Consider the following 57,671-nt stretch of genomic DNA (forward strand, 5'->3'; position numbering starts at 1 on the left):
CCGGCTGGTGGCGTTCTACCGCCCGGCCGCGTCGGCGACGCCGGGCCTGCTGGACCGGGTCCGGCAGCGGTGCGCGGAGCAGCTGCCGGAGTACATGATCCCGGCCGAGTTCGTGGCCGTGGAGGCGATCCCGCTCAACGCCAACGGCAAGGTCGACCGGGCCGCCCTCTGGGAGGCCGCCGTGCCGGTCGAACGCGCCCACGTCGCCCCCGCCACCGAGCTGGAGGCGCAGTTGGCCGGCATCTGGGGCCGGGTGCTCAACCTGGAGCAGGTCAGCACCCAGGACAGCTTCTTCGACCTCGGCGGCGACTCGCTGCGCGCGGTCGCACTGGTCGGCGCGCTGCGGGCGGCCGGCTTCGGGGTGGCCGTCCGGGACGTCTTCGTGCACCGCACGGTCGCCGCCCTCGCCGGGCACCTCGGCGCCAAGGACGCCGCCCCGGCGGCGCCGGCCTTCCAGGCCGTCGCGCCCTTCGCCCTGCTGACCGACGCCGACCGGGCCGCCCTGCCCGCCGGCCTCGTGGACGCCTACCCGGCCGTGCAGGCGCAGGTCGGCATGGCCGTGGAGATCCAGAAGGACCCCGGCAAGTCGCTGTACCACATCGTCCGCTGCTTCCGGGTGCACAGTGGCCGGCCGTTCTCGGTCGACGCGCTGCGGGCCGCCGTACGGGACGTGGTCGGCCGCCACGAGACGCTGCGCACCTCGTTCGACCTCACCGGCTTCTCGGTGCCGATGCAGCTCGTGCACGCCGAGGCGCCCGTCGAGGTACGGGTGACGGAGCTGACCGGCGACGACGTCGAGGCGCGGCTGCGGGCGTACGTGGACGCGGAGCGGGCCCGGCCCTTCGAGCTGGACCAGCCGGCGCCGCTGCTGCGCGTCGCCGCGCACCGCACCGACGAGCGGGGCTGGTGGCTCACCGTCGCCGTCAGCCACCTCGTCACCGGCGGCTGGGACCTGAACACCCTCCTGGTCGAGCTGATCGGCTGCTACGAGCGGCGCAGCGCCGGCATGGTGCCCGAGTCGCCGGAGCCCACCGCCGTCCGCTACGCCGACTTCGTCGCCGCCGAACTGGCCGCGCTCAGGGGCGGCGAGGACGAGGCGTACTGGCGGGGCGTCGTCGACGCGTACGCCGGCTTCACCATGCCGGACGGCTGGGGCCGCACCGACGGGCCGCGGGAGAGCCTGCGCACCCGGGTCAGCTACCAGGACCTGGAGCCGAAGCTGCGCGCGCTCGCGTCGACCCTCGACGTGTCGCCCAAGTCGGTGCTGCACGCCGCGCACCTGAAGGTGATGAGCCAGCTCACCGACCAGGGGCGGTTCTACACCGGCCTGGTGTGCGACGCCCGCCCGGAGGTGCGGGGCGCGGAGCGGGTGCACGGGATGTACATCAACGTGCTGCCGTTCGCGTACGCCCGGGGCGCGGGCACGTGGCGGGAGCTGGTGCGGTCGGTCTTCGACCGCGAGGTGGAGCTGTGGCCGCACCGGCGCTACCCGCTGCCGGCGGTGCAGCGGATGGCCGGCGCCGGGTCCCGCCCGATCGACGTCGTCTTCGACTACACCGAGTTCCGCCGCGCCGGGGCGGTCGCCGACGAGTCCGTCGACTTCGAGGCCATCGCCGGGGAGGGCGGCACCGAGTTCGCCCTCCAGGTGACCGCCGCCGGCGGCTTCCTCGACCTGGTCGGCGACAGCCACGCCTTCGGCCCCGCCGCGCTGGCCCGGGTGGGGGCGATGTTCCGTGAGGTGCTGACGGCCATGGTGGCCGACCCCGACGGCGACGCGATCGCCGTCCGGCTGCCGACGACGGAGCGCGACGAGATCGAGCGCTGGTCGGCCGGCGACACCGCCGAGGTCGGCGGGTACGCCCCGGCGGCGTTCGAGGCGCAGGCGGCGCGGCGGCCGGACGCCGTGGCGATCACGGCCGAGGGCGTGTCGTTCTCGTACGGGCAGCTCAACGGCCGGGCGAACCGGTTGGCGCATCACCTGCGCGAGCTGGGGGTGGGGCCGGAGGTGCTGGTCGGGGTGTGTGCGCACCGGTCGGTGGAGCAGGTCGTGGGGATGCTGGCGGTGCACAAGGCGGGTGGGGTGTACCTGCCGTTGGATCCGTCGTACCCGGCGGAGCGGTTGGCGTTCATGCTCACCGACGCGGCGGCCCCGGTGCTGCTCACCACCGCCGAGCTGCGTGGCCAGCTCCCGGCGGCCGAGGCGGTCACCGTGCTGCTGGACGGCCCGGACGCCTGGGCGGGCCAGCCGGCCACCGACCCCGGGCCGCTCACCCACGCCGACAGCGGCTGCTACGTCATCTACACCTCCGGCTCGACCGGCCAGCCCAAGGGCGTCCTCGTGCCGCACCGGGCCCTGGTCAACCGCTCGGCGCACGCCGGCCGGCGGATCAACCGCCTCGACGAGCGGGCGGTGCTGCTCCAGAAGACCGAGATCGGCTTCGACGTCTCGCCGGCCGAGGTCTACGCGGCCCTGTCGGCGGGTGCCCGGATCGTGGTGGCCCGCCCCGGCGGGCACCGCGACCCCGCGTACCTGCGGGACCTCATCGTCCGCGAGGGGGTCACCGCCGTCGAACTGGTGCCGAGCATGCTGTCGGCGCTGCTCGCCGAGGGGATCGGCGGCTGCCGGTCGCTGCGGTCGGTGGCCGTCGGCGGCGAGGAGATCGCCGTCGACGTGGCGCGGGCGTTCCTGGCCGCGCTGCCCGGCTGCGAGCTATACAACACGTACGGGCCGGCCGAGACCACCGTCGACGTCACGAGCTGGCTCTGCACCACCGACGCCCTGCGCGGGCTGTCCCGGGTGCCGCTCGGCACCCCGTTCACCAACCTCACCGTCCGGGTGCTCGACGAGCACCTGCAACCCGTGCCGGTCGGGGTGCGCGGCGAGCTGTGCATCGGCGGACTCGGGCTGGCCCGGGGCTACCTCGGGGCGCCGGGCGCCACCGCGCAGCGCTTCGTGCCGGACCCGTACGGCCCGCCCGGGTCGCGGCTCTACCGCACCGGGGACGCGGCGGCGTGGCGGCCCGACGGCACCGTCGACTTCCTCGGCCGCATCGACTCGCAGGTCAAGCTGCACGGCGTACGCATCGAACTGGGCGAGATCGAGACGGCTCTGCGGGCCTGCCCCGGGGTGACCGACGCGGTCGCCGCCGTCCGCGAGCAGGACGGTCGGCGCACCCTGGTCGGCTACCTCGTCACCGACGACGGCTCCGCGCCCACCCCCGGCGAGCTGCGGGAGCGGCTGCTCACCGAGCTGCCGGAGGCCATGGTCCCGGCCGCCTACGTCACCGTCGACGCCGTGCCCGTGGACCCGCACGGCAAGGTCGACCGGCGGCAACTGCCGGCGCCGGACGCGAAGTCCTACGCCCGGGGACGCTACGAGCGGCCCAACGGCCCGGTGGAGTCGGCGATGGCCGGTGTCTGGTCGTGGGTGCTCGACCTCGACCGGGTCAGCGTCACCGAGAGCTTCTTCGACCTGGGCGGCGACTCGATGACGGCCGTGACCCTGGTCGGGTCGCTGCGCGCCGCCGGCCACGACGTCACCGTGCGGGACATCTTCGCGCACCGCACGATCCGCCGCCTGGTCACCGCCCTCGCCGAGGCCGACACCGCCAAGGAGGGGGCCTTTCGCCCCGTCGAGCCGTACGCGCTGATCGACGTCGCCGACCGGGCCGCCCTGCCGGCCGGGCTGGTCGACGCGTACCCGGCGACGCAGGCGCAGGTCGGCATGGCCGTGGAGATCCAGAAGGACCCGGAGAGGTCGCTGTACCACGTCGTGCAGTCGATCCGGGTCGACGACGGGCGCCCGTTCGACGCCGACGCGCTGCGGGCGACGGTCGACGCGCTGGTCGCCCGGCACGAGACGCTGCGCACCTCGGTCGACCTGACCGGCTACTCGGTGCCGATGCAGCTGGTGCGCGCGAGCGTCGCCGTGCCGGTCGCCGTGCACCCGGCCGCGGGTCACTCCGAGCACCTGGCCGCCGAGCGGCGTACCCCCTTCGACCTGGACTCGGACGCCCCGCTGCTGCGGGTCGCCGCGCACGCCGACGGCGCCGGGGCCTGGTGGCTGACCATCGCGGTGAGCCACCTGGTCACCGGCGGCTGGGACCTCAACGCCCTGCTCGCCGAGCTGCTCGGCGAGTACGCCCGGCGCAGCCACGGCGAGGCGCCGAAGCAGGACGAGCCGCCCGCCGTCCGGTACGCCGACCACGTCGCCGGCGAGCTGGCGGCGCTGCGCTCGCCGGAGACCGCCGCGCACTGGCGGGCGGTGGTGACCGGCCGGCCGAAGCTGACGCTGCCCGACTCCTTCGGCGACCGGTCCGGCGCGACGGTCTGCCGGTACACCGTGGACGTGCACGACCTGGACGCCGCCCTGCGCCGCCTCGCCAGCGACACCGGCACCTCGGTCAAGGCGGTGCTGCACGCCGCGCACCTGAAGGTGATGAGCCAGCTCACCACCGAGCCCGCGTTCTACACCGGCCTGGTGTGCGACGCGCGCCCCGAGGTGCGGGGCGCGGAGCGGGTGCACGGCATGTACATCAACGTGCTGCCGTTCCCGCACGCCCGGAGCGCGGGCACCTGGCGGGAGCTGGTGCGGTCGGTCTTCGACCGCGAGGTGGAGCTGTGGCCGCACCGGCGCTACCCGCTGCCGGCCGTGGCGCGGCTGGCCGACGCCGGGTCCCGCCCGATCGACGTCGTCTTCGGCTACGTGGAGACCCGGCACGACGGCGGCGGCACGGCCGGGACGCCCGACGGCGCCGCCACCGACCTCGTCGAGGTCGGTGGGCCCGGGGCCACCGAGTTCGGCCTGTCGGTCGGGGCGGGCGGCGGGACCATCCGCCTGGTCAGCGACAGCCGGAGCGCCGACCCGGCCGCCCTGGTGCGGATCGGGGCGATGTTCCGCGAGGTGCTGACGGCCATGGCGGCCGACCCGGACGGGGACGCGACGGCGCCCCGCCTGCCGGCGGGGGAGCGGGCGGAGCTCGCCCGGTTCACCCCGGGCCGCACGGTCGAGGTCGGCGGGTACGTGCCGGCGGCGTTCGAGGCGCAGGCCGCGCGGCGGCCGGACGCCGTGGCGATCACGGCCGAGGGCGTGTCGTTCTCGTACGGGCAGCTCAACGGCCGGGCGAACCGGTTGGCGCATCACCTGCGCGAGCTGGGGGTGGGGCCGGAGGTGCTGGTCGGGGTGTGTGCGCACCGGTCGGTGGAGCAGGTCGTGGGGATGCTGGCGGTGCACAAGGCGGGTGGGGTGTACCTGCCGTTGGATCCGTCGTACCCGGCGGAGCGGTTGGCGTTCATGCTCACCGACGCGGCGGCCCCGGTGCTGCTCACCACCGCCGAGCTGCGGGCGCAACTGCCGCCGGTCGACGCCACCGTGGTGCTGCTGGACGACCCGGACGCCTGGGCCGACCGGCCGCCGACCGACCCGGAGCCGCTCACCGACCCCGACAACGGCAGCGTCGTCATCTACACCTCCGGCTCCACCGGCCGGCCCAAGGGCTCCCTGCTGTCGCACCGGGCCCTGGTCAACCGCACCGACCACGTCGGCGCGCGGGTCTACCGGCTGGACGCCGACGCCGTCGTGCTCCAGAAGACCGAGATCGGCTTCGACGTCTCGCCGGCCGAGGTCTACGCGGCCCTGTCGGCGGGCGCCCGCATCGTGGTGGCCCGCCCCGGCGGGCACCGCGACCCCGCGTACCTGTGCGAGCTGATGACCCGCGAGGGCGTCAGCACCGTCCATTTCGTACCGTCGATGCTGCCGGCGCTGCTCGCCGAGGGGCTGGCCGGGTGCCGGTCGCTGCGCTCGGTGGCCGTCGGCGGTGAGGAGATCGCCGTCGACGTGGCGCGGGCGTTCCTGGCCGCGCTGCCCGGCTGCGAGCTGCACAACACGTACGGGCCCGCCGAGGCCACCGTCGACGTGAGCAGCTGGGCGTGCACCGTCGACGCCCTGGCCGGGCTGTCCCGGGTGCCGCTCGGCACGCCCCACCCCAACCTGCGGCTGTACGTCCTCGACCAGCGGCTGGACCTCGTGCCGCTGGGCGTGCCCGGCGAGCTGTGCGTCGGCGGGGCGGGGCTGGCCCGGGGCTACCTGGGTCGGCCGGGGCTGACCGCCGAGAGGTTCGTGCCGGACCCGTACGGCCCGCCCGGGTCGCGGCTCTACCGCACCGGGGACGCGGCGGCGTGGCGGCCCGACGGCACCGTCGACTTCCTCGGCCGGCTCGACTCGCAGGTCAAGCTGCACGGCGTACGCATCGAACTGGGCGAGATCGAGACGGCCCTGCGGGCCTGCCCCGGCGTGGCCGACGCGGTCGCCGCCGTCCGCGAGCACGACGGCCGGCGCACCCTCGTCGGGTACGTGCTGCCGACCCCCGGCGACGCACCTGAACCGGTCCGGCTGCGGGAGCGGCTGCTCGCCGCACTGCCCGAGGCGATGGTGCCGGCCGCGTACGTCACCCTCGACGCGATCCCGAAGGACCCGAACGGCAAGGTCGACCGGCGGCAGCTCCCCGCCCCCGACACCGGCGCGTACGCCACCGGGGCCTACCAGGCGCCGACCGGCGACGTGGAGGAGGAGATCGCCGGGATCTGGGCGCGGGTGCTCGGCGTCGCCCGCGTCGGCGTCACCGACAGCTTCTTCGACCTCGGCGGCGACTCGATGCTCGCGGTGACCCTGGTCGGCACGCTGCGCGCCGCCGGGCACCGCACCAGCGTGCGGGACGTCTTCGCGCACCGCACCGTCCGCCGGCTGGCCGCCGCGCTGGGCGACGCCGACACCGACGAGTTCCGCCCGGTCGCGCCGTACGCGCTGATCGGCGCCGCCGACCGGGCCCGGCTGCCCGGCGGGCTGGTCGACGCCTACCCGGCGTCGCGCACCCAGCTCGGCATGCTGGTGGAGTCGGCCGTCAGCGGCGACCGCGCGGTCTACCACAGCGTGCTGGCCCACCAGGTCCGCGACGGGCGGCCGTTCGACGCCGAGGCGCTACGCGGCGCGGTGCGGGCGGTGGTGGCCCGGCACGAGATCCTGCGTACGTCGTTCGATTTGGTCGGCTACTCGACGCCGATGCAGCTCGTGCACGCCCACGCCGAGCCCGACGTGCGCGTCGAGGACGGCCGGGGCGTGCCGGCGCAGCGGCACGCCGCGCTCTTCGCGGAGTTCATCGCCGCCGAGCGGGCCCGCCCGTTCGACGTCTCCACCGCGCCGCTGCTGCGCGTCACGGCGCACCTGGACAGCGACGAGAGCTGGTGGTTCACGTTCACCATCAGCCACGTCGTCACCGAGGGCTGGAGCAGCGCGCGACTGGTCGCCGAGGTGCTCGACGCGTACGCCGAGCTGGTCGACGGCCGCACCCCGCGCCCGGTGCCGTCGCCGGCGGTGCGCTACGCCGACTTCATCGCCGCCGAGCTCGCCGCGCTGGAGTCGAGCGCCCACCGGGAGCACTGGCGGTCGGTGTGGGACGGGCGCGCCCCGTTCACCCTGCCCGCCGGCTGGGGCGAGCCGGACGCGCCCGACGCCACGGTCGACGCCACGGTGGACTTCACCGACCTGGACGAGGCGCTGCGGGCCCTGGCCCGCGACACCGACGTGTCGGTGAAGGCGGTGCTGCACGCCGCGCACCTGAAGGTGCTCGCCCAGCTCACCGGCGAGCCGGGCTTCCACGCCGGCCTCGTCTGCGACGCCCGGCCCGAGGTGCTCGGCGCCGACGAGGTGCAGGGCATGTACCTCAACACGGTGCCGTTCGCGTACGACCGTTCCGCCCGCACCTGGCGGGACCTCGTCACCGCCGTGTTCGACACGGAGGTCGCGCTCTGGCCGCACCGGCGCTTCCCGCTGGCCGAGATGCAACGCGAGGCCGGCCACCGCCTGCTGCACGTCCTGTTCAACTACCAGGACTTCAGCCGCGCGACGCACGGCGGCGACGGGACCGGGCCGGTGGTCACCGGCAGCGCCGGCGAGGGCGCCACCGAGTTCGACCTGTCCTGCTTCGCGCAGCGGGGCCGCTACGCGCTCTCCGCCCGGGCTTGCCTGGTCAGCCAGGCCAACCTGGACCGGATCGCCGGCATGTACCGGGCGGTGCTGGAGGCGATGGTCGCCGACCCCGACGGCGACTGCCAGGCCGTCTGCGTGCCCGGGGGCGAGCGGGACCGCCTGCTCGGCGTCACCGAACCGGGCGCGGAGGAAGCGGTCACCGGCACCGTGGTCGAGCTGTTCCAGGCCCAGTTGGCCCGCGACCCGCAGGCCGTGGCGGTGGTGGCCGGCGCCGTCGAGCTGACGTACGCCCAGGTCGACGCCGCCGCGAACCGGCTGGCGCACCACCTGCGCGCGGCCGGGGCCGGCCGGGAGACCGTCGTCGGGGTCTGCCTCGACCGGGACGCCGACCTGGTGCCCGCGCTGCTCGGCGTGCTGAAGGCGGGGGCCGCGTACCTGCCGCTGGACCCCGCCCAGCCCGCCGAGCGGATCGGCCACATGCTGGCCGACGCCGGGGTGCGGACCGTGGTGACCACCTCCGCGCAGGCGGAGCTGCTCGCCGGCTTCGACGGGCGACGGGTGCTGCTGGACGCCGGCGACCTGGCCGGGCAGCCGGAGACCGATCCGGGCGTCGCCCGCGACCCGGACGACCTGCTCTACGTCATCTACACCTCCGGCTCCACCGGCCGACCCAAGGGCGTCTGCGTGAGCGACGCCAACGTGCTGCGCCTGCTCGACGCCGCGCAGGAGCACTACGCGGTGGACGAGACCGACGTGTGGGCGCTGTTCCACTCGTACGCCTTCGACGTCTCCGTCTGGGAGCTGTGGGGGGCGCTGCTGCACGGCAGCCGACTGGTGCTGGTGCCCCGCGAGGTGGCCCGGGTGCCGCAGGACCTGCTGGACCTGCTGGTGAGCCAGCGCGTCACCATGCTGGCGCAGACCCCGACGGCGCTGCGCGGGCTGGTCCGGCTGGCCGCCGAGGACGCCCCGGGGATCCGGGACCTGTCGCTGCGCGCGGTGGTCGTCGCGGGGGAGAAGCTCGACTTCGCCGACCTCGCGCCGTGGGCCGCCCGCCTCGGCCTGGCCCGCACCGCCCTGGTCAACATGTACGGGATCACCGAGACCACCGTCTACTCCACCTACCACCGGATCACCCGCGCCGATCTCGCGCCCGGGGTGGGCAGCCGGATCGGCCGGCCGCTGTCCGGCGTGCGGATGTACGTGCTCGACCAGTACGGCCACCCGGCTCCCATCGGGGTGCCCGGCGAGGTGTACCTGGCCGGGCACGGGGTGGCCCGCGGCTACCTCAACCAGCCCGAGCTGACCGCCCGGCGCTTCCTGCCCGACCCGTACGGCCCGCCCGGCAGCCGGATGTACCGCACCGGCGACCTGGCCACCCGGCTGCCCGACGGCAGCGTGGAGTTCCTCGGCCGCCTCGACGACCAGGTGAAGCTGCGGGGCTACCGGATCGAGCCGGGCGAGATCGAGGCGGCGCTGACCGCGCTGCCCGGCGTCGCGGAGGCGGTCGTCGTGCTCCGCGCCGACGATCCGGCCGACCCCCGGCTGACCGCGTACCTGGTGGCCGGCGACGGGCCCGCGCCGGAGGTCGCCTCGCTGCGTGCCGCGCTGGCGCGCGCCCTGCCGGAGTACATGGTCCCGTCGGCGTTCGTGCTGCTCGACCAGCTGCCGCGCAACAACAGCGGCAAGCTGGACCGGCGGGCGCTGCCCGCGCCCACCGGCGTGGCGCTGCCGGGCCGGGACTTCGTGGCCCCGGCGGGGCCGCTGGAGGAGCGGGTGGCCGCCGTCTGGGCCGAGGTGCTGGGCCTGCCGGCGGTCGGCGTCGCCGACGGCTTCTTCGACCTCGGCGGGCACTCCATCACGGCGCTGGTGCTGGCCGGCACGATGCGCGCCGCCGGGCTGGACGTGACGGTCGCGGACATCTTCCGGCACCCGACCGTACGGGCGCTCTGCGAGGTGCTGGCGAGCCGGGACGCGCCGGCGCCGACCGAACGCCCCGTCGAGCCCTTCGAGCTGGTCGCCCCCGCCGACCTGCCGCTGCTGCCGGCCGGGCTGGACGACGCGTACCCGCTGTCGCGGGTGCAGCTGGGGATGCTGCTGGAGATGCTGGCCGACAACGGCCAGAACCACTACCACAACGTCGCCTCGTTCCTCGTCCCCGACGACGAGCCGTTCGACCTGGCGACGCTGCGGGCCGCCGTCGACGAGGTGGTGGCCCGCCACGACGTGCTGCGTACCTCGGTGGACACGACCGGCTACTCGGTGCCCATGCAGCTCGTGCACCGCACGGTGGACGTCCCGATCGGCACGCGGGACCTGCGCGGGCTGGCCGAGGCGGACCGGGTGGCCCGGGTGCGCCGGCTCGTCGGCGAGGAGTACCAGGAGCTGTTCGACGTCGAGCGGGCGCCGCTGCTGCGGTTCACCGTGTGCCTGGAGACCGACCGGAGCTGGCGGCTGGTGCTCACCATCTGCCACGTGATCATCGAGGGCTGGAGCCTGCACGCCCTGGTGATGGAGATCCTGGACCGCTACCGCGCGCGGCGCGCGGGCGCCGGCCCCGACACCGACCACGCCCCGCCCGGGGTGCGGTTCGCCGACTTCGTCGCCGGCGAGCTGCGCGCCCTGGCCTCGGAGACCGACCGGCGGTACTGGCAGGACGTCATCGAGCGGCACCCGAGGTTCCGGCTCCCCGCCGCGTGGGCGCCGACCGCGCCGGCCGGGCGGGAGCCGTACACCGAGGTGGTGTCCTACGCGGACCTGGAGCCGCGGCTGCGGGCCCTGGCCTCGGCGGCCAGGGTGTCGCTCAAGGCGGTGCTGCACGCCGCGCACCTGAAGGTGCTCAGCCAGCTCACCGACGAGCCGACCTTCTACAGCGGACTGGTCTGCAACACCCGCCCCGACGTGGTGGGCAGCGAGCGGGTCTACGCCATGTCGCTGAACACCCTGCCGTTCCCGCACGACCGGCGGGCGGCGAGCTGGCGGGACCTCGTGCAGCGGGTGCACGCCCGCGAGGCCGACCTGTGGCCGCACCGGCGCTACCCGGCGCCGGCCATCCGTACCCCCGGCACCGGCGCGCGCCTCACCGACGTCTACTTCAGCTACCTCGACTTCACCGAGGTCGACGGCGGGCGCACCGCGCCCGTGGCGCGCATCGGCGCGAGCACCTCGGAGTTCGCGCTCGCCGTCGCGGCGGGCGCCGGCCGGATCGAGCTGAGCACCGACAGCCACGCCATGGGCCGGGCGGACGCGGCGCGGCTGGCCGGCATGTACCGGCTGGTGCTGGAGGCCATGGTGGCCGACCCCGACGGCGACCCCCGGCAGGCGTACCTGCCCGCCGGGGAACGGCACGACGTGCTGGTGGGCTGGAGCGCCTCGGCCGCCCCGGGCGGCACGGAGCTGGTGCCGCAGCGGGTGGCGGCGTGGGCCGCGGCGACGCCCGACGCGGCGGCCGTCGACGCCACGACGTACGCGGAGCTGGACGCGGCGGCCAACCGCATCGGCCACCACCTGCGGGGGACGGGGGTCGGCCCGGAGCGGGTCGTCGGGGTGCTGCTGGAGCGGGGGGTCGACCTCGTCGCCGCCCTGCTCGGGGTGTGGCGGGCCGGCGGCGCGTACCTGCCGATCGACCCGGCGCACCCGGCCGAGCGGGTCGCCGCGATGCTCGCCGACGCCGGGGCGACGGTGGTGGTGACCTCGACCGGGCACGCCGACCGGTTCACCGGCGTGGAGCTGGTGCTGCTCGACCGCGACGCCGAGCGGATCGCCGCGCTGCCCGCCGAGGCGCCGGCCGGCCCGCCCGACCCGGATCACCTCGCGTACGTCATCTTCACCTCCGGCTCCACCGGCCGGCCGAACGGGGTGCAGATCAGCCACCGCAGCCTCGCCAACTACCTCGGCTGGGTGGCGGGGGAGCTGGTCGCCGACCGCACCGGCGGCGCCGCGCTCTTCTCGTCGGTCGCGTACGACATGGTGGTGACCAGCATCTGGGCGCCGCTGGCCACCGGGCAGCGGCTGTGGCTGCTGCCGCCCGACGCCGGCCTCGACGAGCTGGGCCCGCGACTGGCCGAGGCCGGCCCGTTCAGCTTCGTCAAGCTGACCCCCGGCCATCTCGACCTGCTGACCCGCCAGCTCGACGCGGCGCAGGCGGCGGCCCTGACCCCGCTGCTGGTGCTGGGCGGCGAGGCGCTGACCCGGCAGGTCTGCGACCGCTGGCACGCCCTCGCGCCGGACACCGTGCTGCTCAACGAGTACGGGCCGACGGAGGCGACCGTGGCGGTCAGCCGGTACCCGGTCACCGGGCCGCTGGCGGGCGACGTGGCCCCGATCGGCCGGCCGCTGGGCGGGATGCGCACGTACGTCCTCGACGCCGACCTGCAACCGGTGCCGGTGGGCGTCATCGGCCACGTCCACCTCGGCGGCCCCGGTCTCGCCCGCGGCTACGCCGGCCGGCCGGAGCTGACCGCCGACCGGTTCGTGCCCGACCCGTTCGACGCGCACGGCGGGCGGCTGTACCGCACCGGCGACCTCGGCCGCTGGCTGCCCGACGGGCAGCTCGACCTGCTCGGCCGGGTCGACGACCAGGTCAAGATCCGCGGCCACCGCGTGGAGCCCGGCGAGGTCCAGGCGGTGCTGGCCGCGCATCCGGGCGTACGGGACGCGGTGGTGACCGTCGACCCGACGGGCGCCGGCGGGCCCCGGCTGGTGGCCTACCACGTCGGCGACGCGCCGGACCTGGCCGCGCACTGCGCCCGGTGGTTGCCCAGCCAGCTGGTCCCGAGCGTCTTCGTCCCGGTGCCGGCCATCCCGCTCAACGCCAACGGCAAGGTCGACCGCCGGGCGCTGCCCCCGGTGGGCCCGGCCTCGGCGGCCGGGCACACCCCGCCCCACCCTGGGCTGGAGGAGCTGATCGCCGACATCTGGGCCCGGGTCCTGGAGATCGACCGGGTGGGCCGGCACGACCGGTTCTTCGCCCTCGGCGGGCACTCGCTGCTGGTGGTGCCGGTGGTCACGGCGGCCCGGCAGGCGGGCGTCGCGCTGACGCTGCGGGCGGCGATGGCCGACCGGACCCTGGCCGAGCTGGCCGCCTCGCTCGCCCCGGGCGCGCCGGCGACGGCCGAGCCGACCTCACGCTCCGGCGCGGCGCGGGCCGCCGCGGCGCTGCCGCCCGTCGAGCCGCTGCTCGCCGCCCACCGGGTGCCCGGCGCGTCGCTGGCCCTGCTCGCCGACGGCGAACTGGTGGAGGTCCGCGCCCTCGGGCACCGCACGGCCGGCGGCGACGTTCCGGTGACCCCGGCGACCGTGTTCCAGGTCGGCTCGGTGAGCAAGCTCGTCACCGCGGTCGGCGCGCTGGTCCTGGTCGGGCGGGGACAGCTCCACCTCGACACCGACGTCAACGCCTACCTGAAGGGCTGGCAGCTGCCCGCCGACCGACCGGTGAGCCTGCGGCAGCTGCTCTGCCACGTCGCCGGGCTCACCCCGACGGGCAGCACCGGGCATCCGCGCGGCGGCCCCGTACCGACCCTGTCGGACGTGCTGCGCGGCCGGGGCGTGCCCACCGGCCCGGTCCGGGCGCTCGACGCGCCCGATGAGGTCGCGGTGGAACGCAACAGCCACTTCGTGGTGGTGCAGCAGCTCATGGAGGACGTCACCGCGACGCCCTTCGCCGACCTGATGGCCGAGCTGGTGTTCGGGCCGGCGGGGATGACCGGCAGCAGCTTCGACCAGAGCTTCCCCGAGACGTCGGGCCGGCCGGTGGCCGGGGGGCACGACGAGCGGGGCGAGCCGCTGCCGGGCGGCTGGCAGGTGCGTACGGACCTGGCGGCCGCCGGTCTGTGGAGCACCGCGACCGACCTGGCCCAGCTCGTACGCGAGATCCACGTCGCGTACCGGGGTGGCCCGGCCCTGCTGAGCCAGGAGCTGGCCGTGGCGCAGCTGACCGCCGGACCGGGCGGGATCTTCGGGCTCGGCTGCATGGTGGACCGCGTCGAGGGGCCCGCCGGAGCGCGGGTGGAGTTCACCCACCGGGGCCGCGTCGCCGGCTACCACGCGCTCACCGCCGGCCGGGTGCCCGACGGCTCCGGGCTGGTGCTGCTGACCAACGGCGACCAGGGGCACGAGGTCGTGTCGCTGCTGGCGTCCGACACCGCACTGACGGAGGAGATGTGATGACGACCGTGACGAGCGTCCCCGCGACGGTCACCGATGCGCCGGTGCGGCACCTGGTGTCGGTCCGCGACCTGACCGACGACGACCTCTACTCGATCGTCGCGCGGGGGGCGAGGTTCGCCGCCGGCGAGTCCGCCGACTCGCTGGCCGACCGGGTGGTCGGCACGTACTTCGTGAAGACGTCGACCCGGACGCGGACCGCGTTCACCGTCGCCGCGCTGCGGCTCGGGGCGAAGACCATCCAGTACGGGCCGGACGACCTCCAGGTCAACACGGGGGAGTCCAGCGCGGACACCGGGCGGGTGCTGTCGGGCATGCTCGACGTGCTGGTGGCGCGGACCGCCGCCGACCCGCAGGAGATGCGCGACTGGTCGCGGCAGCACCGGATGGCGGTGGTCAACGCGATGAGCGCCGAGGAGCACCCCACGCAGGCGCTGGCCGACCTGACCACCCTGCTGCGGCGCTTCGGCCGCATCGAGCACCTGCGGCTGCTCTACCTGGGCGAGGCGAACAACACCGCGACGGCCCTGGCCCTGGCGCTGACCCGCTTCCCCGGCGTCGAGCTGGAACTGCGCACCCCGGCGGGGTACGGGCTGCCGGCCCCGATCGCGGCGCTCGCCCGGGAGCAGGCGCAGCGGTGCGGCGCCCACCTCGTCGAACGGCACCACATGGACGACCTGCCGGGCGACCTGGACGCCATCTACACCACCCGCTGGCAGACCACCGGCACCAGCAAGCCCGACCCCGACTGGCGGACGCACTTCGCCCCGTTCCGGGTGGACCGGGAGCTGTGGCGGCGCAGCCCGCACGCGGTCTTCATGCACGACCTCCCGGCGCACCGGGGGGAGGAGGTGACCGCCGAGGTCCTCGACGGACCGGCCAGCATCGCCTTCCAGCAGGCGGAGAACAAGCTCTACAGCGCGATGGCCGTGCTCGACTGGTGTCGGGCCACCCCCGTCGGGCATCCGTCGTGAGCGCGGTCGGGCACCCGGCGGCCACGTCCCGGCAGCCGGGCCGCCTGACCGGCAACCGCGACTTCCTGCTGCTCTGGGTCGGCTCCGGGGTCTCGGCGCTGGGCTCCCGGGCCACGTCGATCAGCTACACCCTGCTGGTCTTCTGGTCCACCGGCTCGGCCACCGCCGCCAGCCTGGTCACCTTCGCCGCGCTGCTGCCCAACCTGGTCACCCAGCTGCCGGCCGGCGCGTTGGTCGACCGCTGGGACCGCCGCCGCACCATGGTGCTCTGCAACGCCGGGCGGATCGTCGCGATCGGCAGCGTCGCGGTCGCGGTCGCCCGCGACGCGGTGTGGCTGCCGCACCTGATGGCGGTCGCGTTCGTGGAGGCCAGCCTGGGCATCTGCTACGCCCTGGCCGAGCGCGCCGCGGTGTTCAACGTGGTCCCGGCCGAGCGCTACGGCGCCGCCACGGCGGCCAACGAGTCACGGGCCAACGCGGCCAGCATCCTCGGCCAGCCGGCCGGCACCCTGCTGTACGCGCTGACCCGCTGGGCGCCGTTCGGCTTCGCCGTGCTGATGCACCTGGTCTCCATGGTCACCCTGCTGTTCGTCCGGCGGGACCTCCAGGCGCCGAAGGCACGCGCGGAGGAGCCCGGCGGGCTGCTGGCCCGGATGCGCGAGGGCTTCGCCTTCGTCTGGGGTCAGCTCTACCTGCGCCGCGCCCTCGGCCTCTTCGCGGCCAGCAACATCCTGTTCCAGGTACTCGGGCTGGGGCTCGTGGTGATCGTCAAGGCCCGGGGCGGCTCGCCACCCACGGTCGGCATGCTGCTGGTGGTGAACAGCGTGCTCGGCATGGCCGGCGCGATGACCAGCAACTTCTACCTGAGCCGCTGGGGGATCCGGCGGATCATCATGGGGGTCAACATCGCCTGGGCGGTGCTGATGCCGCTCATCGGGCTGGCCCCGGACCTGGTCGTCCTCGGCGCGATCTTCGCGCTGATCCACTATGGCGCCGGGATCAGCAACGTGGCCGGGATGCTGTACGTCCTCCAGTCCGCGCCCGACCACCTGCGCGGGCGGGCCGGCTCGATCGTCATGCTGCTCAGCTCGGGGGCCAACTCCCTCGGGGCGCTGTTCGCGGGCTTCCTGCTCGACTCGACGGACATCACCACGGCCATGCTGATCGTGGGTGGGGCGATGGGGGTGATCGCGGTGCTCGCGGTGCTCGGCTTCGGCGGTCGGGCCCGGGCCGAGGCGGAACGGGCCGAGGCCGCCGAGCGGGAGCGCGCGGAGGCCGAGCGGGAGCGGGCCGAGGCTGCCGAGGGGGAGCGCTCGGAGGCCGCCGAGCGGGCCGGGTCGCAGCGGGTGGAGGTCGAGGCCGAGCGGGTCGGGCCGGAGCCGGCGGACGCCGGGTCACCCGGGTCGCGGCCGGTGGTGGGACGGGGCGCCGGTCGGGCGGGCCGCGCGGCCCGGGACGGTGGCGATATGGACGGAATATAGCGGAGCGGCAGAGCCTGGGAGGGATCGCACGGCTTGGGACGGTGAGGAGCCCCGGAATGAACGAGCACGCGAGCTGGAAACCGTTGGAGATCACCCCGGAGAGCGCCGGCTGCGCGCCGAGCGCCGAGGGCCTGGTCGACCACCTGCGCGAGCTGGACCTGGCGCAGGTGCTCACCGCGGAGAAGGCGCTCGTCTTCCGTGGCTTCGGGGTGCGGCCGGAGACCCTGGACCCGGTGATGGACCTGCTGCTGCCGAGGCGACTGGCGTACGTGCACGGCAACTCGCCGCGCACCAAGGTGGGCCGCAACGTCTACACGTCCACCGAGTACCCGGCCCGCTACACCATCTCGATGCACAACGAACTGTCGTACGCCGCCCGGTGGCCGGCCCGGCTGCTCTTCTTCTGCCAGATCGCGGCGGAGACCGGCGGCGCCACCCCGGTCGTCGACGCCGAGCTGTGGCTCGACTCGCTGGATGCGCAGCTGCGTGCGGACTTCGCCGGCGGCCTGCGCTACCAGCAGAACCTGCACGACGGGATGGGGCTGGGCAAGAGCTGGCGGGAGACGTTCGAGACCGACAGCCGCGACGAGGTCGAGGAGTTCCTCGCCGGCGCCGGCGCGACGTGGGAGTGGACCGCCGACGGGCTGCGGGTGACCCAGCTCCGGCCGGCCACGCTGCGGCACCCGGTCACCGGGGCGGAGGTGTGGTTCAACCAGGCGGACCAGTGGCACCCGGCCGGCCTGGACGACGACATCGCCCGGGTGATGACGCAGGTGATGGGGCCGGACGAGCTGCCCCAGTCGGTGACCTTCGCCGACGGCTCCCCGATCCCCGACGAGTACGTCACCCAGATCCGCGACCGGGGCCTGGAGGCCGCGGTCGACGTCGACTGGCGGGTCGGCGACCTGCTGCTGATCGACAACGTGCTCACCGCGCACGGCCGGCGCCCGTACACGGGCGACCGCCGGGTGCTGGTGGCCATGTCGGACTGACCGGCGCGACCGAGGATGGTGCCCGAGATGTCCCTGCGTCAGCCGTCCGGCGGCGATCCGTGGCTGCGGGTGTTCCGGGGCGGCGCGCACGCGGAGCTGCGGCTGGTGTGCCTGCCGCACGCCGGGGGCTCCGCCGGTTTCTTCCAGCCCTGGGCGGCCCGGCTGCCGGACTCCGTCGACCTGCTCGCCGTGCGCTACCCGGGCCGGCAGGACCGGCTCGGTGAGCCGTGCGTCGACCGGATGGACGTGCTCGCCGACCGGGTCACCGAATCGCTCACCGGGTACCTGGACCGTCCCCTCGCCCTGTTCGGCCACAGCATGGGCGCCTCGGTCGCCTACGAGGTGGCCGCCCGGCTGGAGGACCGGCTCGGCGTCGTGCCGAGCATCCTGTTCGTCTCCGGGCACGGCGCCCCGCACGTCACCCGCATCGACCAGCACCCCGACCACCTCGACGACGAGGAGTTCCTCGGCCGCATCGCCGCGCTGGGCGAGGTGGACGCGCTGGTCTTCCGCTCGCCGAAGCTGCGGGAACTGGTCGTACCGGCGCTTCGGGCGGACCTGCGGTTGATCCACGACCACCTGCCGCGCGAGCCGCGGACGGTGTCGGCGCCGATCACCGCGTACCTCGGCACCGGGGACCCGGCCTGCGACCGGGAGTCGGTCTCCGCCTGGGCGGAGCTGACCACCGGCGGCTTCCGGCTGCGGGCGTTCCCCGGCGACCACTTCTATCTCGTGCCGGCGCGCGCGGAGCTGCTCGCGGACCTCTGCGCGCAGCTCGTCGACCGGCCGACCGCACCCCGTGCCGTGGCATCCCTGGCCGCGCACCTGACCTGACCGGCACCGCCGGACGCACCGTGGAGGGCGCATCGTGACCGCACCGGACGTCGAGGCGGCGCCGCAGCCGCTCGTGGACGTGGACCAGGAACGCCACGCGCGGTTCCGTACCTCCTTCGAGGCGGTGACCGACTTCGGGCGGCGGCTGCTGGCGGCCCGGCTGGCCGCCGCGGGCGTGCTGCCCGCCGCCGGCAGCACCGCCGGGCGGGACGAGATCCTGGCCCGGCTGGCGGTGGCGGCCGGCTACCAGCGGCTCGGTGACGCCCTGCTGGACCTGCTGGAACGCGCCGACCTGCTGCGCCGGCAGGGCGACCGGCTCGCCGTGACGCACCGGGTCGTCGAGGCGGCCGGGCTCGCCGAGGACGACGCGGTCGACGCGGCGGCGACGGCGTTGCGCCGGGAGCACCCGGAGGCCGCCGGGTACGTGCCCCTGCTGGTCGCCTGCCAGACGCAGCTCGTAGGGGTCGTGCGGGGTGACCGGCCGGCGAACGAGGTGCTCTTCCCGGGCGGCTCGGCCGAGCTGGTCTCCGCGATCTACCGGGACAACGTCCAGCTCGACTTCCACAACCGGCTCTGCGCCGCGCTCGTGCAGCAGCACGTCCGGCAGTTCCTCCGGCGCTATCCGCGCTCCTTCGCCCAGGTCATGGAGGTGGGCGCGGGGACCGGCGGCACCAGTGGGCCGGTGCTGGACGCCCTCGCGGACCGGGCGGAGCGGCTGCGGTACTCCTACACCGACGTGGGGCCCGCGTTCCTGCGGCTGGGGCGGCAGCGCTTCGGCGCCGACCGACCGTACGTCGACTTCGCCCGCTACAACGTGGAGGGTGCGCCCGAGGACCAGGGCTTCGAGCCCGGCTCGATGCAGGTGGTCCTGGCCAGCAACGTCCTGCACGCCACGCTGCGGATCTCCGCCGCGCTGCGGCACTGCCACGCGCTGCTCAAGCCGGGCGGCGTCCTGGTGGTCAACGAGATGACCAGCCGCCTCGACTACAACACGCTGACCTTCGGCCTGGCCGAGGGGTGGTGGCGGCACGCGGACGACGAGCCGAGGGTGCCGGCGTCGCCGTTGCTCGACGTGACGGGGTGGCGGGCCGCGCTGGACCGGGCGGGCTTCGTCGACGTACAGGCGCACTCCGTGCCCGGCCTCGCCGACGGCGAGCAGGTGCAGACGGTGTTCGTGGCGACCGCCACGGGCGCCTGCCGGGCGTCCGGCTGACGCTCCGCCCCGTCCGCGCCCGCCCTTGACCGGGGTCGCGTCCGCCGTGCCGCCCGCCGCGGCCGGGACCCCGGTGGCGCCCTGCGCGACCCCTGCTGGGCGCCGGTGTCGGCACGTAAACCCGGTAGGTCTTTACCGGCACCCCTAAAAGTTCCGGCAGGATCTTTCATTCCTAAATATTCGGTGGTATCAATCTCGCACTCGATCCCTCTACCCCCGGAGTGCGACGTGCGGAGAACCCGTCTCGTTTCCCTCGCCCTGAGCCTGGCCACGGCTCTCGGCGTCAGCCTCACCATGGCAGCCCCCGCCCAGGCCGCCGCCACCGACCGTTACGTGGCGCTCGGTGACTCGTACGCCTCGGGCGTGGGCGCCGGCAGCTACACCAGCGAGAGCGGCTCCTGCCAGCGCAGCACCAACGCCTACCCGGCGCTGTACGCGGCCAACATCAAGCCCGCGTCGTACCGCTCGGTCGCCTGCTCCGGTGCCACCACCACCAGCGTGATCAACACGCAGCTCTCGGCGCTCAGCTCCACCACCACGCTGGTCAGCGTCACGGTCGGCGGCAACGACGTCGGGTTCGCCAGCATCATGTCCACCTGCGTGCTCCAGGGCACCACCCAGTGCGTGGCCGCCGTGCAGGCCGCCGAGGACAAGGCCCGTGCCCAGCTGCCCGGCCTGCTGCGCAACGTCTACAACGGCATCAAGACCCGGGCCCCCAACGCCCGCGTGGTGGTCGTCGGCTACCCGGTCTTCTACCAGCTCGGCACGGTCTGCGTCGGCCTGAGCGCCACCTCGCGGGCGAAGATCAACGAGGGCATCAACCTGGTGGACGACATCACCCGCAGCGCCGCCGTCGCCGCCGGCTTCAAGTTCGCCGACGTGCGTGCGCAGTTCGTCGGGCACCAGCTGTGCAGCTACGGCGACAAGTGGCTGCACGCCCTCAACTTCGCCACCCTGGGCGTCTCGTACCACCCGACCGCGGCCGGCCAGTCCGGCGGCTACTACCCGGTCTTCCGCTCCGTCGCGGGCTGACCGTCGCGTTCTCCGTCCGGGCGGGGCCGGTCCCGCCCCCCTCGGGGCCGGGACCGCCCGGGCGGGAGGACGGGGCACGGACGCCCGCGTGGCGACCGTGCCCCGTCCGACCATCCGCGTCGCGACGCGGGACGGGACCCTACGACCCTTTGCCGGTGTCGGCGATGTCCGCCCGGTCGATGGCGGCGCCGCCGGACTCGGAGACGCAGAAGATCCCCCGGCCGCCGCCGCGCGCCCGGACGGTGCCCACCCGGACGTTCGTCGGGTAGCCGGAGCCCACGCGCCCGTGGTCCGACCGCCACGGCGGCGCCGACGATCGCCAGTGCGGCCGTGACCACCAGGGCGAGTGATGAGCGCTTTCCCGGTGCGGCGTGAAGGACCGGGAGCCGCCGGTCGTGGTGCCGGGTACGCTCCCGACGGGCGGGTCGACGCCAGCACGGGCGGTCCGAGGGACCGCCGTCGCCGCCCCGGACGACGTGGTGAGGAGACCCTGTGACCGGCACCGGTACGATCGCCGTCCACGGCGACGACGGGTTGAACCCCGGCGCGGCGGTGTCGCCGCCGATCGTGCAGAGCGCCACCTTCAGCGCCGAGTCGGACGAGCAGTTCGCCGCCCTCGCCACCGAGACGCGGGGCCACGGCTTCTACACCCGCTACGGCAACCCGAACCACGCGCAGGTCGCCGCCGTGGTCGCCGAGCTGGAGGGCGTGCAGGCGGGCATGGTCACCGCCTCCGGCATGGGCGCGATCAGCACGATCGCCCTGGCCCTGCTCTCCGCCGGGGACCACGTCGTCGTGCAGCGCAGCACGTACGGCGGCACGACGTCCCTGGTCACCGGTCTGCTGGCCCGGTTCGGGGTGGCCTTCACCCAGGTGGACCAGACCGACACCGAGGCGTTCGCGCGGGCGCTGCGCCCGCAGACCCGGCTGGTCCTCGTGGAGACCCCGAGCAACCCCCTGCTCGAACTGACCGACCTGGCGGCGGTCATCGAGCTGGCGCACGCCAACGACGCGCTGGTGGCCGTCGACAACACCTTCGCCACCCCGGTCAACCAGCGGCCGGCGGACTTCGGCGCCGACCTGGTGTGGCACAGCGGGACGAAGTACCTCGGCGGGCACTCCGACCTCTCCGCGGGGGTGATCGTCGGCTCCGCCGACCTGGTCGACCGGGTCTGGCAGACCGCCATCGTCACCGGCAGCACGCTCGGCCCGATCGACGCCTGGCTGCTGCTGCGCGGCATCCGCACGCTGTCGCTGCGCGTGGAGCGGCACAACGCCAACGCGCTGGCCCTGGCCCGGGCGGTCGAGGGCCACCCGGCCGTGCGGCGGGTGCGCTACCCGGGGCTGCCGACGCATCCCCAGCACGAGCTGGCCGGGCGGCAGATGACGGGCTTCGGCGGCGTGCTCGGTGTGGAGTTGCGCGACGGGCGGGCGGCGGCGGCGCTGCTCGACGGGCTCCGCCTGGCCAAGCGGGCGGCCAGCCTGGGCAGCGTCAGCACCCTCGTGGTGCACCCGCGCTCGATGTGGGCCGGGATCGTGGACGCCGAGCAGTTGGCCGCCGCCGGCATCGCCGAGGGCCTCGTGCGGGTCTCCACCGGCATCGAGGACACCGCGGACCTCGTCGCCGACTTCCTGGCGGCCCTCGACGCGGCGGACCGGCTGCGGTAGCGCGCGCCCGGCCGCCGTGGCGCGCCGGCCGGGGTGGCGCGCGGCGTGCGGGCGCGGTCCAGCCGGGGCGGCCCCGGCCGGCCGCGTCGCTCAGCGGTCCGGGCTGCCGGCCGGCGCCATCACGCGCAGCGCGTTGGCGTCCAGGCCGATGCGGATGGGCGTACGGCCGCACAGCTCGCCGTCGACCTCGACGCGCGCCGGCCGGTCGGTCTCCAGCCACAACTCACCGACGGCGAGGAACGGCTCGTCGCCGACGGAGCGCCGGTGCCCGGTCGCCGCGTTGCGGGCGGTGTCGCGCACCAGGCCACGCCGGTCCGCGCCGCCGACCGGGTACGCGACCAGCAGCCGGTCGTCGGCGTCGGCGTCGGCGGCGATCGGGCGCCCGGCGTGGAAGCCGCCGTTGGCCACGTACACCTGGTGGGTGACGAACTCGTGCCGGGCGTCCCCGGCGCGCACGGTGACGCGCAGCGCGCGGTGCCGGGCCAGCAGCGCCAGGGCGGTGAGCGGGTACGCCAGCCGCCCGATGACCCGCTTCAGGCGCGGCGGCGTGCGGAGCATGATGTCGGCGGAGAGGCCGACGCCGACGTGGTTGGTGAACCGCATGTCGCCGGCGAGGCCGAGGTCGACGTCGATCACCGTGCCGTCGGCCAGCACGTCGACGGCACGGTCGAGTTCCAGCGGCACGCCGACGGTGCGCGCGAAGTTGTTGGTGGTGCCCAGCGGCAGCAGGCCGAGCGCCATGTCGCGGTGGGCGAGCAGCCGCGCGGCGGTGCTGAGGGTGCCGTCCCCGCCGCCGGCCACCAGCAGGTCCGGCCCGAGGTCGACGGCCGCGGCGAGGGCGCGTTCGAGCTGGCCGGGCTGCTCGACGGGGTGGTCGCCGAGCAGGTGGAAGCCGGCCGCCGTCAACCGCGCCCGGGCCTGCTCGTGCAGTTGGCGGCCCCGGCGGGAGTGGGCGTTGACGACGAGGGCGGCCCGCCGGTCCCGCCGGATGGCCGCGCCCAGTTCCTGCTTCGTCCGCATGGGCCCCGACCCTATCGGCATCCCGGGCGCCGACACGACGCCAGCAACTGCCGGCGGACCGTCGACGTGGGGCACCCGGGCGGGCCGGTGGACCGTGCCCGCCGGTGGGGCCGGCGCCGGTCGACGGCCTGACCACACGTGGTCGTCGGGGTGGTTGGCCGGGGGCGGGGTCGTACAGTCGCACCGGGCGGCCGAGCGGATCGGGGTGGCAGGTGGAGCTGGCGCGCGCGACCAACCGGGGCGTCCGGATGCGCAACCGGTCCGCCCTGCTGTCCAAGGTCCTCCTGGACGGCCCGCTCACCCGGCAGGACCTGGTCCGCGGCACCGGGTTGAGCCAGCCGGCGGTGAGCAACGTGGTCGGCGACCTGATCGACGAGGGGCTCGTCGTCGAGGCGGGCGCCGTCGGGTCCGACGGCGGCCGGCCCGGCATGATGCTGCGGGTCGCGCCGCGCTTCGCGTTCGTCGTCGGGGTGGACGTCGGGGAGACCCGGGTCCGGGTGGAGCTGTTCGACTTCGCCATGACCCCGCTCGCCGGCGTCGCGTACCCGCTCGCGTCGCGGCGGACGGAACCGGCGGAGGTGGCCGGGCACGTGCTGGCCGGGATCGACGCGGTCACCGCCCGGGCCGGGGTGGCCGCCGACGAGGTGCTCGGCGCCGGCATCGGCGTGTCCGGGGTGGTCGAGCAGGGCCGGGAGGCCGTGGTGCACGCCCAGTCGCTCGGCTGGGACCGGGTGCCGCTGGAGCGGCTGATCGCGGCGGGCACCGACCTGCCGCTGCACATCGACAACGGGGCCAAGACGCTCGGGCAGGCGGAGATGTGGTTCGGCGCCGGCCGGGGGGCCCGGCACGCCGTCTTCGCGCTGGTCGGTTCCGGGGTCGGCGCCGCGGTGGTGACCGACGGGGTGACGTACCGGGGCGCCTCCAGCAGCGCGGGGGAGTGGGGGCACACCACCCTGCTCTACGGCGGGCGGCCCTGCCGCTGCGGGGCCCGCGGCTGCCTGGAGGCGTACGTCGGCGCGTCGGCCGTCCTCGACCGTTACCGGGAGGCCCGGGGTGGTCGCCCGGTCCCGGGCGGGGACGAGGAGTCCCAGCTGGCGGCCCTCATCGACGCCGCCGACGACTCGGCCGCCGCCCGGCGCGTGCTGACCGAGACGGCGGAGTACCTCGGCGCCGGGGTGGCCAACCTGATCAACCTGTTCAATCCGGAACGGGTCGTGCTCGGGGGCTGGGCGGGCATGGCCCTGGGCGACCTGCTGCCGGCCGTCCGGGAGGCCGCCGGCCGCCAGGCGCTGCGCCAGCCGTACGAGCAGGCCTCGATCGAGCTGGGTCTGCTGGGTGTCGACGCGGTGGCGCTCGGCGCGGCGACGCTCCCGATCGCCCGGCTGCTCACGGCCGGCGGCCTCCGGCCGGTGGACCGGCGGGTCGCCGGGCGGGCGGAGCCTCCCGGTCGACGACCGGCGTCGGGGACGCCGTGACGGCCGCGCGCGGTGCCCGGTGACCAGGGCCGGTGCCGCCGGGATGGGCCACATCACTTCACTTCATAAAACATTGCAGGTTCTGCAAGATCGCTTGTAGTGTCCTCGCGTGACTTCTGCCGGCACTGAGCCCACTCCCGGACGGCGCGACCGCAAGAAGCGCCGGACCCGGGCCGCGCTGACCGAGGCGGCGCTGCGCCTGGTGGCCGAGCGCGGGCTGGCCCAGGTGACGGTGGAGGAGATCAGCGAGGCGGCCGACGTCTCCCCGCGTACGTTCTTCAACTACTTCGCCTGCAAGGACGACGCCCTGGTAGGTGACCAGGCGGGCGACGCCGCCCGCCTGGTGGCCCGGCTGGCCGCCGTGCCGCCCGAGGTGCCCGTGCTGACCGCGCTGCGCACCGCCCTCGACGACGTCATCGACGAGGTGCGCGCCGAACGCGAGCTGTGGTGCCTGCGGATGGACGTGGTGGCGCGCAACCCCGCGCTGTTGCCGCGCCTGGTGGCCGGCAACGCCGAGACGGAGCGGGCCATCGTCGAGGTCGTCGCGGCGCGGGTCGGCGTCGACCCCGACCACGGCTACCCCGCGCTGGTCACCGCCGTGACGGGCGCCGTGCTGCGCATCGCGATGACCCGCTGGGCCGCCCACCCCGACCGGCCGGATCTGGCCGACCTCGTCGACGAGGCCTTCGCCGCCCTCGCCGCGGGGCTGCCGCAACCCGATCGGCCCTGACCCGCCCGCAAGCCCCTTCCGGGAAGGTGCCCGGGAGGCCGTGAAACCCGTACCCGGTAAGGAAGTCCGATGACCGCCACCGTGCCCGCCGAGACCACCAAGGTCGGCGCCGGCCGCATGTCCCGCCGCGAGGTGCTCCAGGCACTCTCCGGCCTGATGGTCGGCATGTTCGTGTCGATCCTCGCCTCCACGGTCGTGGCGAACGCGCTGCCGCGCATCATCGCCGACCTCAACGGCACCCAGACCGTCTACACCTGGATCGTCACCACCGAACTGCTGGCCATGACGGCGACCGTGCCGCTGTGGGGCAAGATGGCCGACCTCTACAGCAAGAAGCTGCTGATCCAGCTCTCCCTCGGCCTCTTCGTGATCGGCTCGCTGATCGCCGGCCTGACCCCGAACGTCGAGGTGCTGCTGGCCAGCCGGGTCGTGCAGGGCATCGGCGCCGGCGGCATGACCGCCCTGGCCACCATCGTGATGGCGGCCATGATCCCGCCCCGCGAGCTGGGCCGCTACGCCGGCATCTTCGGTGCCGTGTTCGGCGTCGGCACCATCGCCGGCCCGCTGATCGGCGGCGTGCTGGTGGACACCTCCTGGCTCGGCTGGCGCTGGTGCTTCCTGATCGGCGTCCCGTTCTCGCTGCTCTCGATCGTCCTGCTCCAGCGCACCCTGCACCTGCCGGTGACCCGCCGCAAGGTGAAGATCGACTGGCTCGGCGCGCTGCTCATCACCTCCGGGGTCTCCACCGTGCTGGTCTGGTCGTCGCTGGCCGGCAACAAGTTCGCCTGGGCCTCGGGCTGGACGGCGCTCATGGTCGGCGGCGGCCTCGCCCTGCTGGCGCTGGCCGTCTGGGTGGAGTCGCGCGCGGCGGAGCCGATCGTGCCGCTGGAGATCTTCCGCAACCGGACGGTCTCGCTGACCACCGTCGCCAGCATCCTGGTCGGCGTGGCGATGTTCGGCGGCACCGTGTTCCTGTCCCAGTACTTCCAGCTCTCGCTGGGCAAGTCGCCGACGGTGGCGGGGCTGATGAGCCTGCCGATGATCCTGGGCCTGCTGGTCTCGTCGACGGTGGCCGGCCAGCTCATCACCAAGTACGGCCGCTGGAAGCGTTACCTGGTGACCGGCGCCGCCGTGATGGTCGTCGGCATGCTGCTGCTGGCCACCATCGACGCCGGGACCAGCGTCGTGCTGCTCAGCGTCTACATGGCGGTGCTCGGCATCGGCGTCGGCATGCTCATGCAGAACCTGGTGCTCGCGGCGCAGAACGACGTGCCGGCGCACGAGTTGGGCGCGGCCACCTCCGTGCTGACCTTCTTCCGCAGCATGGGCGGCACGATCGGCGTCAGCGCGCTCGGCGCGGTGCTGGCGAACCGGGTCGCCACGCTGAGCGCGGAGAAGCTCGGCCCGCTGGCCGGCGGCGCCCCGGGCGGGGAGGGCTCCACCGAGGTGCCCGACCTGTCCGCTCTGCCCGAGCCGGTGCTGAGGATCATCCAGGACGTGTACGGGACCGCCACCGGCGAGCTGTTCCTCGTGGCCACCCCCTTCGCGGTGCTGGCCCTGCTGGTGGTGCTGTTCATCCGGGAGAAGCCGCTGCACACCCTCAGTGGTGATGAGCGGCGGGCCCGGGAGGAGGCGGCCGCCGCCGTACCCGGCGCGCACTGAGCCACCCGATCGGGGGCGGTCCGGCCGCGCCGGGCCGCCCCCACCCCTGCCCGCCCGTCGATCCGTTCCGCCCCGCCGACCGCTGTCAGGCCGGCGGTGATGCCGGCGCGGGGACCGCCGGCGGCCGGCGGTCCGGCGCGGCGAGCGGTACCGGTCGGCGTACGGGCGGCCAGGCCGCCGGGATGCGCTCCAGCACCCCGCCGGCGAAGACGTCGCGCAGGCCGAGCGGCTTGAGGTGGACGTACCCGATGTGGCAGTCGCAGACCGCGTTGCCGCACGGCCGAGGCCGCAGGGCCGCCCGCCACGACCCGTCGTAGAGGTTGCCGATCGGCTCGTCGATGAAGTGGCAGCGGCGCACCGTGCCGTCGCCGCGCACCGAGATCGCCGTCTCGCCCGCGTGGCACGGCCGGTCGAGCGACACGTGCGGGCGCACGCTGTAGCCGAACAGCGGATCCAGCTCCGTCCACGTCGCCTCCTCGGCGGCGTCGTAGCGCCGGCCCTCGGCGGCGTTGACCCACAGGTAGACCTCGGCGGGCAGGGCGGCCCGCAGCGCCCGCGCCTCGGCGAGGTGCTCCGGCAGGCCGACCACCCCCACCGAGTAGCGCACGCCCAGCTCGGTCAGCCGGGCGCACCGGCTCAGGAAGCGGTCCCGGTCGACCTGGCCGGGGTGGTAGGTGCTCCACAGGGCGACGGCGCGCGGGTCCGCGTCGGCCAGCCAGTCCACCCGGGCGGCGAGGTTGGTCTGGATGACCACCCGCTCGACGTGCGGCAGGTGCGACAGCGACACCATCGCGTCGCGGTACCAGCGGCGGGTCAGCCCCTCGCCCCACGGGGTGAACAGCACCGACAGCCGTACGTCGACGGTGGCCGCCACCCAGCCGGCGAACCGGGCGAGCGCCGCCCGGTCGGCGCGCAGCAGCTCCGGCGGGTCCCGCCGCTTGGCGAACGGGCAGTACGGGCAGTCGTAGTTGCAGCTCGCCAGGGGACCCCGGTAGAGGATCGCCAGGTTCACCTCGGCACGTACCCGGTCATCGCGTCGCGGACCCGGGCCGAGGTCAGCCACGGGCCGATCGCGTCGGAGCGGGCCAGCCCGGCCGGCGTCAGCCGCAGCCCGCCGTCGCCGGCCCAGCCCCGCTCGGCCAGCCGGCCCAGCTCGGGGAAGTCGTCGCTTGGAAGCGCGCCGAAGCGGGCCCGGTAGGCCGCCGCGTCGACCCCCTCGGCGCGCAGCAGCGACTTGAGCAGCCACCGGCGGCGCTGCTCCGCGCCGTCGAGGGCGAACCCGAACTCGGCGAAGCGGAAGTCGTCGGCCGGGCGGGCCAGGTAGTCGTCGAGCACCGCGCGGACCTGCGACACCCCGACCGCGTAGTCGAACGAGTAGTGCAGGGACGTGGTGTAGGAGCGGGCGCCGCAGCCCAGGCCCACCATACCGTCGTCCTGGCAGCAGTAGTCCGGCCCGTCGGGGGCGGGCGCGTCGGCCCGGCGGAACTGGCGCATCGACTCCTGCCGGTAGCCGGCCGCGCCGAGCGTCGCCACGGCCTGCTCGTAGAGGGCGAGGCGCTGGGCGTCCCAGTCCGCCCGGGCGTGCGCCCGCCGCCCGAGCCCGGTCAACGGGCGCACGTACAGCGGGTAGAGGTACAGCTCCTCCGGGCGCCACGCCAGGGCCGCGTCGAGGCTCTGCCGCCAGGTGTCGGCGCTCTGCCCGTCGATGCCGTAGATCAGGTCGATGTTGAGCACGGGGATGCGGGCGTCGCGGATCGCGGCCAGGGCCGCCTCCACCTCCGCGCGCCGCTGCGGGCGGCCGGCGGCCCGGGCCTCGGCGTCGAGGAAGCTCTGCACGCCGATGCTCACCCGGGTGGTGCCGTGCGCGGCGAGCACCGCGAGCCGCTCCGGCGTCGCGGTCGCCGGCGACGTCTCCGCCGACAGCGGTACGCCCGGCAGCCGGGCCCCCATCGCGGTGGCGACGGCGAACAGCTCGGTCAGCTCGTCGGCGGTCAGGTAGGTGGGGGTGCCACCGCCGAGCGCCGCGCGGGCGTAGCCGGCGTCGTCGCCCAGCGCGTCGGCGACCCGGCCGGCCTGCCGGCGAAGCTGCCGCAGGTACGCCGTCACCTGCTCGGCGGGCGCGTTGGCGCGGGTGAACAGGTTGCAGAACCCGCAGCGCATCTCGCAGAACGGCAGGTGCACGTAGAGGAAGAGCGCCTCGCGCGCCTCGGCCCGCCACACGTCCGACAGCAGCGGGCGCGGGCGCAGCGGCCGGTAGGAGGTCTTGTGCGGGTACGCGTACAGGTACTGCTGGTACGGCGAGCCGTCGAGGCCCGTGTCGGTGCTGGTCACCATTCCCCCGGTCGCAGGACGAAGTGGGCGTACGGGACCGTCCACACCACGTCGTGGCCGATCCGGTGGCCGGTGTGGCCGTCCTCGCCGTACGCGGTGCCGTGGTCGGAGCAGACGATCGCGAACACCGGCCGGCCCCGCCCGGTGAGCAGGGCGAAGAGCCGGTCGATCCGGCCGTCGACGTACTCCAGGGCGGCGGCGTGGCTGGCCAGGTCGTCGACCTGCGCGCCGGGCAGGTGGTGCCGGTTGGGCTGGTGCAGGGCGGCGACGTTGAGGAACGTGAACAGCGGCTGTCGCGCCGGCACGCGCGGCAGCACCTCGGCCAGCCGGTCGAGTTGGGCGTCCAGGCAGGTGGGGGAGGTGACCCCGAAGCCGGGCTCCCAGTGCGCCTCGGCGAACAGGCCCGGCAGCACCGCCCCGAGCGGGCTGCGCCGGTTGAAGAACCCGACGCCGCCCAGGCAGAGCGTGTGGTAGCCGACGCCGGCGAGCGCCGTGGGCAGGTCGGGGGCGTCGAACACCCAGGTGTCGGCGCCGGCCGTCTCGCTCCCGGGGAACGCCGCCGCGTACAGCCGCTCGTGCCGGCCCGGGGTGACCGGGGTGGGCAGGAAACCGGCGAAGAACGCGTGGTGCGCGGCGTAGGTGAAGCTGGCGGGGGAGTGCCGGCGCTCCCACCGCCCGCCGGGCAGGGCCCGCGCCAGGTGCGGCGTGCGCCCGCGCGCGGCCAGGTCGGCGGCGACGTCGTGGCGCAGCGTGTCGAGGGTGAGCAGGAGCAGGTCGTGGCTGCCGATCAGACTGCGCACGCGAACACCTCCCGCCCGGCCGCGCCGACGTGCGTCGGCTCCCGCCCCGAGGCCGACCGCCAGCGCGTCCACCGGCCGTCGGTCAGGGCGCGCACCTGCTCGGCGTACGTGTCCCGGCCGTCGGTGAGCACCCCCGGCAGCAGGTCGCCGAAGGCATTGACCTCGGCCACCGCGTGGCGCCGCCAGCCGAGCAGGAACATCAGGTCGATGCCGACCTGGAGGGTGCGGGGGAAACACCCGGCCACCCGCTCGCACGTCTCCATCGCCGCCGCCCACGCCGCGGGCCCGGCCGCCGCGCGCAGCTCGGCGAGGTCCCCGCGCGCGTTGCCCAGATGCAGGTTGGTCAGCGGCCCCCGGGCGGCGCGCACGACGGCGTGGGTGGGCCGCCCCGCGACCGTCACCACCCGCAGGTCGACCACCCGGTCGCCGAGCCCCGCCTTGGGCAGCCACCGCTCCACGTGCAGGCCGTCGGCGGCGATCCGGTCGACGATGGCGGCGACCTCGGCCTCGTCGGTGTATCGGCGCGGGCGCAGCGAGTTGAACAGCCCGTCCGGGGTCGCCTCGATCGTGGTGACCGCCTGCACCCGCCCGCTGGCCACGGCCAGCGCGACGACCCCGGCGGCCGACGAGCCGTGTGCGGGCTTGACGAACACGCGGCTCCAGCGGGCCGCCGCCATCGCCGACCGCAGCTGCGCCCACCCGTGCACCGGGGGCAGCGCGGCCGGCACCGGCACCCCGGCGGCCGACAGCCGGGCGTGGCAGCGCCGCTTGTCGCACAGCACCGCGACGTCCGCCGGATCGTTGAGCAGTTCCGCGCCGCCGGCGGCGACCCGGTCCAGGCCCCGCAGCAGCCCGGCGTACGTGTCGGCCAGGCCGATCAGCTCGCCGTGCCGCGCCGGCGAGGCGGACCGGCGCAGCAGCCGGTCCACCTCGGCGTCCTCCCCGGGCGAGTCGACCCGCACCACCGCGCCGGCCTCGGGCGGCGCCGCGCCGGTCAGCACGTCGGCCCACGGCAGCACCTGCGGCCGGGGCAGGCCGGCGGCGAGGACCGCCCGGGTGAACAGGTCGACCCGGCGGTTGCCGGGGTTGCCGACGACGGTCAGGCGCATGTCATTCCGACACCGCCGTGTAGCGGTAGCTCTCGCCGTCGTACTCGTCGGCCTCCTGCGGGTCGGACACGTCCACCGCGACGCCCGGCAGCGCGGCGACCAGCGACGCGGCGGTCTCCTCCGCCAGGTAGTGGTGGGACAGGTCCAGCTCCGCCAGGTGGGTCAGCGGCTGCCCGGCCAGGAGGGCCGCCGCGCCCTCGTCGCCGAGCGTGCCCATCGACAGGTCCAGCCGTTGCAGCCGGGGCACCACCGGCGCCGACGCCAGGGCCCGGGCGAGGTCGTCGGCGATCTCCGAGTTGCACAGGCCGAGCCGGCGCAGTTGCGGGAACCGTTCCCCGGCCAGCAGCGGGGCGAGGTCGGTGACCTGCGCGTCGCCGCCGTAGTCGGAGGTGCCGAGCCACAGCTCCAGGTCGGTCAGCGCCGGCAGGTCGGAGTCGAGCACCGCGCCGACGAACGCCCGGGGCAGCCCGCCGCTCTCCACCGCCAGCTCGCGCAGCCGCGCGTGCCGTACGGGGGAGAAGCTGAAGTCGGCGCCGCCGCGCACCCGCAGCACCTCCAGCGCCGGGTACGCCGTCAGCAGCTCGCTGACGTCGCCCACCTTCATCCAGGAGACCTCGCACTCCTCGACGGTGATGTCACCGAGGAAGAGCGCCCGCAGGGCGGGCAGGCGGGGTGCTGCCGCGCAGAGCTGCGCGATCGGGGCCGGGTTGAACGCCGCGTAGCCCCAGGGGCCGACGACCAGGGACTGCACGCGGGCGCCGGCCTGCGCGACGAACCGGTCGAAGGCCGCCCGGAACGGCTCCGAGAGCGCGTCGTCGGTGCGTTGGTCCCACCCGGGGTCGGAGAGCCGCCAGGACACCGGGGCGTCGACCGCCGGCAGCGGCCCGTCGAGGGGTACGTCGACGACCGGGCGACCGGCGAACCGCTCGGCGTGCGAGAAGAAGGTCACCGGCGATCACTCCCCGACGGCGGTGTAGCGGTAGGGGGTGCCGTCGTACTCCTCGGCGGTCTGCGCGTCGGACAGGTCGACCTGCACGCCCGGCAGCGCGGCGGCCACCGACGCGGCCATCTCCTCCGACAGGTAGTGGTGGTGCAGGTCGAGCCGCGTCAGGTGGGCCAGCGGCTGGCCGGCAAGCAGCGCCTTCGCGCCCTCGTCGGTCAACGTGCCCCTCGACAGGTCGAGCGCCTCCAGCCGGGGCACGACCGGCGCGGCAGCGACCGCCGCCGCGACCGCGTCGGCGATCTCGGCGTTGCAGGCCGCGAGGTAGCGCAGGGCGGGCAGGCCGGCTCCGGAGAGCACGCCGGCCAGGTCCTCGACGCCCGCGTCGCCGCCGTAGTCCCTCCTGCCGAGCCACAGGTCCAGCCGGTGCAGGGCCGGCAGCTCACACGCGCCGACGGCACGGACCACCCCGGCCGGCAGCCCGCCGGACTCGAAGCGCAGCTCCCGCAGCCCGGTGTGGCGGACCGGCTCCAGCCGCAGGCCCTGCGCCCCGCGCACCCAGAGCACCCCCAGCGACGGGTACGCCGCGAGCAGCGGGGTGATGTCGCCGTGGGTGAGCCAGGAGATCTCGCACTGCTCGTAGGTCAGGTCGGCGAGGAAGACCGCCCGCAGCCCGGTCCACTCCCCGGCGGCCTCGACCAGCGTCTCGACCGGCAGTGGCCGCTCGTAGGCCTCGCCCCACTCGCCGATCACCAGGGCGCGTACGGCGTCGGGCGGCACCTGCTCCCGCAGCGCCCGTACGAGACCGGCGAACTCCTCGGGCTCCGCGTCGTGCTCCTCGACCTCCAACCGCCAGGCGACCGCCGAGGGATCGTCGGGAAGGCTCATCCCCGGTGTGAAGGGCACTACCGGTAATCCGACGAACGACGACACGTGGGAGCTGATCACGCCTACCTCCGGTCCGACTGGTGCAGCGGCGGCGCGACGGTAACAGGTCCGGCCGACAGGATGATCAGTGAGCCGGCCGGCGGGTGACGCGGACGCCGGCCGGGACCGGACGGCGGTCGCCGGGAGTCGCCCGGGTTCCCGGCGCGGACCGGCGGTCGGTCACAGCCCGAAGAAGTCCAGGTAGGCGTCGATCTGGTGGGCGAGCATCGGCTCGCCCGGATGCGCCCGCAGCCCCCGGGCGCGCGCCTCGGCCAGCAGGAGCGTCTCGGCCGGCGTCATGATGATGTCGGCGACCACCGCGTGCGCCGGCAGGTCGGCCACCGCGAACGGCGGCGGGTCGTCGGGGCACAGCCCCAGGGGCGTGGCGTTGACCGCGAGGTCGGCGTCGGCCAGTCGCGGTCGCGCCGTCGCGCCGACCCGGCCGGGGTACGCGGCGGACAGCCGCCGCCGCAGCGTCTCCAGCCGGTCCGGGTCGGTGTCGCTGAGGTACAGGTGCGCCACGCCGGCGTCGAGCAGGGCCACCGCGATGGCGCTGCCCGCCCCGCCCGCGCCCACCACGCACGCCCGGCGGCCCCGGGGAGGGTGCCCGGCCCCGGCCAGCCCGCGGACGAACCCGTCGCCGTCGAAGGTGTCGGCGGTCCACGTCCCGTCGGGTTCGCGCCGCAGCGCGTTGGCGCTGCCCGCGAGGCGGGCGCGGTCGCTGGCGCGGTCGGCGAGGTCGAGCGCGGCGGCCTTGTGCGGCACGGTGACCAGCATCCCGTCCAGGTTGGCCACCCGTTGCAACCCCCGCACCACCTGGGTGAGGTCGGCCGGCGCCGCGTGGACCGGGACGAGCACCGCGTCGGTGCCGCGCCGGGCCAGCACCGGGTTGAGCAGCCCGGGGGCGCGCACCTGGGCGATCGGGTCGCCGAGCAGCGCGTACACCCTCGTGGCGCCGCCTATCTCGGTCATCAGGGCGTCTCCGCGGGGCAGGGGTCGTCCGGCGCGGCCGGAGGGGGCGGTGCCGACCCTAACCGACGGCCGCACCCGCCCCGACGCGGCCCGGCCAGGCGGCGGCCCGGCCACGCGGTACGGGGCGTGGCCGGGCCGCCGGCACGGATCAGGAGGTGCTGGAGGCCGGCGCGGGGAGGGCGTCGAGCCGGCGGGACAGGGTGAGCAGGGAGTACCCGATCAGGGCGAGCACCACCCCGAGGCCCATCGCCAGGGCGGCGACCCCGAAGGAGACGACCGAGGTGAACAGGGAGGCGCGCAGGAACGAGCCGTTCATGACGGTCTGCCGGGTGGGGTCCTCCCGGCCGAGTTCGGCGTATGTCTTGCCGCCACTGGCCTCCAGCGAGTGCTTCTCGATGACCTCGGCCTCCGCGTACGCGGTCAGTGGGCCGTCGATCTTCTCGCCGGCGAACCAGTCCGCGTCGGCGGAGACGGTGATGCGTTCGTCGGCGAGTTGGCTCTGCACGGTGAACCAGGTGGCGGCCCCTCCGATCAGCATGATCAGGCCGGCGACGATGACCAGGACGGACAGCAGCCGGACGGTGGAGCCGACCGCTCGGGACTTCGCAGCGGTGTCGCTCATGGTGTCTCCTCTCCCGCGTCCCTGGGCAGGCGCCCCGGGCGCGGACCTGTTTCCCGCGGAAGTGGGCCACAGTATCGGCAACCCACGGAAAATTCGCTTCCGTGCACCGACGGCAGACGCGCCGCGCCCACCCGGCGGGAGTCGGCCGGGCGGGCGCGGGGTGCCGGTGTGGACGGACGCTTAGCCGCTGGCCGACGGCCCGCGGATCGCGTCGCGTACGCGGCCGATGACCGCCAGCGCCGGTTCGGCCGCGCGAGGTTGCCCTTCGCGGACGGGGCGCTCGGGTGCGGCCGCGTCGGGGCGGTGGCCTCCGCCATCCGTACGACGCCGGCCATCGTGCGGAGCCGGTCGGCGGGTACGCGCTGGCGCTGCAGCGGAACTCCTGGCGTTCCTCGGCGAGGCGCTCGTCGGTCGTGGTGTCGCCGCCTCCGCCCGGCAGCGTCCGGGCCAGCGGGTGGACGACCTTGTGTTTCCCGAGGACTGGTGATTTCGCCGATGCGCCGCCGCCGGCACCACCCAAGACTGATGCATGTCGATATGCCCCGTCCCGTAGGGAGTGCCCGACGTGTCATCACCAACCACCACCGTCCGTCCCCGTCCCGCCGCCCGCCTCGCCGGGCTGGCCGTGGCCGCCGTCCTGGCCGCGGTGGGCGCGCTCGCCGCGCCGCCGGCCGCCCAGGCTGCCGCCAACCCGTACGAGCGCGGTCCCGCCCCGACCGTCGCCCTGCTGGAGGCCAGCCGCGGCCCGTTCGCCACCGCGTCGCAGAGCGTCTCGTCGCTCAGCGTGTCCGGCTTCGGCGGCGGCGTCATCTACTACCCGACCAGCACCGCCGAGGGCACCTTCGGTGCCGTCGCCATCTCGCCCGGCTACACGGCGGCCTGGTCCAGCATCGACTGGCTCGGGCCGCGGATCGCCTCGCACGGGTTCGTGGTGATCGGCATCGAGACCAACACCCGCCTCGACCAGCCGGACAGCCGGGGCCGGCAGCTGCTCGCGGCGCTCGACTACCTGACGCAGCGCAGCTCTGTGCGGGGCCGGATCGACGCCAGTCGGCTCGCCGTGTCCGGCCACTCGATGGGTGGCGGCGGCAGCCTGGAGGCGGCGGTCGCCCGGCCGTCGTTGCAGGCCGCCGTGCCGCTGGCGCCGTGGAACCTGGACAAGACCTGGTCCGACGTCCGGGTGCCGACCCTGATCATCGGTGGGGAGAACGACAGCGTCGCGCCGGTCTCGTCGCACTCGGAGCCGTTCTACAACAGCATCCCGGCCTCGTCGGAGAAGGCGTACCTGGAGCTCAACGGGGCGAGCCACTTCTTCCCGCAGACGGTCAACACGCCCACCGCCCGCCAGGCGGTGGCCTGGTTGAAGCGGTTCGTCGACGACGACACCCGCTACGAGCAGTTCCTCTGCCCGGGCCCGAGCGGCTCGGCCATCCAGGAGTACCGCAACACCTGCCCGAGCGCCTGACGCCTGCCGGGGCGACCGCCAGCCGCGGTCGCCCCGCGACGCGTGGCTGCCCGGCCGGTGCAGAAACCGTCGGTCGCCGCCCGGTTCGGGGCGGCGACCGACGAGCGTGCGCGGCCAGGGCATCGAAGGTATTGACGGCCCACCTCAGAAACGTACACTCCCAGTGTAAATACTGGCGGCTGCCGGGGGGACGGGCGATGGAGCAAGGGCTCGCACTGCACCACATCGGGGTCCGCTTCGGCGGCCTCACCGCCCTCGACGACGTCTCGCTGCGGGTGCCGCCGGGTCGGGTGGTCGGCGTGATCGGACCCAACGGCGCCGGCAAGACCACCCTGTTCAACGTGGTCTGCGGCTTCGTCACGCCGGACGACGGGACCCTGACCCTCGACGGCCGGCCGCTGCGCCCGCGCCCGCACCGGCTGACCCGCCTCGGCGTCGCCCGCACGTTGCAGGGCACCGGACTCTTCGCCGGGCTCACCGTGCTGGAGAACGTGATGACCGGGGCCACCCACACGGCCCGCGCCGGTTTCCTCGCCGCCCTGCTGGGCCTGCCCCGCAGCGACCGCGACGAGCGCCGGCTGCGCCGACACGCCCTCGACGTCCTCGACACCCTGGGCATCGCCGGGCACGCCGACGCCGTGCCGGGCACGCTGCCCTTCGCCGTACGCCAGCGGGTCGCCCTGGCCCGCGCGCTGGCCGCGCGGCCCCGGCTGCTCCTGCTCGACGAACCCGCCGGGGGCCTGGGCGCCGACGACATCGCCGAGCTGGCGGAGCTGATCCGGGGGCTGCCCCGACGCGACGCCGATCCCTGCGCGGTGCTGCTGGTGGAGCACCACATGGACCTCGTGATGTCCGTCTGCGACGAGATCGTGGTGCTCGACTTCGGCCGGGTGATCGCCGCGGGCACCCCCGACGAGATACGCGACGACCCGGCGGTCGCCGACGCCTACCTCGGCGCCGCCGTCGACGAGGCCGCGGCATGAGCGGCGAGGCCCTACTCGAGGTACGCGGCCTGACGGCCGGCTACGGCGGCGCGCCGGTGCTGCACGGCATCGACCTCACCGTGCCGAAGGGCGCCATCGCGGCGGTCGTCGGCGCCAACGGGGCCGGCAAGACCACCCTGCTGCGCGCCCTCTCCGGCATGCTGCGCCCGGCCGCCGGCCGGGTCGTCCTGGCCGGGGAGGACCTGCGCGGCGTCGCGGTGGAGCAGCTCGTGCGCCGCGGCATGGCCCACGTGCCGGAGGGGCGCGGGGTGGTCGGCGAGCTGACGGTCGACGAGAACCTGCGCCTCGGCGGGCTGTGGCGGCGCGACCGGGCCGACGCCGCCCGCGCCCTCGACGAGGTCTACCAGCTCTTCGCGCCGCTGGCCCGACGGCGACGACATCACGGGCACCAGCTCTCCGGCGGCGAGCGGCAGATGCTCGCCCTCGGCCGGGCGCTGGTCGGCCGGCCCCGCCTGCTGCTGCTCGACGAGCCGTCGCTCGGCCTGGCGCCGCGGGTGGTCACCCAGACCATGGCACTGCTGCGCCGGCTGCGCGACGACACCGGGCTGACCGTGCTGCTGGTCGAGCAGAACGTGCGCAGCGCCCTCTCGATCGCCGACGAGGGCGTGGTGATGTCCCTGGGCCGCGTCGTCACCACCGCACCGGCCGGCCGGCTGCGCGACGACGCCGACCTGCGGCACGCCTACCTCGGTTTCTGAACCCCTCGTCCCCGCAAGGGAGGACCGTTGGACCGCTTCGTCTTCCTCACCCTCGACGGACTGTCCAGGGGCGCGGTCCTCGCCGCGTTCGCCCTGGCGCTGGTGCTCATCTGGCGGGCGGCCCGGATCGTCAACTTCGCCCAGGGCGCGATGGCCGTCGCGACCGCGTACGTCGCCTACAGCGTCTCCGCCGCGACCGGCTCCTACTGGCTGGGGTTCCTGGCCGCGCTGGCCGCCGGGCTGCTGCTCGGCGCGGCGGTGGACGTGGTCGTCATGCGCTTCGTCGACCACGCGTCGCCGCTCAACCCGGTGATCGTCGCGCTCGGGCTGGTGCTGCTGATCCAGGCCGTCCTCGGCATGGTGTACGGCAGCGAGTTCCTGCCCGCCGGCACGCCCTTCTCCCGCAACCCGCTGACCGTGGGCGGCGTCGCCGTCCTGTCGCCGTACGACCTGTTCGTCTTCGCGGCGGTCGCGGTGGTGGTCGTGGGGCTCGCCTGGACCTTCACCCGTACGGCGGTGGGCCTGCGGATGCGCGCGGCGGCGTTCGCCCCCGAGGTTTCCCGCCTGCTCGGGGTGAACGTGGGCGGCATGCTCACCCTCGGCTGGGCGCTGGCCTCCGGGGTCGGCGCGCTGGCCGGCATGCTGGTCATCCCCACCGAGCTGGGCCTGCACCCGCACGCGATGGACCTGGTCTTCGTCTCGGCGTTCACCGCCGCCGTGGTGGGTGGGCTGGACAGCCCACCGGGGGCGTTGGTCGGCGGACTCGCGGTCGGCCTGCTGCTCTCCTACGTCAGCGGCTACGCCGGCAGCGACCTCACCCCGCTCGCGGTGCTGGTGCTGCTGCTGGCGGTGCTGCTGGTCCGGCCCGGCGGGCTGTTCGCCCCGGTCGCGGCGAGGCGGGTGTGAGCGCCACCCGGGCGGCGACCCCGCCGGGCACGCGGGCGCGGGTCGACGGCGCCGGTCCGGCCGGGGCCCGCCGCGGCTCGACCCTGCTGCGCCACCTCGGCCTCGCGGCCGTCGCCGCGCTGCTGCTGGTGGCCGCCAGCTACGGGCTGGAGCCGTTCCGCAACTTCCAGCTCGCCACCGTGGCGGCCTACCTGTGCGCCACCGCCGGGCTGACCGTCCTCACCGGGCTCAACGGGCAGCTCTCCCTGGGGCACGGCGCGCTGATGGCCACCGGCGCGTACGCCGTGGCCCTGTGCCAGAACGCGTTCGCCGACGCCGGGATGACCGGCGGCTGGCTGCTCCCGGTCTCGCTGGGCGCGGCCGTCCTGGCCGCCCTCGCGGTGGGCGCCGTGGTCGGGTTGGCCGCCGCCCGGTTGCGCGGGCCCTACCTGGCCGGGGTCACCCTGGCCGTCGCGGTCGTGGTGCCGGCGCTGGCCGTCACCTTCGACGGCGTGTTCAACGGCGAGCAGGGGCTGGCGGTGCCGGTCGAGCCCCCGCCGGCGGCCCTCGGCGTCTACTTCCCCTACGAGCGCTGGCAGCTCTGGGTCACCGCGGCGGCCACCCTGCTGGCCCTGCTGCTGCTGGCCAACCTCGTCCGCAGCCGGTACGGCCGCACCTTCCGGGCGGTGCGCGACGACGAGGTCGCCGCGCGCCTCGCCGGCATCCACGTCGCCCGCACCCAGGTGCTCGCCTTCGTGGTCAGCGCGGCCGGCGCCGGGCTCGGCGGCGCCCTGCTCGCGGTCCTGGCGCAGAGCGTGTCGCCCGGGGCGTTCTCGCTGACGCTGTCGCTGTTCCTGCTGATGGCGGTCGTCATCGGCGGGCTGGGCAGCCTCGCCGGCGCGGCGTGGGGCGCCGTCCTGCTGGTCGTCCTGCCCGACCTGACGCACACCCTCACCGAGCAGCTCACCCTGTCGCCGGCGCTCGCGCAGCGGGTCGAGGGCAACCTGCCGCTGGCGATCTTCGGGCTCACCCTCGTGGTCGTCATGATCGCCGCTCCGGGCGGCGTGCAGGGCCTGCTGTCCCGGCTGGCCCGGGCCGCCTCCGCGCGCCGGCCGGGCCGGCGGCGGCCCTGAGTCGTCCCGGCCCGCCGGGAGTCCGCACCCGTCCCGCCCACACCCACCCCACCACCAACCGGACCGAGGAAAGGTCGGTGTCTGACATGACACGAACGGCACGGCGCGGATTCGCGCTCGCCACCGCCATCACCCTGCTCGTCGCCTCCGCCGCCTGCAGCGGGGACGACGGTGGCGGCGGGGGCACGGTCCCCGGCGTCACGGACACCGAGATCGTGGTCGGCACGCACATGCCGCTCACCGGTCCCGCCTCCGCCGGCTACTCCAAGATCGCCCCGGCCACGAAGGCGTACTTCGACCACGTCAACGCCAACGGCGGCGTGCACGGCCGCAAGATCACGTACAAGATCATGGACGACGGCTACAACCCGGCGAACACGCAGCAGGTGGTCCGCCAGCTCGTCCTGCAGGACAAGGTCTTCGCGATCCTGAACGGTCTCGGCACCCCGACCCACACCGGCGTGCTCGACTTCCTCAAGAGCAACCGGGTGCCCGACCTCTTCGTCGCCTCCGGCAGCCGCAGCTGGGACCAGCCCGACCGTTATCCGGGTACGTTCGGCTTCAACCCCGACTACACCGTGGAGGGCAAGATCCTGGCCCACCACGTGAAGACCAGCCTGCCGGGGCGGAAGGTCTGCTTCCTCGGCCAGGACGACGACTTCGGCCGGGACAGTCTGGTCGGCGTGGAGAAGGTGCTCGGCGCCGGCGCCGTGGTGGCGAAGCAGACGTACGTCACCAGCAACACCAACGTGGCGCCCCAGATCGGCGCGTTCAAGGCGGCCGGCTGCCAGGTCGTCGTCCTCGCCACCGTGCCCGGGTTCACCGCCCTGGCCGTCGGCACCGCCGCCCGGCTCAAGTTCCAGCCGCAGTGGCTGGTCTCCAACGTCGGGGCCGACCATCCGACGCTGGCCAAGCAGCTCGGCGCCAACGCCGGGCTGCTGGAGGGCATGATCGGCGCCAACTACCTGCCGATGCAGAACGACGCCGCCGACCCGTGGATCCAGCTCTTCACCAAGGTGAACAAGGAGTACAACGGCGACGCGCCGTTCGACGGCAACACCGTCTACGGCATGGCGGTCGGCTACCTCTTCGTGCAGGTGCTCCTCGCCGCCGGCAAGGACCTCACCCGCGAGGCGGTCACCGAGGCCGTCGCCAAGGGCGGCTACCAGGGGCCGGGGCTGGCCCCGCTGCGCTACTCCGACACCGACCACTCCGGCTACGGCGGGCAGCGGCTGACCCGGGTGAGCGGCGGGACGCAGGCCTACTTCGGGCCCACGTACGAGACGGACGAGGGCGACGGGCCGGTACGCGAGCACACCGCCGCGCCGGTGGCGCCGCCGGCCAACGGGGTGCCGACGGCCTCCTGAACCGGTCGCACCGGGCGGTTCTGCCAGGCCCGCAGCGGTGAGCCCGGTGACCGTGGCGTGGCGCGTCGGCTTCCCGGCCCGCCACGCCCGGTCGGGGTCAGCTCATCCGCTCGATCACCATCGCCATGCCCTGGCCGCCGCCGACGCACATGGTCTCCAGCCCGATCTCCCGGTCGTGCCAGCGCAGTGAGTTGATCAGTGTGGTGGTGATCCGGGCGCCGGTCATGCCGAACGGGTGGCCCACCGCGATCGCGCCCCCGTTGACGTTGAGCCGGTCCCAGTCGACGCCCAGCTCCCGGGCGCTGGGCAGCACCTGCGCGGCGAACGCCTCGTTGATCTCGACGAGGTCGACGTCCCCGACGGACATGCCGGCGCGCCGCAGCGCCTGCCGGGACGCCTCCACCGGCCCGAGCCCCATGATCTCGGGGGAGAGGGCGCTCAGGCCGGTGGAGACGATCCGGGCCAGCGGGGCGACGCCCAGCTCCCGCGCCCGTACGTCGGACATCACGACGAGTGCGGCGGCGCCGTCGTTGAGCGGGCAGCAGTTGCCGGCGGTGACCGTGCCGTCGGGCCGGAACACCGGCGGCAGTGCCGCCACCGCCTCCAGGGTCACCCCGGCGCGCGGCCCGTCGTCGGCGGCCACCACCGCCCCGCCGGGCACCGTGACGGGGGTGATCTCGCGGGCCCAGAAGCCGTCGGCGATCGCCTTCTCGGCCAGCAGCTGCGACCGTACGGCGAACTCGTCCTGGCTCAGCCGGGACACCCCGCGCAGGTGGGCCACGTTCTCGGCGGTCTGCCCCATCGCGACGTAGACGTCCGGCAGCTCGCCGTCCTCGCGCGGGTCGTGCCAGCCCGACAGCTCGCCGGCCGCCCGGCCCGCCGTTCGCGCCAGGGCCGGCGCGAAGGCGGGGTTGGTGGTGCCGGGGTGCCCGTCGGCGCGGCCCCGGTCGTAGCGGGAGACGCACTCGACGCCGACGGAGAGGAAGGCGTGACCCTCGCCCGCGCGGATGGCGTGCAGGGCCATCCGGGTGGTCTGCAACGACGACGAGCAGTAGCGGTTGACGGTCGTGCCGGGCAGGTGGTCCAGCCCGAGCAGGGTGCCGACGACCCGGGCGAGGTTGTGGCCCTGCTCGCCCGCCGGCTGTCCGCAGCCGAGCATCAGGTCGTCGATCTCGCGCGGATCGAGCGCCGGCACCTGGTCGAGGGCGGCGCGCACGACGGTGGCGGCCAGGTCGTCGGCGCGCAGGTCGCGCAGGGAGCCCTTGTGCGCGCGCCCGATGGGCGACCGGGCGGCGGCGACGATGACGGCTTCGGGCATGACGGCGTCCTCTCCGGGGTCCAACTATCTGCATCGACAGTGCGGTTAGGAGTGGAGGCTGTCAATGGAATGTGACGCGTCCATCGACGTTCCGTCGTTGACGCCGGTCGGCTGCCCTCCTACTATCTGCATCGTGAATGCAGATTCGGGGCGGCTCGCTGGCCGGGTCGCCCTCGTCACGGGCGCCAGTCGCGGCATCGGCCTGGCCGTCGCCCGCAGGCTCGTGGCGGAGGGCGCCCGCGTGGGGTTGACCGCGCGACACCCGCAGGCCCTGGCCGAGGCGGTCGCGGCGCTCGGTGGGCCCGCCCGCGCCGTGGCCGTACCCGGCCGGGCCGACGATCCCGGGCACCGCCGGGCGGCGGTCGACGCCGTGGCCGAAACGTTCGGGCCGATCGACGTGCTGGTCAACAACGTCGGGATCAACCCGGCGTACGGGCCGCTGGTCGATCTGGACCTGACGGCGGCCCGCAAGATCCTCGACGTCAACCTGGTCGGCACGCTCGGCTGGGTGCAGCAGGTCGCCGCGGGGATGGGCGAGCGCGGCGGTTGCGTCGTCAACGTCTCCTCGATCGCCGGACGCGTCCCGTCGCCCGGCATCGCCTTCTACGGGGTGAGCAAGGCCGCCGTCGACCACCTCACCGCGTGCCTGGCCGTCGAGCTCGCCCCGAAGGTCCGCGTCAACGCGGTCGCGCCCGCCGTGGTGAAGACCCGCTTCGCGGCGGCGCTGCACGAGGGCCGGGAGGAGGAGGTCGCCGGGGCGTACCCGCTGGGGCGCCTCGGGCTGCCCCGCGACGTGGCCTGCGCGGTCGCGTTCCTCGCCTCCGACGACGCGGCGTGGATCACCGGGCAGACCCTCGTCCTCGACGGCGGGGTCAGCCTGGCCGGCCGGCCCGCCGGATGACCGCGCCGGGCCGGGGCCGGGCGGCCGGCGCGTCGCCCGTGGCTAGACTCGGCGCGGCGGTGCGGGCGACGTGACGGCGACGAGGAGGCGGGCGACGATGGGCGGTGCCGAGGCGCCGGTCCGGGTCGACGGCCGGACCGCCCGGGCCGAACGCACCCGGGCGGCGATCGTCGAGGCGCACCTGGCACTCATCTCCGAGGGCGACCTGAGGCCGACCGGCGAGCGCATCGCCGAGCGGGCCGGCATCTCGCTGCGGACGCTCTGGACCAACTTCAAGGACATGGAGACGCTCTTCGAGGCCAGTGGCGCGGAGCTGCTCCGGCAGCAGGACGCCGCCTACCGGCCGATCTCGCCGGCGCTGCCGCTGGCCCGGCGGGTCGACGCGTACTGCCGGCAGCGGGCCCGGCTGCTCCAGCTCATCGCGCCGTCGGCCCGTGCCGCCCAGATGCGCGAGCCGGTCTCGGGGCAGCTGCGTCGCAACCGCCTCAAGCACATCGAGCGGGTCCGCGAAGAGGTCGAGCACCTCTTCGCCGCCGAGCTGGAGCAGGCCGGGCCGCACCGGGCGCAGGTGGTCCACGCGCTGGTGGCCGCCAGCATGTGGCCCGCCTGGTCGATGCTGCGCGACGGGCTGGGGCTGGGCGTGGACCAGGCCCGCGCGGTGATGGCCCGCACGGTCGCCGCGCTGCTGGCCGACATCGGCGCGCACTGACGCGCGAGCGGGGTGGTCGGGCTTTCCATCCGGCTACCGATAGGTAACACTCGATGCATGGTTACTGCATCGTCAGTGCAATTAACCGTGTTGCGTGGCCGGACCGAGGAGCGCGCCGCCATCCGGCGGCTGCTGGGCGACCTGCCCACCGGCGGGGGAGCGCTGCTGCTCCAGGGCGAGCCGGGATCCGGCCGGAGCGCGCTCGTCGACTACGCGCACCGGCACGCCGAGGGCTGCGCCGTCCTGGCCGGCACGGGGCTCCCCGAGGAGGCCGACCTGCCGTACGCCGGACTGCAACGGCTGCTGGACCCGGTGCTCGACCGCGCCCCGGCGCTGCCGGAGCATCAGCGGCGGGTGCTGCTGCGGGCGGTGGCCGGCGCGGGCTGCCCCGCTCACCGCCGCCTGGCGCTCTCCCTGGCCGTGCTCGGCCTGCTGGCCGCCGCCGCGCGGGAGACCCCCCTGCTGTGCACGATGGACGACGTGGACCGGGGCGACCAGCCCACGGCGGAGGTGCTGGCGTTCGTCGCCCGCCGCCTGCACCGCTCGCGGGTGGCCGTCCTGCTCACCACCGCCGCGGACGTGCCGCTCGGCGGGATGGCCCGCCACCGGCTGCGCCCGCTCGACGACCGGGACAGCGTCGCCCTGCTCACCGACCGGCTGGGCGGCCGCCCACCCGCGCCACCCGTGGCCGCCGCGCTCGGTGCGGCGGCCGGCGGCAATCCGCAGGCCCTTCTCGACCTGGCCGGGGTGCTCACCCCCGGGCAGTGCCGTGGGGAGGAGCCCGTGCCCGAGACGCCCCCGCCCGACGGCAGGCTGGGCCGCGCCTACCGGGCCCGCCTGGACCGGCTGCCCGCCGACACCCGCCGCGTCCTGCTGCTCGCCGCGCTCGACGAGGACGGGGAGCCGGCCACCCTGGTCCGGGCGGCCCGGGCCGCCGGCACGGCGGTCGAGGCGCTCGCCCCGGCCGAACTCGCGGGCCTGGTCCGCGTCGAGCCGCGACGGGTCACCTTTCCGCAGCCCCTCGTCCGCACCGTGGTCCGGGCCGCCGCGCCGCTGGCCGAGCGGCGCGCGGCGCACCTGCTGCTCGCCGGCGTGCTGGACGGGACGCGGCACCGGCTGCGCCGGGCGGGACACCTCGCCGCCGCGGCCCCGGGTCCCGACCCGGCCCTGGCCGCCGAGCTGGAACAGGCGGCGGCCGAGTACGCACGCGGGGGAGCGGCGGCCGCCGCGGCGCTGCACCGGGCCGCCGAACTCAGCGACGATCCGGTACGCGCCGCCGCCCGGCTGGTGGCCGCCGCCCGGTACGCCTGGTTGGCCGGTCGGGTGCACCGGGCCCGACTGCTGCTGGGCGAACTGCCCCCGGCCGCGGAAGTCGCCGTCGCGGGCCGGGCCGAGGAGGCCGCCGTGGCGGGCCGGGCCGACCTGCTGCGCGGGGAACTGGAACTGCGCACCGGCCGACCCGGGCTCGCGCTCACCACGCTGCTGTCCGCCGCCGACACCCTGGCCGCCGCCGATCACGCGTCCACCGGCACGGGGGGCGCGGACGGCGATCGCGCGCTGGCCCTCGGGGCGTTGGTGCGGGCGGGCGAGGCCGTCTGCTTCGCCGGCGACCAGTACCGCTACGCCGAGGTCGCGCGGCGGGCGGAGCTGTTGCGCCGCCCCGACGACCCGCCCGCGACCGAGCTGCTGAGCGCCTACGTCGCCGGGACGGCGGCGACGCTGCGCGGCGACCACGAGCAGGCCGGCCCGGCTCTGCGCCGGGCGGTCGTCCTCGGTGGACAGCTGACCGGGGCGGCGTCGACCCCCGCAGCCCTGACCTGCGCGGCGGCGGCCGGGCTGCTGGTGGCCGTGGACGGCGCGGCGCACCGGCTCGCCGAGCGCGCCGTCGAGGTGGCCCGCGAGCGGGGCGAGGTGTCCGCACTGCCGCGCGCGCTGGAGCTGCGGGCGGCCGCGGAGTACTGGCTGGGCCGGCACGACGCCGCGACGGACAGCTCCCGGGAGGGGCTGCGCATCGCCCGGGACACCGGCCAGGAGAACTGGGCCGGCGTACACCTGGGGATGCTGGCGGTGCTGGCAGCCGTGCGGGCCGATCGCGACACCGCCCTGCGCCGGATCCGGGAGATCGGCGAGGACGCGGGCGCGCACAGCCGGCCGCGCGCCCTCGCGCAGTGGGCGCTGGCCGTGCTCGACCTGGTCGACAACCGGCCGGCCGCCGCCGCCGCGCGACTGGCCGGGCTGGCCTGTCCGGGTACGGGCCGGGGGCAGGTGCTGGTCCTGGTGATGGCCACCCCGTACCTCGTGGAGGCGGCCGCCGCCGTCGCGGACCGACCGGTCGCCGGCGCCGCCCTCGCCGTCTTCGACCGGTGGGCCAGCAGTACGGCGAGCCCGTCGCGCCGGGCCCTCTCCGCGCGCTGCCACGGGCTGCTCGCGCCCCGGGGCAGCGCCGAGGCGGAACGCGAGTTCCGCACCGCCCTGCGGCTGCACCCGACGGACGCCGACGCGTTCGAGCGGGCCCGCACCGAGCTGCTCCTCGGCCGGGAACTGCGCCGCAGCCGCCGACCGCGTGCGGCCCGTGAGCACCTGCACGCCGCGCGGGAGGCGTTCACGCTGCTCGGGGCGGCCAGCTGGGCGGAGCAGGCCACCACGGAGCTGCGGGCGGCGGGGGAGTCGGTCGGCCCCCCGGAGGAGTCGGCGGCCCGACTGTTGACCGGTCAGCAGCTCCGGATCGCGCAACTGGTCGCCGAGGGCGCCACCAACCGGGAGATCGCCGCCCGGATGTTCCTGTCCACCCGCACCGTCGACCACCACCTGCGCAACATCTTCCACCGCCTCAACATCCGCTCCCGCACCGAACTGGCCCGCGCCCTGTCCTGACCAGGGGCCCGCACGCGTCGATCATGCGGTTGCGGTGCCCACGCCGCGAAGTGGCGGTGACCGCCGACCACAGGTGCGTGATCGACGCGGGTCAGGGGGTGGGGAGGACGATCGTGCGGGCGCCCTCGCCCCGGGACATGCGGGCGAAGGCCTCGGGGGCGCCGTCGAGGGTGGTCCGGTCGGTGACCAGGTAGCCGAGGTCGAGGGTGCCGTCGAGCACGGCGCGGGCGAGGTCGGGCACGTCCCGGTCCGGGTCGGAGGAGCCGTAGACCGAGGAACGCAGCGTCCGGGCCGAGTGGAAGATGTCCAGCGCGCCCAGCCCGACGATGTCGTCCTTGGCGCCCATGCCGACGACGGTGACCTGGCCGCCCCGGCGGGTCGCGCGCCAGGCGGTGCGGATGGTGGCCGCGCGACCGACGCACTCCAGCGCGTGGTCGACGCCCCGCCCCCCGGTGCGCCCCCGGACCGCCCGGTTGAGCGACTCGTCGGCGAGCAGGAAGTCGGTGGCCCCGGCCGCGGTGGCCAGCGCCGCCTTGGTCGGGGAGACGTCGACGGCGAGCACCGGGTCGGCGCCGGCGGCCCGCGCGGCGGAGACCACCGACAGGCCCACCCCGCCGAGGCCGATCACGGCCACCGACTCGCCGGCGGCCACCTTCGCCGTACGGCGGACCGCGCCGACGCCGGTGAGCACGGCGCAGCCGAGCAGCGCCGCCGCCTCGAAGGGCAGCTCCGCCGGGACTCCGATGACGGCGTCCTGCGGCACCACCACCTCCTCGGCGAGGGCGCCGAGGCCGAGCGTGACGTGCAGGGGCTCGCCGGACGGCGTCCGCCCCCGGGGCGCCGAGGGCGCTCCGGTGCGCTCGCACAGCCACGGCTCGTCCCGCCGGCAGTACCAGCAGTCGCGGCAGGGCGGGGCCCAGTTCAGCACCACGTGCGCGCCCGGCGCGACCCGCGTGACCCCCTCGCCGACCTCGGCCACCACCCCCGCCGCCTCGTGCCCCAGCACCAGCGGGTACGGCGGCGCGAGCGTGCCGTCGACCATGGACAGGTCGGAGTGGCAGACGCCGGCCGCCCGGACGCTCACCCGTACGTCGTGCGGGCCCAGGGCGGGCAGCTCGATCTCCTCCACCCGCAGCGGGGCGCCGACGGCCCGTACGACCAGCGCCCTCATCGCTGGATGGCCTTGACCTGGAGGAACTCCTCGAGCCCGTGCCGGCCCAGCTCCCGGCCGAGGCCGGACTGCTTGTAGCCGCCGAACGGGGCGAGCGGGTTGAAGGGGGCGCCGTTGACGTCGACGGCGCCCGTACGCATCCGCCGGGCCACCCGCAGCGCCCGCTCCTCGTCGGCCGACCAGACCGCGCCGGCCAGCCCGTAGCGGGAGTTGTTGGCGATGGCCACCGCCTCGTCCTCGTCGTCGAACGGCATGACCGCGAGCACCGGGCCGAAGACCTCCTCCTGGGCCAGGGCGCTGTCGGGGTCGACGTCGGCGATCACCGTCGGGGCGACGAAGTAGCCCCGCTCGGGCAGCGGGGCGTCGGGCCCGCCGGCGACGAGTCGGCCCCCGTCGGCCAGTCCTCGGGCGACGTGCCCGAGGACCCGTTCCCGCTGCGCGGCGGAGACCAGCGGGCCGAGCCGGGTGGCCGGGTCGAACGGGTCGCCCAGCCGGTAGCCGGCCGCGGCCTTGGCGGCCAGGTCGAGGGCCTCGTCGTAGCGGTCGCGGTGCACCAGCAGGCGGGTCCAGGCGGTGCAGGTCTGCCCGGAGTTGAGGAAGGCGTTGCCGACCCCCACCTTCACGGCCGTGCCCAGGTCGGCGTCGTCGAGGACGAGGTTGGCCGACTTGCCGCCGAGTTCCAGGGCGACCCGGGCGATCCGGTCGGCGGCGAGGTGAGAGATCCGCCGGCCGGTGGCCGTCGAGCCGGTGAAGGAGACCATGTCGACGTCGGGGTGCGCGGCGATGGCCTCGCCGACGACGGGGCCGGTGCCGGTGACCAGGTTGACCACCCCGGGCGGGAAACCGGCCTCGTGGATCGCGTCGAAGAGCAGGTACGCCGTCAGCGGGGTCAGCTCGCTGGGCTTGAGCACCACCGTGCAGCCGGCGGCCAGGGCGGGGGCCAGTTTCGCGACGACCTGGTGCAGCGGGTAGTTCCACGGGGTGATCGCCCCGACCACGCCGACCGGCTCCCGGAGCACCAGGGAGTTGCCGACGGTCTCGTCGGCCGGGGGGCGGGCGGCCAGCTCGACGTAGCTGTGCAGGACGGTCAGCGGCAGGCCGGCCTGGACCCGGGTGGCCACCTTCAGCGGGGTGCCCAGCTCCAGGGCGACGGTGCGGGCGATCTCGTCGGCCCGGGCGGAGAGCGCGGCGTGCAGCCGGTCCAGGCGGGCGGCCCGCTCGGCGGGCGCGGTGTCGGCCCAGCCGGGGAAGGCGGCCCGGGCCGCCGCGACGGCGCGGTCGACGTCGGCGGCGGTGCCGGCCGGGACGGCGGCGATGACCTCCTCGGTCGCCGGGTTCCGCACCGCGACGGTCTCCCCGGCGCCGGCGGCGACCCACTGTCCGTCGAGGTAGAAGTCGGTCCGTGCGAGATCCATCGTGCCCCTCATGTACGTCGGCCAAAACTAGCAGCGCAAGTTTTGACTTTAGTACGCGTCGCCGGCCGGCGGGAGGGGTGGCAGCGGCCCGATGTGCTCCTCGTAGGTGCGCGACAGCCCGTGGATCAGCGCGTCGAGGCCCAGCGCGAAGGCGCCCTCGTCCACCTGCTGCTGGTGCTCGGCCAGCCGGTGGGCCTGGGTCAGGTGCGGGTACTGCTCCGCGTACAGCCCCGGGTCCTCGACGAAGCCCCGGGCGAACGAGCCCAGCGCCGAGCCGGCCACGAAGTAGCGCATGAGTGCGCCGATGTGGGTCGCCCGGGCCGGCGGCCACCCGGCGGCGACCAGTCCGCCGTAGACGGCGTCGGCCATGGTCAGCGCCGCCGGTCGGCGCCCCGGGCCCCGGGCCAGGTACGGCACGATGTTCGGGTGCGCCGCCAGCGCGGCCCGGTAGGAGTGCCCCCACCGGCGCAGCGCCTCGCGCCAGTCGACGGTGCCGAAGAACGACACGTCCACCTGGCCGGTGACGCTGTCGGCCACCGCGTCGAGGATCTCGTCCTTCGTGGCGAAGTGGTTGTAGAGCGACGGCCCCCGTACCCCGAGTTCGGCGGCGAGGCGGCGGGTGGAGAAGCCCTCCAGCCCCTCGGCGTCGATCAGCGCGGCGGCGGTCTCGACGATCCGCTGCCGGCTGAGCAGCGCCTGCCGCGGCCGGGGCATCCGGTCCTCCTTCGCTCGGGTCGTCCCTCGCAGACTCTGCCACAACCGGGTCTGGACGGAATTAAACTTGCACCGCTAGTTTAAGGCTCATGGATCTGGAACTCTCCGCCGAGCAGGCGGCGGTCCGCCGGCTCGCCGCGGACTTCGTCGACCGCGAGGTGGTGCCGCACGCCGCCACCTGGGACCGCCGGGAGTCCGTCGACCCCGACATCGTCGGCAAGCTCGGCGAGCTGGGCTTCCTGGGTCTCACCATCGGCGAGGACGACGGCGGGTCCGGCGGCGACCACCTCTCCTACTGCCTGGTGCTGGAGGAGCTCGGCCGCGGCGACTCCGCCGTACGCGGCATCGTCTCGGTCTCCCTCGGCCTGGTCGCCAAGTCGATCGCCGCGCACGGGACCCCGGCCCAGCGGGAGCAGTGGCTGCCCCGGCTCTGCTCCGGCGCGGCGCTCGGCTGCTTCGCGCTGACCGAGCCGGACAGCGGCTCCGACGCCGCCGCGCTGACCACCCGGGCGGTGCGCGACGGCACCGACTGGCTGATCACCGGCGCGAAGATGTTCATCACCAACGGCACCACGGCCGACGTCGCGCTGGTCTTCGCCCGCACCGGCGGCCCCGGGCACCGGGGCATCAGCGCGTTCCTGGTGCCCACCGACGCGCCGGGCCTGACCCGGCGGGAGATCCACGGCAAGCTGGGCCTGCGCGGGCAGGCCACCGGGGAGCTGCGCTTCGACGGCGTACGGGTGCCGGACTCGGCGCGCCTGGGCGAGGAGGGCGCCGGCTTCCGGCTCGCGCTGGCCACCCTGGCGAAGGGGCGGATGTCCGTGGCCGCCGGCTGCGTCGGCATCGCCCAGGGCTGCCTGGACGCGGCCGTCGGCTACGCCGGGCAGCGCACCCAGTTCGGCAAGCCCATCGCCGCCCACCAGCTCGTGCAGCAACTGCTCGCCGCCATCGCCGTCGACACCGACGCCGCGCGCCTGCTCGTGTGGCGGGTGGCCGACCTGATCGACCGGGGCGAGCCGTTCGCCACCGAGGCGTCGATGGCCAAGCTCTTCGCCAGCGAGGCCGCCGTGCGCGCGGCCAACAACGCGGTCCAGGTCTTCGGCGGCTACGGCTACATCGACGAGTACCCGGTCGGCAAGTACCTGCGCGACGCCCGCGTCGCCACCCTCTACGAGGGCACCAGCCAGATCCAGCAGCTGCTCATCGGGCGCGCGCTCACCGGCGTCAACGCCTTCTAGAAGCCAGGGAGAAACCGTGACCAGATTCGCCGACCGGGTCGCCGTCGTGACCGGCGCCGCGCAGGGCATCGGCGCGGCCACCGCGCACCGGCTGGCCGCCGAGGGCGCGGCGGTCGCCGTGGTCGACCTCGACGCGGCGCGCGCCCGGGCCGTCGCCGACGAGATCGCCGCCGCCGGTGGCCGGGCCGTCGGCATCGGCTGCGACGTGACCGACGCCGGGGCGGTCGCCGCGATGACCGACCAGGTCCTCCAGGCGTACGGCGGGCTGCACGTGCTCGTCAACAACGCCGGGATCACCCGCGACAACCTGCTGTTCAAGATGCCGCTGCCCGAGTGGGAGGCGGTGCTGACCACCAACCTGACGAGCATGTTCCTGTGCTGCCAGGCGGCGCAGGAGCACATGGTGGCGGCCCGCTACGGCCGGATCGTCAATCTCAGCAGCCGCTCCGCGCTCGGCAACCGGGGCCAGGTCAACTACGCGGCGGCCAAGGCCGGCGTCCAGGGCCTCACCGCCACCCTCGCCGTCGAGCTGGGCCCGTTCAACGTCACCGTCAACGCGGTCGCCCCCGGCTACGTGGCCACCGCGATGACCGCCGCCACCGCCGAGCGGGTGGGCAGCAGCCCCGAGGCGCACCAGCGGGCGGTCGCCGAGCACACCCCGCTGCGCCGGGTCGCCCAGCCCGCCGAGATCGCCTCGGCGATCGCCTTCCTGGCCAGCGACGACGCCTCGTACGTCAGCGGCCAGACCCTGTACGTCAACGGCGGCGCGCGCTGAGGCGCGTACCACCGCACCCGACCCCGGAGGGGACATGGACTTCGCGCTCTCGGACACCGAACGGGCCATCCGCGACACGGCCCGCGACTTCATCACCAGGGAGGTCATGCCGCTGGAGCAGGAGCTGCTGCGGCGCGAACGCGCCCACCGGCCCGGGCTGGAGCCCGACGAGCTGCGCGAGTTGCAGCTCAAGGCGCGCGCGTTCGGCTTCTGGGGGCTGGCCACCCCCGAGGCGTACGGCGGCATGGACCTGCCGGCCGTCACCCAGTCGCTGATCTGGACCGAGCTGGGCCGCTCGTACGTGCCGTTCCGCTTCGGCGGCGAGGCCGACAACATCCTGTTCCGGGCCAACGAGGAGCAGCAGCGGGAGTTCCTGATCCCGACGATCGAGGGGGAGCGGCGCAGCTGCTTCGCGATCACCGAGCCGGGCGCCGGGAGCGACGCCGCCAACATCCGGCTCAGCGCCCGCCGCGACGGCGACGACTGGGTGCTCAACGGCGAGAAGACCTTCATCACCGGCGGCAACGAGGCCGACTTCGCCATCGTCATCGCGGTCACCGACCGGGAGAAGGGGGCCCGCAACGGCGGTGCCACGGCCTTCCTGGTGGACCGGGCGATGGGCTGGCGCTCGGAGTTCATCCAGACCATGGGCGAGGGCGGGCCCGCGGCGCTGGTCTTCGACGACGTACGGGTGCCGCAGCGCAACATCCTCGGCGAGCCCGGTCAGGGGTTCGCCCTCGCGATGGAGTGGATCGGCAAGGGGCGCTACACCATCCCGTCGCACGCGGTCGGCATCGCCGAGCGCGCGCTGCGGATGGCGATCGACTACGCCACCACCCGCCAGACGTTCGGCCGGCCGATCGGCGACAACCAGGCGATCCAGTGGATGATCGCGGACTCCGAGACCGAGCTGGAGGCGGCCCGCTGGCTCATCCTGCGGGCGGCGTGGACGGTGGACCAGGGCATGGACCCGCGGCACGCCTCCTCCATGGCGAAGCTCTACGGCGCCGGCATGGTCAACCGCGTGGTCGACCGGGTGCTCCAGATCCACGGCGGCATGGGCTACACCCGGGAGCTGCCCGTCGAGCGTTGGTACCGGCAGGTGCGGCTCTACCGCATCTTCGAGGGTACCGACGAGATGCAGCGGCTCATCATCGCGCGCGACCTGCTGCGCGGCTACACCCGGCTGGGAGGGCACCTGGCATGAGGACCTTCGACTCCCTCGACGAGCTGGCCGCGGCGGTCGGGCAGACCCTCGGCCCGGGGCCGTGGCAGCGGATCGACCAGGGGCGCGTCGACCTGTTCGCCGACGCCACCGACGACCACCAGTGGATCCACCTCGACCCGGAGCGGGCCGCCACCGGCCCGTACGGCGGCACGATCGCCCACGGCTACCTCACGCTGTCCCTGCTGCCGGCGCTGGCGGGCCGGCTCTACCGGGTGCGGGGCGTACGGATGGGGGTCAACTACGGCCTGAACCGGGTGCGGTTCCCCGCCCCCGTACGGGTCGGCACGGCGGTCCGGGCCGTCGCCACCATCGTCGAGGTGTCCCCGGTGGCGGGCGGGGTGCAGTTGGTCACCGCCGTGACCGTGGAGTGCGACGCGGGCGGCAAGCCGGTCTGTGTCGCCGAGACGGTGAGTCGGCTCTACGGGCAGCCACCGTCCCCCTGAGCCCGCCGGCGGCGCTGAGCCACCCTCGCGGCCCTGGTGCGGGCGCCCGCAGTCCCTGCGTCGTCCCGCGCCTTCGCGGCCGATGGTGGGCGGTTTCGTGGTGCGCGCCACACCATCCTCGCCCTGTTTGGGAAATTCTGTCGCTTTCGTCCATCGGCCGTTCGGTTGATGTGGCGGCGGCCGTTGGTCTAGGGTGATGGCACTGCGGTCGTCGGTTCCCGGCGTCGCCGCATCGGTAGGACAGGGAAGGGCAGCATGATCACCACGACGACCGCGCCGACCGCCAGCACCGACGCCGCCACCACGGTCTCCGGTGACGAGACCCGCGCGAGCGAGCTGACCGCCGCCCTCGCCGCCCTGCCGGAGGGGCACCCCGACCGGCCGGCGCTGCGGGCGCGGGTCATCGAGGCGTGGCTGCCGCTGGCCCACCACCTCGCCTTCCGCTACAGCGGGCGCGGTGAGCCCAACGGGGACCTGGCCCAGACCGCGGCGCTCGGGCTGATCAAGGCCGTGGACCGGTTCGACGCCTCCCGGGGCGTCGACTTCGCCGGCTTCGCCATCCCGACGATCCTCGGTGAGATCAAGCGCCACTTCCGCGACCGCACCTGGAACATCCGGGTCCCGCGTCGCCTCCAGGAGCTGCGGCTGCGCATCTCCGAGGCCAACGGCACCCTCACCCAGACGCTCAACCGCGCGCCGACGGTCGCCGACATCGCCACCCACCTCGGCGTCACCGAGGAAGAGGTCCTGGAAGGGCTCGAGGGCGCGCGTGCCTACAACGCCGTCTCCCTGTCCACCCCCATCGGCGACGGCGACAGCGCCACCGAGCTCGGCGACACCCTGGGCGCCGAGGACGGCGAGTTCGAGCTGGCCGAGCTGCGCGTCGCCCTCGGCCCGGCGCTGGCCACCCTCGACGAGCGCGAGCAGAAGATCCTCACCCTGCGCTTCTACGGCAACCTGACCCAGAGCGAGATCGCGGCGCAGGTCGGCGTCTCCCAGATGCACGTCTCCCGCCTGCTCGCCCGCGCGCTGGTCAAGCTGCGCGGCCAGCTCGAGATGAGCCACTGACGAATCGCCGGGTCGGCCCCGCCGGCACCCGCTCGAGAACGGCCTCCGCGTCCGCCCCGCCGCACCCGGCGGGGCGGACGTCGCCGTCTGGGTCGCGTCGCGGTCCGGGGCGCCGTGACCCGCCCCCGTCTTCCAGGATGCCCTGTCGGCCCCGTACCCACCGCGTGCGTGCGGTGTCGGGCGTCGTGCCCTGTGGCGGCCGGGGCGGCGGTGCCACCATCGGATGATGGTGAATGTCGATATATTTCGGCGCGGGGCGCAGGCACGGGCGGCGGTGCTGACGGAGCGGTTGCGCCGGCTGGTGACCTGCGAGTCGCCGCCGGGCGCGGGCCCGGAGCTGGCCGCCTGCGCCGACCTGCTCCAGGCGTGGGGCGACGCCGCGCTGGGCCGGCGGGGGCGTCGCGTGGTCCTCGACGGACTGCCGCACCTGCTCTGGCCGGCCCCCGACCAGCGCGTGCTGCTGCTGGGTCACTACGACACGGTGTGGCCGGCCGGCACCATCTCCGAATGGCCCTTCACGCTGACCGGGAGCACCGCGACGGGGCCCGGGGTCTGCGACATGAAGGCCGGGATCGTGCAGATGCTCACCGCGCTGGAACTGCTGCCGGACACCTCGCGGATCGGGCTGCTGCTCACCTGCGACGAGGAGAGCGGGTCGGTGACCTCCCGCCCGCTGATCGAGGAGCAGGCCCGGCGCTCCGGTGCGGTGCTGGTCGGCGAGCCGAGCACCGAGGGCGGCGACCTGAAGGTCGCCCGCAAGGGCGGCTCCGTCTACCGGATCACGGTCGGCGGCCGGGCGGCGCACGCCGGCGTCGAACCGCACCGGGGCGTCAACGCCGGGGTCGAACTCGCCCACCACGTCCTCGCGGTGCAGGCCTTCGCCGCGGGGGAGACGAGCGTGACCCCGACGGTCCTCTCCGCCGGCACGATGACGAACGTGGTGCCCGAGTCCGCGGTCCTCTGCGTCGACGTGCGGGCCTGGACCCGCGAGGAGTTGCACCGGGTGGACCGGCTGGTCCGCGAGCTGACCCCCCGGCTTCCCGACGCGCGGCTGACCGTCAGCGGCGGGATCAACCGGTACCCGTTGCCGGCCTCCGTGTCGACGCCGCTGCTGCGGATCGCGCAGTCGGTGGCGGTGGACCTCGGGCTGCCGGCCGTGCGTGGCGTCGCCGCCCCGGGCGCCTCCGACGCCAACTTCACCGGCGCCCTCGGCGTACCGACCCTGGACGGCCTGGGCGGGGTGGGCGGCCTGCCGCACGCGCGCGGCGAGTACGTCGACGTCGCGCGGATGCCGGAGCGCACCGCGCTGCTGGCCGCCCTGACGGCCCGGATCCTCGCCGCGCCGCCGACCGGGCCCGCCGTCTCCCCGGAGCCGGGGGCGAGTGGGGCGATCGGCGGGCCCCGACCGCTCGACGCGGTACCCGCCGGGCAGGGCTCGTCGACGGACGGGTGAGGGCCACGGCCCGCGAGCGAGGCCTGCAAAGTCCGCACGGTTGCGTAAACGCGCCCCGCGCCGCTGGGCGATGCTGGATCCGTCGATCGCGCGGGGAGGCGCTCATGGCTGAAACGACCGGTGACCTGGAATCCGACTCGCCGACCTCGGGCGACATGGTGCGCACCGCGCGTACCTTCGCCGACCGGATGGCCGCCAGGCGCTCCATCCGGCACTTCTCGCCACGGCCGGTGCCGATGGAGGTGGTCGAGGAGGCGATCCGCGCGGCGGCGACCGCGCCGAGCGGCGCCAACCTGCAACCGTGGCGGTTCGTCGTGGTCACCGACGCGGCCCGCAAGCGCCGGTTGCGGGAGGCCGCCGAGGCCGAGGAGCGCGAGTTCTACGCCCGGCGCGCGCCGGCGCAGTGGCTGGAGGCGCTCGCCCCGATCGGTACGGACTGGCACAAGCCCTTCCTGGAGGTGGCGCCGGTCGTGATCGTGGTGTTCGAGGTGCACCAGGGCCCCCGCACCCCGAAGCCCTACTACGTGAAGGAATCCGTGGGCATCGCGGTCGGCGTGCTGATCACGGCACTGCACCACGCCGGCCTGGCCACCCTGACGCACACGCCGAGCCCGATGCGCTTCCTCAACGAGGTGTGCGAACGGCCACCGGAGGAACGTCCGTACCTGGTCATGCCGGTCGGCTACCCGGCGCCCGACGCGACGGTGCCGGACCTGGTCCGCAAGCCGCTGCCGGAGGTGCTGATCCGGCGGTGACGGCCGGGCCCCGGGCCGGCGGCACCGCACGGCGGGAGAAGACGCCCGACGGACCCGGGCCACATAGTGGAGGCACGTCGCCGAACGGGCGTACGACGGCCCCGTGCCGGACCGGATGAGTGAGTCATC

At 75.2% G+C, this 57,671-nt stretch carries 41 protein-coding genes; 27 read left to right on the forward strand and 14 right to left on the reverse strand.

The genetic code is table 11. The annotated features are described in order from the left end of the window. Positions 1-7: 7 nt before the first annotated feature. From ACTMS2_RS25740 to ACTMS2_RS25770, 7 genes are all read left to right on the forward strand, one after another. The gene (locus ACTMS2_RS25740; RefSeq protein ID WP_441177713.1) at positions 8-14,146 is read left to right on the forward strand and encodes an amino acid adenylation domain-containing protein; all 14,139 of its coding nucleotides are present in this window, start codon (positions 8-10) and stop codon (positions 14,144-14,146) included. Further along, the gene (locus ACTMS2_RS25745; RefSeq protein WP_441177714.1) at positions 14,146-15,120 is read left to right on the forward strand and encodes an ornithine carbamoyltransferase; all 975 of its coding nucleotides are present in this window, start codon (positions 14,146-14,148) and stop codon (positions 15,118-15,120) included. The genes ACTMS2_RS25740 and ACTMS2_RS25745 overlap by 1 nt, the downstream gene beginning before the upstream one ends. Next, positions 15,117-16,601: an MFS transporter gene (locus ACTMS2_RS25750; RefSeq protein ID WP_441177715.1), complete on the forward strand. Its 1,485-nt coding sequence runs from the start codon at positions 15,117-15,119 to the stop codon at positions 16,599-16,601. Before ACTMS2_RS25745 ends, ACTMS2_RS25750 begins: the two co-directional genes overlap by 4 nt. 56 nt (positions 16,602-16,657) lie before the next feature. Further along, complete coding sequence (locus ACTMS2_RS25755; protein ID WP_441177716.1) at positions 16,658-17,593, forward strand: TauD/TfdA family dioxygenase; 936 nt, start codon at positions 16,658-16,660, stop codon at positions 17,591-17,593. A gap of 27 nt (positions 17,594-17,620) precedes the next feature. Continuing rightward, the gene (locus ACTMS2_RS25760) at positions 17,621-18,427 is read left to right on the forward strand and encodes a thioesterase II family protein (RefSeq protein ID WP_441177718.1); all 807 of its coding nucleotides are present in this window, start codon (positions 17,621-17,623) and stop codon (positions 18,425-18,427) included. Positions 18,428-18,461: 34 nt separating this feature from the next. Continuing rightward, a complete protein-coding gene (locus tag ACTMS2_RS25765) occupies positions 18,462-19,640 on the forward strand; it encodes a class I SAM-dependent methyltransferase (RefSeq protein WP_441177719.1) in 1,179 nt (392 codons plus the stop codon). 228 nt (positions 19,641-19,868) lie between these two features. Beyond that, complete coding sequence (locus ACTMS2_RS25770; protein ID WP_441177720.1) at positions 19,869-20,672, forward strand: SGNH/GDSL hydrolase family protein; 804 nt, start codon at positions 19,869-19,871, stop codon at positions 20,670-20,672. A 139-nt stretch (positions 20,673-20,811) separates the two neighbouring features. Here the strand turns inward: ACTMS2_RS25770 and ACTMS2_RS25775 are convergent, their stop codons facing one another. Then, positions 20,812-20,952, reverse strand: a complete 141-nt coding sequence (locus ACTMS2_RS25775; RefSeq protein ID WP_441177721.1) for a hypothetical protein — start codon at positions 20,950-20,952, stop codon at positions 20,812-20,814. Positions 20,953-21,164: 212 nt separating this feature from the next. Here ACTMS2_RS25775 and ACTMS2_RS25780 point away from each other — a divergent pair, with 212 nt between their 5' ends. Continuing rightward, positions 21,165-22,340 carry a trans-sulfuration enzyme family protein gene (locus ACTMS2_RS25780; RefSeq protein WP_441177722.1) on the forward strand — a complete coding sequence of 392 codons (1,176 nt, stop codon included), beginning with the start codon at positions 21,165-21,167 and terminating at the stop codon, positions 22,338-22,340. A gap of 90 nt (positions 22,341-22,430) precedes the next feature. Here the strand turns inward: ACTMS2_RS25780 and ACTMS2_RS25785 are convergent, their stop codons facing one another. Continuing rightward, complete coding sequence (locus ACTMS2_RS25785; protein ID WP_441177723.1) at positions 22,431-23,360, reverse strand: diacylglycerol/lipid kinase family protein; 930 nt, start codon at positions 23,358-23,360, stop codon at positions 22,431-22,433. A gap of 212 nt (positions 23,361-23,572) precedes the next feature. Here ACTMS2_RS25785 and ACTMS2_RS25790 point away from each other — a divergent pair, with 212 nt between their 5' ends. From ACTMS2_RS25790 to ACTMS2_RS25800, 3 genes are all read left to right on the forward strand, one after another. Further along, complete coding sequence (locus ACTMS2_RS25790; RefSeq protein WP_441177724.1) at positions 23,573-24,835, forward strand: ROK family transcriptional regulator; 1,263 nt, start codon at positions 23,573-23,575, stop codon at positions 24,833-24,835. 109 nt (positions 24,836-24,944) lie between these two features. Next, entirely contained in the window at positions 24,945-25,565 is a 621-nt protein-coding gene (locus tag ACTMS2_RS25795; protein WP_441177725.1) for an acyl-CoA-like ligand-binding transcription factor, read from the forward strand. Positions 25,566-25,634: 69 nt separating this feature from the next. Further along, entirely contained in the window at positions 25,635-27,227 is a 1,593-nt protein-coding gene (locus ACTMS2_RS25800; protein WP_441177726.1) for an MDR family MFS transporter, read from the forward strand. An 85-nt stretch (positions 27,228-27,312) separates the two neighbouring features. Here the strand turns inward: ACTMS2_RS25800 and ACTMS2_RS25805 are convergent, their stop codons facing one another. From ACTMS2_RS25805 to ACTMS2_RS25840, 8 genes are all read right to left on the reverse strand, one after another. Next, positions 27,313-28,239, reverse strand: coding sequence for an STM4011 family radical SAM protein (locus ACTMS2_RS25805; protein WP_441177727.1), 927 nt, complete (start codon positions 28,237-28,239; stop codon positions 27,313-27,315). Continuing rightward, positions 28,236-29,558: an STM4012 family radical SAM protein gene (locus ACTMS2_RS25810; RefSeq protein WP_441177728.1), complete on the reverse strand. Its 1,323-nt coding sequence runs from the start codon at positions 29,556-29,558 to the stop codon at positions 28,236-28,238. Before ACTMS2_RS25810 ends, ACTMS2_RS25805 begins: the two co-directional genes overlap by 4 nt. Then, positions 29,555-30,358: an STM4013/SEN3800 family hydrolase gene (locus tag ACTMS2_RS25815; protein WP_441177729.1), complete on the reverse strand. Its 804-nt coding sequence runs from the start codon at positions 30,356-30,358 to the stop codon at positions 29,555-29,557. The genes ACTMS2_RS25810 and ACTMS2_RS25815 overlap by 4 nt, the downstream gene beginning before the upstream one ends. After that, positions 30,346-31,467, reverse strand: a complete 1,122-nt coding sequence (locus tag ACTMS2_RS25820) for an STM4014 family protein (RefSeq protein ID WP_441177730.1) — start codon at positions 31,465-31,467, stop codon at positions 30,346-30,348. The genes ACTMS2_RS25815 and ACTMS2_RS25820 overlap by 13 nt, the downstream gene beginning before the upstream one ends. 1 nt (position 31,468) lies before the next feature. Beyond that, a complete protein-coding gene (locus tag ACTMS2_RS25825) occupies positions 31,469-32,416 on the reverse strand; it encodes an STM4015 family protein (RefSeq protein ID WP_441177731.1) in 948 nt (315 codons plus the stop codon). Positions 32,417-32,422: 6 nt separating this feature from the next. After that, a complete protein-coding gene (locus ACTMS2_RS25830) occupies positions 32,423-33,295 on the reverse strand; it encodes an STM4015 family protein (RefSeq protein ID WP_441177732.1) in 873 nt (290 codons plus the stop codon). Positions 33,296-33,514: 219 nt separating this feature from the next. Beyond that, a complete protein-coding gene (locus ACTMS2_RS25835; RefSeq protein WP_441177733.1) occupies positions 33,515-34,306 on the reverse strand; it encodes a shikimate dehydrogenase family protein in 792 nt (263 codons plus the stop codon). Positions 34,307-34,454: 148 nt separating this feature from the next. Next, positions 34,455-34,928 (reverse strand): aromatic ring-opening dioxygenase LigA, encoded by a 474-nt coding sequence (locus ACTMS2_RS25840; RefSeq protein ID WP_441177734.1) that lies wholly within the window; start codon positions 34,926-34,928, stop codon positions 34,455-34,457. A gap of 565 nt (positions 34,929-35,493) precedes the next feature. On the opposite strand from ACTMS2_RS25840, the gene ACTMS2_RS25845 reads away from it, so the two are divergent. The 6 genes from ACTMS2_RS25845 to ACTMS2_RS25870 all read left to right on the forward strand — a co-directional run bounded on the left by ACTMS2_RS25845 (position 35,494) and on the right by ACTMS2_RS25870 (position 41,480). Beyond that, positions 35,494-36,393 carry an alpha/beta hydrolase family protein gene (locus tag ACTMS2_RS25845; RefSeq protein WP_441177735.1) on the forward strand — a complete coding sequence of 300 codons (900 nt, stop codon included), beginning with the start codon at positions 35,494-35,496 and terminating at the stop codon, positions 36,391-36,393. A 197-nt stretch (positions 36,394-36,590) separates the two neighbouring features. After that, positions 36,591-37,376, forward strand: coding sequence for an ABC transporter ATP-binding protein (locus tag ACTMS2_RS25850; RefSeq protein WP_441177736.1), 786 nt, complete (start codon positions 36,591-36,593; stop codon positions 37,374-37,376). Beyond that, positions 37,373-38,095, forward strand: coding sequence for an ABC transporter ATP-binding protein (locus ACTMS2_RS25855; RefSeq protein WP_441177737.1), 723 nt, complete (start codon positions 37,373-37,375; stop codon positions 38,093-38,095). The genes ACTMS2_RS25850 and ACTMS2_RS25855 overlap by 4 nt, the downstream gene beginning before the upstream one ends. A 27-nt stretch (positions 38,096-38,122) precedes the next feature. Next, positions 38,123-39,001 carry a branched-chain amino acid ABC transporter permease gene (locus ACTMS2_RS25860; RefSeq protein ID WP_441177738.1) on the forward strand — a complete coding sequence of 293 codons (879 nt, stop codon included), beginning with the start codon at positions 38,123-38,125 and terminating at the stop codon, positions 38,999-39,001. After that, positions 38,998-40,113: a branched-chain amino acid ABC transporter permease gene (locus ACTMS2_RS25865; protein ID WP_441177739.1), complete on the forward strand. Its 1,116-nt coding sequence runs from the start codon at positions 38,998-39,000 to the stop codon at positions 40,111-40,113. The genes ACTMS2_RS25860 and ACTMS2_RS25865 overlap by 4 nt, the downstream gene beginning before the upstream one ends. Before the next feature lie 86 nt (positions 40,114-40,199). Beyond that, on the forward strand, positions 40,200-41,480 hold the full coding sequence (locus ACTMS2_RS25870; RefSeq protein WP_441177740.1) for an ABC transporter substrate-binding protein: 1,281 nt from the start codon (positions 40,200-40,202) through the stop codon (positions 41,478-41,480). A 97-nt stretch (positions 41,481-41,577) separates the two neighbouring features. Here the strand turns inward: ACTMS2_RS25870 and ACTMS2_RS25875 are convergent, their stop codons facing one another. Further along, positions 41,578-42,798: an acetyl-CoA C-acetyltransferase gene (locus ACTMS2_RS25875; RefSeq protein ID WP_441177741.1), complete on the reverse strand. Its 1,221-nt coding sequence runs from the start codon at positions 42,796-42,798 to the stop codon at positions 41,578-41,580. A gap of 133 nt (positions 42,799-42,931) precedes the next feature. On the opposite strand from ACTMS2_RS25875, the gene ACTMS2_RS25880 reads away from it, so the two are divergent. The 3 genes from ACTMS2_RS25880 (at position 42,932) to ACTMS2_RS25890 (ending at position 47,282) form a co-directional block, all read left to right on the forward strand. Further along, positions 42,932-43,699, forward strand: coding sequence for an SDR family oxidoreductase (locus tag ACTMS2_RS25880; RefSeq protein WP_441177742.1), 768 nt, complete (start codon positions 42,932-42,934; stop codon positions 43,697-43,699). A gap of 97 nt (positions 43,700-43,796) precedes the next feature. Continuing rightward, entirely contained in the window at positions 43,797-44,408 is a 612-nt protein-coding gene (locus tag ACTMS2_RS25885) for a TetR/AcrR family transcriptional regulator (RefSeq protein ID WP_441177743.1), read from the forward strand. Between the two features lie 87 nt (positions 44,409-44,495). After that, entirely contained in the window at positions 44,496-47,282 is a 2,787-nt protein-coding gene (locus ACTMS2_RS25890; RefSeq protein WP_441177744.1) for a LuxR C-terminal-related transcriptional regulator, read from the forward strand. A gap of 91 nt (positions 47,283-47,373) precedes the next feature. Here the strand turns inward: ACTMS2_RS25890 and ACTMS2_RS25895 are convergent, their stop codons facing one another. Genes ACTMS2_RS25895 through ACTMS2_RS25905 form a run of 3 tightly spaced genes read right to left on the reverse strand, consistent with a single transcriptional unit; the run spans position 47,374 to position 50,582 of the window. Beyond that, complete coding sequence (locus ACTMS2_RS25895; RefSeq protein WP_441177745.1) at positions 47,374-48,453, reverse strand: alcohol dehydrogenase catalytic domain-containing protein; 1,080 nt, start codon at positions 48,451-48,453, stop codon at positions 47,374-47,376. Beyond that, positions 48,450-49,868, reverse strand: coding sequence for an aldehyde dehydrogenase family protein (locus tag ACTMS2_RS25900; protein ID WP_441177746.1), 1,419 nt, complete (start codon positions 49,866-49,868; stop codon positions 48,450-48,452). Before ACTMS2_RS25900 ends, ACTMS2_RS25895 begins: the two co-directional genes overlap by 4 nt. A gap of 48 nt (positions 49,869-49,916) precedes the next feature. Further along, positions 49,917-50,582, reverse strand: a complete 666-nt coding sequence (locus tag ACTMS2_RS25905; RefSeq protein ID WP_088999802.1) for a TetR/AcrR family transcriptional regulator — start codon at positions 50,580-50,582, stop codon at positions 49,917-49,919. Positions 50,583-50,671: 89 nt separating this feature from the next. Between ACTMS2_RS25905 and ACTMS2_RS25910 the strand changes: the two genes are divergently transcribed. The 7 genes from ACTMS2_RS25910 (at position 50,672) to ACTMS2_RS25940 (ending at position 57,542) form a co-directional block, all read left to right on the forward strand. Next, positions 50,672-51,820, forward strand: a complete 1,149-nt coding sequence (locus ACTMS2_RS25910) for an acyl-CoA dehydrogenase family protein (RefSeq protein WP_441177747.1) — start codon at positions 50,672-50,674, stop codon at positions 51,818-51,820. A 16-nt stretch (positions 51,821-51,836) separates the two neighbouring features. Beyond that, entirely contained in the window at positions 51,837-52,595 is a 759-nt protein-coding gene (gene fabG / locus ACTMS2_RS25915) for a 3-oxoacyl-ACP reductase FabG (RefSeq protein WP_441177748.1), read from the forward strand. Positions 52,596-52,629: 34 nt separating this feature from the next. Then, positions 52,630-53,802: an acyl-CoA dehydrogenase family protein gene (locus ACTMS2_RS25920; protein WP_101410776.1), complete on the forward strand. Its 1,173-nt coding sequence runs from the start codon at positions 52,630-52,632 to the stop codon at positions 53,800-53,802. After that, positions 53,799-54,266 carry a MaoC family dehydratase gene (locus ACTMS2_RS25925; protein ID WP_441177749.1) on the forward strand — a complete coding sequence of 156 codons (468 nt, stop codon included), beginning with the start codon at positions 53,799-53,801 and terminating at the stop codon, positions 54,264-54,266. The genes ACTMS2_RS25920 and ACTMS2_RS25925 overlap by 4 nt, the downstream gene beginning before the upstream one ends. A gap of 255 nt (positions 54,267-54,521) precedes the next feature. Further along, complete coding sequence (locus tag ACTMS2_RS25930; protein WP_088999807.1) at positions 54,522-55,334, forward strand: SigB/SigF/SigG family RNA polymerase sigma factor; 813 nt, start codon at positions 54,522-54,524, stop codon at positions 55,332-55,334. 226 nt (positions 55,335-55,560) lie between these two features. Continuing rightward, a complete protein-coding gene (locus ACTMS2_RS25935; protein WP_441177750.1) occupies positions 55,561-56,787 on the forward strand; it encodes a M20/M25/M40 family metallo-hydrolase in 1,227 nt (408 codons plus the stop codon). Positions 56,788-56,942: 155 nt separating this feature from the next. Next, the gene (locus ACTMS2_RS25940; RefSeq protein ID WP_363904798.1) at positions 56,943-57,542 is read left to right on the forward strand and encodes a nitroreductase family protein; all 600 of its coding nucleotides are present in this window, start codon (positions 56,943-56,945) and stop codon (positions 57,540-57,542) included. Positions 57,543-57,671: the final 129 nt, after the last annotated feature.

This window comes from Micromonospora sp. SD12 (assembly GCF_052068495.1).
GTDB lineage: Bacteria > Actinomycetota > Actinomycetes > Mycobacteriales > Micromonosporaceae > Micromonospora > Micromonospora echinofusca.

What these genes read in the sequence shown, in the direction of transcription:
- ACTMS2_RS25940 (WP_363904798.1), top strand. Translation starts at nt 56,943, where the DNA reads ATGGTGCGCACCGCGCGTACCTTCGCCGACCGGATGGCCGCCAGGCGC.
- ACTMS2_RS25905 (WP_088999802.1), bottom strand. Translation starts at nt 50,582, where the DNA reads ATGCCCCGGCCGCGGCAGGCGCTGCTCAGCCGGCAGCGGATCGTCGAG.
- ACTMS2_RS25870 (WP_441177740.1), top strand. Translation starts at nt 40,200, where the DNA reads ATGACACGAACGGCACGGCGCGGATTCGCGCTCGCCACCGCCATCACC.
- ACTMS2_RS25895 (WP_441177745.1), bottom strand. Translation starts at nt 48,453, where the DNA reads ATGAGGGCGCTGGTCGTACGGGCCGTCGGCGCCCCGCTGCGGGTGGAG.
- ACTMS2_RS25900 (WP_441177746.1), bottom strand. Translation starts at nt 49,868, where the DNA reads ATGGATCTCGCACGGACCGACTTCTACCTCGACGGACAGTGGGTCGCC.
- ACTMS2_RS25755 (WP_441177716.1), top strand. Translation starts at nt 16,658, where the DNA reads ATGAACGAGCACGCGAGCTGGAAACCGTTGGAGATCACCCCGGAGAGC.
- ACTMS2_RS25830 (WP_441177732.1), bottom strand. Translation starts at nt 33,295, where the DNA reads ATGAGCCTTCCCGACGATCCCTCGGCGGTCGCCTGGCGGTTGGAGGTC.
- ACTMS2_RS25885 (WP_441177743.1), top strand. Translation starts at nt 43,797, where the DNA reads ATGGGCGGTGCCGAGGCGCCGGTCCGGGTCGACGGCCGGACCGCCCGG.
- ACTMS2_RS25850 (WP_441177736.1), top strand. Translation starts at nt 36,591, where the DNA reads ATGGAGCAAGGGCTCGCACTGCACCACATCGGGGTCCGCTTCGGCGGC.
- ACTMS2_RS25745 (WP_441177714.1), top strand. Translation starts at nt 14,146, where the DNA reads ATGACGACCGTGACGAGCGTCCCCGCGACGGTCACCGATGCGCCGGTG.
- ACTMS2_RS25785 (WP_441177723.1), bottom strand. Translation starts at nt 23,360, where the DNA reads ATGCGGACGAAGCAGGAACTGGGCGCGGCCATCCGGCGGGACCGGCGG.
- ACTMS2_RS25875 (WP_441177741.1), bottom strand. Translation starts at nt 42,798, where the DNA reads ATGCCCGAAGCCGTCATCGTCGCCGCCGCCCGGTCGCCCATCGGGCGC.
- ACTMS2_RS25910 (WP_441177747.1), top strand. Translation starts at nt 50,672, where the DNA reads ATGGATCTGGAACTCTCCGCCGAGCAGGCGGCGGTCCGCCGGCTCGCC.
- ACTMS2_RS25920 (WP_101410776.1), top strand. Translation starts at nt 52,630, where the DNA reads ATGGACTTCGCGCTCTCGGACACCGAACGGGCCATCCGCGACACGGCC.
- ACTMS2_RS25800 (WP_441177726.1), top strand. Translation starts at nt 25,635, where the DNA reads ATGACCGCCACCGTGCCCGCCGAGACCACCAAGGTCGGCGCCGGCCGC.
- ACTMS2_RS25935 (WP_441177750.1), top strand. Translation starts at nt 55,561, where the DNA reads ATGGTGAATGTCGATATATTTCGGCGCGGGGCGCAGGCACGGGCGGCG.
- ACTMS2_RS25840 (WP_441177734.1), bottom strand. Translation starts at nt 34,928, where the DNA reads ATGAGCGACACCGCTGCGAAGTCCCGAGCGGTCGGCTCCACCGTCCGG.
- ACTMS2_RS25930 (WP_088999807.1), top strand. Translation starts at nt 54,522, where the DNA reads ATGATCACCACGACGACCGCGCCGACCGCCAGCACCGACGCCGCCACC.
- ACTMS2_RS25835 (WP_441177733.1), bottom strand. Translation starts at nt 34,306, where the DNA reads ATGACCGAGATAGGCGGCGCCACGAGGGTGTACGCGCTGCTCGGCGAC.
- ACTMS2_RS25760 (WP_441177718.1), top strand. Translation starts at nt 17,621, where the DNA reads ATGTCCCTGCGTCAGCCGTCCGGCGGCGATCCGTGGCTGCGGGTGTTC.
- ACTMS2_RS25820 (WP_441177730.1), bottom strand. Translation starts at nt 31,467, where the DNA reads ATGCGCCTGACCGTCGTCGGCAACCCCGGCAACCGCCGGGTCGACCTG.
- ACTMS2_RS25925 (WP_441177749.1), top strand. Translation starts at nt 53,799, where the DNA reads ATGAGGACCTTCGACTCCCTCGACGAGCTGGCCGCGGCGGTCGGGCAG.
- ACTMS2_RS25855 (WP_441177737.1), top strand. Translation starts at nt 37,373, where the DNA reads ATGAGCGGCGAGGCCCTACTCGAGGTACGCGGCCTGACGGCCGGCTAC.